General features: G+C 64.3%; 57 protein-coding genes (1 of these 57 running past the window's edge). 46 read left to right on the top strand and 11 right to left on the bottom strand.

Annotated elements, in window-relative coordinates:
- From rplE to glmM, 23 genes are all read left to right on the top strand, one after another.
- On the top strand, nucleotides 1-561 hold the 3' portion of the coding sequence (gene rplE, locus AC3ENJ_RS05755) for a 50S ribosomal protein L5 (RefSeq protein WP_431813368.1). It extends 9 nt beyond the left edge of the window; the window shows 561 of its 570 coding nt (coding positions 10-570); the start codon falls outside the window, past its left edge; it ends in the stop codon at nucleotides 559-561.
- Between the two features lie 81 nt (nucleotides 562-642).
- Nucleotides 643-1,035, top strand: a complete 393-nt coding sequence (gene rpsH / locus AC3ENJ_RS05750; protein ID WP_320414959.1) for a 30S ribosomal protein S8 — start codon at nucleotides 643-645, stop codon at nucleotides 1,033-1,035.
- Between the two features lie 31 nt (nucleotides 1,036-1,066).
- A complete protein-coding gene (rplF, locus tag AC3ENJ_RS05745) occupies nucleotides 1,067-1,603 on the top strand; it encodes a 50S ribosomal protein L6 (RefSeq protein ID WP_431813367.1) in 537 nt (178 codons plus the stop codon).
- A 2-nt stretch (nucleotides 1,604-1,605) separates the two neighbouring features.
- Nucleotides 1,606-1,977 carry a 50S ribosomal protein L18 gene (rplR, locus tag AC3ENJ_RS05740; RefSeq protein WP_190781370.1) on the top strand — a complete coding sequence of 124 codons (372 nt, stop codon included), beginning with the start codon at nucleotides 1,606-1,608 and terminating at the stop codon, nucleotides 1,975-1,977.
- Nucleotides 1,974-2,699 carry a 30S ribosomal protein S5 gene (rpsE, locus tag AC3ENJ_RS05735; protein ID WP_190781371.1) on the top strand — a complete coding sequence of 242 codons (726 nt, stop codon included), beginning with the start codon at nucleotides 1,974-1,976 and terminating at the stop codon, nucleotides 2,697-2,699. The genes rplR and rpsE overlap by 4 nt, the downstream gene beginning before the upstream one ends.
- On the top strand, nucleotides 2,699-2,908 hold the full coding sequence (rpmD, locus tag AC3ENJ_RS05730; RefSeq protein ID WP_190781372.1) for a 50S ribosomal protein L30: 210 nt from the start codon (nucleotides 2,699-2,701) through the stop codon (nucleotides 2,906-2,908). Before rpsE ends, rpmD begins: the two co-directional genes overlap by 1 nt.
- A 2-nt stretch (nucleotides 2,909-2,910) precedes the next feature.
- A complete protein-coding gene (gene rplO / locus AC3ENJ_RS05725) occupies nucleotides 2,911-3,381 on the top strand; it encodes a 50S ribosomal protein L15 (protein WP_190781373.1) in 471 nt (156 codons plus the stop codon).
- Nucleotides 3,382-3,577: 196 nt separating this feature from the next.
- Nucleotides 3,578-4,891, top strand: a complete 1,314-nt coding sequence (gene secY / locus AC3ENJ_RS05720) for a preprotein translocase subunit SecY (RefSeq protein WP_190781374.1) — start codon at nucleotides 3,578-3,580, stop codon at nucleotides 4,889-4,891.
- A gap of 100 nt (nucleotides 4,892-4,991) precedes the next feature.
- The gene (locus AC3ENJ_RS05715; RefSeq protein ID WP_190781375.1) at nucleotides 4,992-5,558 is read left to right on the top strand and encodes an adenylate kinase; all 567 of its coding nucleotides are present in this window, start codon (nucleotides 4,992-4,994) and stop codon (nucleotides 5,556-5,558) included.
- A gap of 91 nt (nucleotides 5,559-5,649) precedes the next feature.
- The gene (map, locus tag AC3ENJ_RS05710; protein WP_190781376.1) at nucleotides 5,650-6,492 is read left to right on the top strand and encodes a type I methionyl aminopeptidase; all 843 of its coding nucleotides are present in this window, start codon (nucleotides 5,650-5,652) and stop codon (nucleotides 6,490-6,492) included.
- Nucleotides 6,493-6,529: 37 nt separating this feature from the next.
- On the top strand, nucleotides 6,530-7,678 hold the full coding sequence (rlmN, locus tag AC3ENJ_RS05705; protein WP_190781377.1) for a dual-specificity RNA methyltransferase RlmN: 1,149 nt from the start codon (nucleotides 6,530-6,532) through the stop codon (nucleotides 7,676-7,678).
- A 236-nt stretch (nucleotides 7,679-7,914) separates the two neighbouring features.
- Nucleotides 7,915-8,136 (top strand): translation initiation factor IF-1, encoded by a 222-nt coding sequence (gene infA / locus AC3ENJ_RS05700; protein WP_016997072.1) that lies wholly within the window; start codon nucleotides 7,915-7,917, stop codon nucleotides 8,134-8,136.
- Between the two features lie 91 nt (nucleotides 8,137-8,227).
- Entirely contained in the window at nucleotides 8,228-8,341 is a 114-nt protein-coding gene (gene rpmJ / locus AC3ENJ_RS05695; RefSeq protein ID WP_016997073.1) for a 50S ribosomal protein L36, read from the top strand.
- A gap of 161 nt (nucleotides 8,342-8,502) precedes the next feature.
- A complete protein-coding gene (gene rpsM / locus AC3ENJ_RS05690) occupies nucleotides 8,503-8,871 on the top strand; it encodes a 30S ribosomal protein S13 (protein WP_303382525.1) in 369 nt (122 codons plus the stop codon).
- A 59-nt stretch (nucleotides 8,872-8,930) separates the two neighbouring features.
- Complete coding sequence (gene rpsK / locus AC3ENJ_RS05685) at nucleotides 8,931-9,335, top strand: 30S ribosomal protein S11 (protein WP_012397714.1); 405 nt, start codon at nucleotides 8,931-8,933, stop codon at nucleotides 9,333-9,335.
- 144 nt (nucleotides 9,336-9,479) lie between these two features.
- Nucleotides 9,480-10,499: a DNA-directed RNA polymerase subunit alpha gene (locus AC3ENJ_RS05680; protein WP_190781379.1), complete on the top strand. Its 1,020-nt coding sequence runs from the start codon at nucleotides 9,480-9,482 to the stop codon at nucleotides 10,497-10,499.
- Between the two features lie 74 nt (nucleotides 10,500-10,573).
- Nucleotides 10,574-11,335: a 50S ribosomal protein L17, sunset domain variant gene (rplQ, locus tag AC3ENJ_RS05675; protein WP_190781380.1), complete on the top strand. Its 762-nt coding sequence runs from the start codon at nucleotides 10,574-10,576 to the stop codon at nucleotides 11,333-11,335.
- 73 nt (nucleotides 11,336-11,408) lie between these two features.
- Entirely contained in the window at nucleotides 11,409-12,299 is an 891-nt protein-coding gene (truA, locus tag AC3ENJ_RS05670; protein ID WP_431813366.1) for a tRNA pseudouridine(38-40) synthase TruA, read from the top strand.
- An 80-nt stretch (nucleotides 12,300-12,379) separates the two neighbouring features.
- Nucleotides 12,380-12,643 carry a hypothetical protein gene (locus AC3ENJ_RS05665; RefSeq protein ID WP_190781382.1) on the top strand — a complete coding sequence of 88 codons (264 nt, stop codon included), beginning with the start codon at nucleotides 12,380-12,382 and terminating at the stop codon, nucleotides 12,641-12,643.
- A 287-nt stretch (nucleotides 12,644-12,930) separates the two neighbouring features.
- Nucleotides 12,931-13,374: a 50S ribosomal protein L13 gene (gene rplM / locus AC3ENJ_RS05660; RefSeq protein ID WP_016997080.1), complete on the top strand. Its 444-nt coding sequence runs from the start codon at nucleotides 12,931-12,933 to the stop codon at nucleotides 13,372-13,374.
- 31 nt (nucleotides 13,375-13,405) lie between these two features.
- The gene (rpsI, locus tag AC3ENJ_RS05655; protein ID WP_190781383.1) at nucleotides 13,406-13,915 is read left to right on the top strand and encodes a 30S ribosomal protein S9; all 510 of its coding nucleotides are present in this window, start codon (nucleotides 13,406-13,408) and stop codon (nucleotides 13,913-13,915) included.
- Nucleotides 13,916-14,517: 602 nt separating this feature from the next.
- Nucleotides 14,518-15,537 carry a polyphosphate kinase 2 gene (ppk2, locus tag AC3ENJ_RS05650; RefSeq protein WP_431813365.1) on the top strand — a complete coding sequence of 340 codons (1,020 nt, stop codon included), beginning with the start codon at nucleotides 14,518-14,520 and terminating at the stop codon, nucleotides 15,535-15,537.
- Between the two features lie 48 nt (nucleotides 15,538-15,585).
- Nucleotides 15,586-16,938 (top strand): phosphoglucosamine mutase, encoded by a 1,353-nt coding sequence (gene glmM, locus AC3ENJ_RS05645; RefSeq protein WP_431813364.1) that lies wholly within the window; start codon nucleotides 15,586-15,588, stop codon nucleotides 16,936-16,938.
- Between the two features lie 75 nt (nucleotides 16,939-17,013).
- Here the strand turns inward: glmM and mscL are convergent, their stop codons facing one another.
- Together mscL and coaA are read right to left on the bottom strand one after the other, a co-directional pair.
- Nucleotides 17,014-17,442: a large conductance mechanosensitive channel protein MscL gene (mscL, locus tag AC3ENJ_RS05640; RefSeq protein WP_190781386.1), complete on the bottom strand. Its 429-nt coding sequence runs from the start codon at nucleotides 17,440-17,442 to the stop codon at nucleotides 17,014-17,016.
- An 87-nt stretch (nucleotides 17,443-17,529) separates the two neighbouring features.
- The gene (gene coaA / locus AC3ENJ_RS05635) at nucleotides 17,530-18,486 is read right to left on the bottom strand and encodes a type I pantothenate kinase (protein ID WP_190781387.1); all 957 of its coding nucleotides are present in this window, start codon (nucleotides 18,484-18,486) and stop codon (nucleotides 17,530-17,532) included.
- 76 nt (nucleotides 18,487-18,562) lie between these two features.
- Between coaA and glmS the strand changes: the two genes are divergently transcribed.
- The 14 genes from glmS (at nucleotide 18,563) to AC3ENJ_RS05565 (ending at nucleotide 37,612) form a co-directional block, all read left to right on the top strand.
- Complete coding sequence (gene glmS / locus AC3ENJ_RS05630) at nucleotides 18,563-20,446, top strand: glutamine--fructose-6-phosphate transaminase (isomerizing) (RefSeq protein ID WP_431813363.1); 1,884 nt, start codon at nucleotides 18,563-18,565, stop codon at nucleotides 20,444-20,446.
- A 101-nt stretch (nucleotides 20,447-20,547) separates the two neighbouring features.
- Complete coding sequence (locus AC3ENJ_RS05625; protein WP_431813362.1) at nucleotides 20,548-20,919, top strand: holo-ACP synthase; 372 nt, start codon at nucleotides 20,548-20,550, stop codon at nucleotides 20,917-20,919.
- A complete protein-coding gene (locus tag AC3ENJ_RS05620) occupies nucleotides 20,912-22,561 on the top strand; it encodes a bifunctional ADP-dependent NAD(P)H-hydrate dehydratase/NAD(P)H-hydrate epimerase (protein ID WP_431813361.1) in 1,650 nt (549 codons plus the stop codon). Before AC3ENJ_RS05625 ends, AC3ENJ_RS05620 begins: the two co-directional genes overlap by 8 nt.
- 97 nt (nucleotides 22,562-22,658) lie before the next feature.
- Complete coding sequence (glgX, locus tag AC3ENJ_RS05615) at nucleotides 22,659-24,842, top strand: glycogen debranching protein GlgX (protein ID WP_431813360.1); 2,184 nt, start codon at nucleotides 22,659-22,661, stop codon at nucleotides 24,840-24,842.
- Between the two features lie 4 nt (nucleotides 24,843-24,846).
- Nucleotides 24,847-27,381 carry a malto-oligosyltrehalose synthase gene (treY, locus tag AC3ENJ_RS05610; protein ID WP_431813359.1) on the top strand — a complete coding sequence of 845 codons (2,535 nt, stop codon included), beginning with the start codon at nucleotides 24,847-24,849 and terminating at the stop codon, nucleotides 27,379-27,381.
- A 2-nt stretch (nucleotides 27,382-27,383) separates the two neighbouring features.
- A complete protein-coding gene (gene treZ / locus AC3ENJ_RS05605; RefSeq protein ID WP_190781392.1) occupies nucleotides 27,384-29,204 on the top strand; it encodes a malto-oligosyltrehalose trehalohydrolase in 1,821 nt (606 codons plus the stop codon).
- Nucleotides 29,205-29,420: 216 nt separating this feature from the next.
- Nucleotides 29,421-30,419 (top strand): bile acid:sodium symporter family protein, encoded by a 999-nt coding sequence (locus tag AC3ENJ_RS05600; protein ID WP_190806863.1) that lies wholly within the window; start codon nucleotides 29,421-29,423, stop codon nucleotides 30,417-30,419.
- A 173-nt stretch (nucleotides 30,420-30,592) separates the two neighbouring features.
- Nucleotides 30,593-31,921 carry an enolase C-terminal domain-like protein gene (locus AC3ENJ_RS05595; RefSeq protein WP_431813358.1) on the top strand — a complete coding sequence of 443 codons (1,329 nt, stop codon included), beginning with the start codon at nucleotides 30,593-30,595 and terminating at the stop codon, nucleotides 31,919-31,921.
- Between the two features lie 88 nt (nucleotides 31,922-32,009).
- Nucleotides 32,010-33,488, top strand: a complete 1,479-nt coding sequence (locus tag AC3ENJ_RS05590) for a sugar porter family MFS transporter (RefSeq protein ID WP_190806865.1) — start codon at nucleotides 32,010-32,012, stop codon at nucleotides 33,486-33,488.
- Nucleotides 33,489-33,494: 6 nt separating this feature from the next.
- Entirely contained in the window at nucleotides 33,495-33,953 is a 459-nt protein-coding gene (locus AC3ENJ_RS05585) for an RbsD/FucU family protein (RefSeq protein WP_223841747.1), read from the top strand.
- A gap of 2 nt (nucleotides 33,954-33,955) precedes the next feature.
- Nucleotides 33,956-34,927: an amidohydrolase family protein gene (locus AC3ENJ_RS05580; protein ID WP_190806867.1), complete on the top strand. Its 972-nt coding sequence runs from the start codon at nucleotides 33,956-33,958 to the stop codon at nucleotides 34,925-34,927.
- Between the two features lie 32 nt (nucleotides 34,928-34,959).
- Nucleotides 34,960-35,928, top strand: a complete 969-nt coding sequence (locus AC3ENJ_RS05575; protein ID WP_190806868.1) for an aldo/keto reductase — start codon at nucleotides 34,960-34,962, stop codon at nucleotides 35,926-35,928.
- A gap of 42 nt (nucleotides 35,929-35,970) precedes the next feature.
- Nucleotides 35,971-36,819: a fumarylacetoacetate hydrolase family protein gene (locus tag AC3ENJ_RS05570; protein WP_190806869.1), complete on the top strand. Its 849-nt coding sequence runs from the start codon at nucleotides 35,971-35,973 to the stop codon at nucleotides 36,817-36,819.
- 34 nt (nucleotides 36,820-36,853) lie between these two features.
- Nucleotides 36,854-37,612, top strand: a complete 759-nt coding sequence (locus AC3ENJ_RS05565; protein ID WP_190806870.1) for an SDR family NAD(P)-dependent oxidoreductase — start codon at nucleotides 36,854-36,856, stop codon at nucleotides 37,610-37,612.
- A gap of 42 nt (nucleotides 37,613-37,654) precedes the next feature.
- On the opposite strand, the gene AC3ENJ_RS05560 is transcribed toward AC3ENJ_RS05565, so the two are convergent.
- Nucleotides 37,655-38,374, bottom strand: a complete 720-nt coding sequence (locus tag AC3ENJ_RS05560; RefSeq protein WP_190806871.1) for a FadR/GntR family transcriptional regulator — start codon at nucleotides 38,372-38,374, stop codon at nucleotides 37,655-37,657.
- 143 nt (nucleotides 38,375-38,517) lie between these two features.
- Between AC3ENJ_RS05560 and mgrA the strand changes: the two genes are divergently transcribed.
- From mgrA to AC3ENJ_RS05545, 3 genes are all read left to right on the top strand, one after another.
- Nucleotides 38,518-39,609, top strand: a complete 1,092-nt coding sequence (gene mgrA / locus AC3ENJ_RS05555) for an L-glyceraldehyde 3-phosphate reductase (RefSeq protein ID WP_190806872.1) — start codon at nucleotides 38,518-38,520, stop codon at nucleotides 39,607-39,609.
- Nucleotides 39,606-40,373, top strand: coding sequence for a LysE family translocator (locus AC3ENJ_RS05550; protein ID WP_190781394.1), 768 nt, complete (start codon nucleotides 39,606-39,608; stop codon nucleotides 40,371-40,373). The genes mgrA and AC3ENJ_RS05550 overlap by 4 nt, the downstream gene beginning before the upstream one ends.
- A 157-nt stretch (nucleotides 40,374-40,530) precedes the next feature.
- Nucleotides 40,531-41,616: an inositol-3-phosphate synthase gene (locus AC3ENJ_RS05545; protein ID WP_190781395.1), complete on the top strand. Its 1,086-nt coding sequence runs from the start codon at nucleotides 40,531-40,533 to the stop codon at nucleotides 41,614-41,616.
- Nucleotides 41,617-41,692: 76 nt separating this feature from the next.
- On the opposite strand, the gene AC3ENJ_RS05540 is transcribed toward AC3ENJ_RS05545, so the two are convergent.
- A complete protein-coding gene (locus AC3ENJ_RS05540) occupies nucleotides 41,693-42,490 on the bottom strand; it encodes a phosphatase (RefSeq protein ID WP_190781396.1) in 798 nt (265 codons plus the stop codon).
- Nucleotides 42,491-42,500: 10 nt separating this feature from the next.
- The gene (locus tag AC3ENJ_RS05535) at nucleotides 42,501-43,763 is read right to left on the bottom strand and encodes a glycosyltransferase (RefSeq protein ID WP_431813357.1); all 1,263 of its coding nucleotides are present in this window, start codon (nucleotides 43,761-43,763) and stop codon (nucleotides 42,501-42,503) included.
- Between the two features lie 91 nt (nucleotides 43,764-43,854).
- On the opposite strand from AC3ENJ_RS05535, the gene alr reads away from it, so the two are divergent.
- Genes alr through tsaD form a run of 4 tightly spaced genes read left to right on the top strand, consistent with a single transcriptional unit; the run spans nucleotide 43,855 to nucleotide 48,192 of the window.
- Nucleotides 43,855-45,867 carry an alanine racemase gene (alr, locus tag AC3ENJ_RS05530; protein WP_431813356.1) on the top strand — a complete coding sequence of 671 codons (2,013 nt, stop codon included), beginning with the start codon at nucleotides 43,855-43,857 and terminating at the stop codon, nucleotides 45,865-45,867.
- A 39-nt stretch (nucleotides 45,868-45,906) separates the two neighbouring features.
- On the top strand, nucleotides 45,907-46,587 hold the full coding sequence (gene tsaB, locus AC3ENJ_RS05525; RefSeq protein ID WP_190781398.1) for a tRNA (adenosine(37)-N6)-threonylcarbamoyltransferase complex dimerization subunit type 1 TsaB: 681 nt from the start codon (nucleotides 45,907-45,909) through the stop codon (nucleotides 46,585-46,587).
- Complete coding sequence (rimI, locus tag AC3ENJ_RS05520) at nucleotides 46,584-47,126, top strand: ribosomal protein S18-alanine N-acetyltransferase (protein WP_431813355.1); 543 nt, start codon at nucleotides 46,584-46,586, stop codon at nucleotides 47,124-47,126. Before tsaB ends, rimI begins: the two co-directional genes overlap by 4 nt.
- A complete protein-coding gene (gene tsaD / locus AC3ENJ_RS05515; RefSeq protein WP_431813354.1) occupies nucleotides 47,113-48,192 on the top strand; it encodes a tRNA (adenosine(37)-N6)-threonylcarbamoyltransferase complex transferase subunit TsaD in 1,080 nt (359 codons plus the stop codon). The genes rimI and tsaD overlap by 14 nt, the downstream gene beginning before the upstream one ends.
- 4 nt (nucleotides 48,193-48,196) lie before the next feature.
- On the opposite strand, the gene AC3ENJ_RS05510 is transcribed toward tsaD, so the two are convergent.
- The 6 genes from AC3ENJ_RS05510 to AC3ENJ_RS05485 form a co-directional block, all read right to left on the bottom strand.
- Complete coding sequence (locus AC3ENJ_RS05510) at nucleotides 48,197-49,342, bottom strand: glutamate--cysteine ligase (protein ID WP_190781400.1); 1,146 nt, start codon at nucleotides 49,340-49,342, stop codon at nucleotides 48,197-48,199.
- A gap of 95 nt (nucleotides 49,343-49,437) precedes the next feature.
- Complete coding sequence (locus AC3ENJ_RS05505; RefSeq protein WP_431813353.1) at nucleotides 49,438-50,700, bottom strand: THUMP-like domain-containing protein; 1,263 nt, start codon at nucleotides 50,698-50,700, stop codon at nucleotides 49,438-49,440.
- Between the two features lie 31 nt (nucleotides 50,701-50,731).
- A complete protein-coding gene (locus AC3ENJ_RS05500; protein ID WP_190781401.1) occupies nucleotides 50,732-51,490 on the bottom strand; it encodes an iron ABC transporter ATP-binding protein in 759 nt (252 codons plus the stop codon).
- Complete coding sequence (locus AC3ENJ_RS05495; RefSeq protein ID WP_498957839.1) at nucleotides 51,487-52,509, bottom strand: iron chelate uptake ABC transporter family permease subunit; 1,023 nt, start codon at nucleotides 52,507-52,509, stop codon at nucleotides 51,487-51,489. Before AC3ENJ_RS05495 ends, AC3ENJ_RS05500 begins: the two co-directional genes overlap by 4 nt.
- A complete protein-coding gene (locus AC3ENJ_RS05490; RefSeq protein WP_320414963.1) occupies nucleotides 52,509-53,621 on the bottom strand; it encodes an ABC transporter permease in 1,113 nt (370 codons plus the stop codon). Before AC3ENJ_RS05490 ends, AC3ENJ_RS05495 begins: the two co-directional genes overlap by 1 nt.
- Nucleotides 53,618-54,583: a siderophore ABC transporter substrate-binding protein gene (locus tag AC3ENJ_RS05485; protein ID WP_190781403.1), complete on the bottom strand. Its 966-nt coding sequence runs from the start codon at nucleotides 54,581-54,583 to the stop codon at nucleotides 53,618-53,620. The genes AC3ENJ_RS05490 and AC3ENJ_RS05485 overlap by 4 nt, the downstream gene beginning before the upstream one ends.
- A 418-nt stretch (nucleotides 54,584-55,001) precedes the next feature.
- On the opposite strand from AC3ENJ_RS05485, the gene groES reads away from it, so the two are divergent.
- Nucleotides 55,002-55,298: a co-chaperone GroES gene (gene groES / locus AC3ENJ_RS05480; protein ID WP_095798825.1), complete on the top strand. Its 297-nt coding sequence runs from the start codon at nucleotides 55,002-55,004 to the stop codon at nucleotides 55,296-55,298.
- 107 nt (nucleotides 55,299-55,405) lie between these two features.
- The gene (gene groL / locus AC3ENJ_RS05475; protein WP_431813351.1) at nucleotides 55,406-57,004 is read left to right on the top strand and encodes a chaperonin GroEL; all 1,599 of its coding nucleotides are present in this window, start codon (nucleotides 55,406-55,408) and stop codon (nucleotides 57,002-57,004) included.
- The last annotated feature ends 199 nt before the right edge of the window (nucleotides 57,005-57,203 follow it).

Here is a 57,203-nt window from a genome sequence, read left to right as displayed (position 1 = left end):
ACGACCGAAACCAAGATGACACCGCGGTTCAAGACCAAGTACCAGGAGACCGTTGCGCCGGCACTGCAGGAAGAGTTCGGTTACACGAACGTCATGCAGCTGCCCCGCATCACCAAGGTCGTCGTGAACATGGGCCTGGGCGAGGCAGCCAAGGACTCCAAGCTGGTGGATTCCGCCATCAAGGACCTGACCGCCATCACCGGCCAGAAGCCCGTGGTCAACCGCGCCAAGAAGTCCATTGCACAGTTCAAACTGCGCGAAGGCATGCCCATCGGCGCCCACGTCACCATGCGTGGCGACCGCATGTGGGAATTCCTGGACCGTCTGGTAACCCTGGCCCTGCCGCGTATCCGTGACTTCCGCGGACTGTCCGATCGCCACTTCGACGGCAACGGCAACTACACCTTCGGTTTGACGGAACAGTCCATGTTCCACGAAATCGACCAGGACCGGATTGACCGCGTGCGCGGCATGGACATCACCGTGGTGACCTCCGCAAAGACTGACGACGAGGGTCGTGCCCTGCTCAAGGCGCTCGGCTTCCCGTTCAAGACCAACTAATTCCCGCGACGTCAGAGGTCCCGACTGGCTGTAACCGGCCGGGAAACCGTGACGAGGAAGGGCATGTGCCCAAACATGACAATGACAGATCCTGTCGCAGACATGCTGACGCGTCTGCGTAATGCGAACTCCGCGTACCACGACACCGTGAGCATGCCGTACTCCAAGCTGAAGGCTCGGGTTGCGGACATCCTCAAGGCCGAGGGTTACATCGCGGACTGGAACGAGGAGCCGGCCAAGGTCGGCAAGACCCTCGTTCTGTCCCTGAAGTTCGGCCCCAACCGTGAGCGCTCCATTGCAGGCGTTCGCCGCATCTCCAAGCCAGGTTTGCGCGTTTACGCGAAGTCCACCAACTTGCCGAAGGTTCTCGGCGGTATGGGCATCGCGATCCTCTCCACCTCTTCGGGTCTGCTGACTGATAAGCAGGCCGGCAAGAAGGGCGTGGGCGGGGAAGTCCTCGCGTACGTCTGGTAATCGGTAGCACAGAACACGAAAGGAAGAGAACATGTCACGTATTGGACGTCTCCCGATCTCTGTGCCCGCCGGTGTGGAGGTCGCTGTGGACGGTACCGTGGTGAAGGTCAATGGCCCCAAGGGCGAATTGACGCAAACCGTGGCCGCTCCCATCACCGTGGTAGTTGAAGACGGCACCGTTCAGGTGTCCCGCCCCAACGACGAGCGTGAATCCCGCGCTCTGCACGGGTTGACTCGTACCCTGATCGCCAACATGGTCCAGGGTGTCTCCGAGGGTTACAGCAAGCAGCTGGAAATCGTCGGAACCGGTTACCGCGTGCAGGCCAAGGGTGCCAACCTGGAGTTCGCTCTGGGCTACAGCCACCCTGTCCCGTTCGAAGCTCCGGACAGCATCACGCTGTCCGTGGAAGGCGCGAACAAGGTCACCGTGGCCGGAATCGACAAGCAGCAGGTTGGCCAGGTCGCCGCGAAGATCCGCAAGCTGCGTCTGCCCGATCCCTACAAGGGCAAGGGCGTGCGTTATGCCGGCGAGCAGATCCGCCGCAAGGCCGGAAAGGCTGGTAAGTAATCATGGCTCTCGTAATCAAGGGCAAGTCGAAGTCCGCTCAGCGTGCACGCCGTCACCGCCGCGTACGCAAGTACGTTGTCGGCAGCGCTCTGCGTCCCCGTCTCGTAGTGACCCGTTCCGCGCGTCACATGGTCGCTCAGGTGATCGACGACGACAAGGGTGTCACCCTGGCGTCCGCTTCCACCATGGAAGCTGACCTGCGGTCCGCCACGGACGACAAGACCGCCAAGGCCAAGCGCGTGGGCGAGCTCGTTGCCGAACGCGCCAAGGCTGCCGGAATCGAAACTGTGGTTTTCGACCGCGGCGGTAACAAGTACCACGGCCGCGTGGCCGCGGTGGCCGATGGTGCCCGTGAAGGAGGTCTGGCGCTGTGAGCGAGCAGAACAATGAGAAGGAAACCAAGGTGAGCGAAGCCACCAACGCTTCCAACGAAGCTACCGAGGCTCAGCAGGGAACTGACGACAACCGCGGTGGCCGCGGCGGTCGCGGCAACCGCAACGAGCGGGGTGGCCGCGGCGAACGCGGCGGTCGTAACGAACGCGGCGGCCGTGGTGGCCGTGGCGGTCGTGACGAGGAGAAGGACAAGTTCCTCGAGCGCGTCGTCACCATCAACCGCGTGTCTAAGGTGGTCAAGGGTGGCCGCCGCTTCAGCTTCACCGCCCTCGTGGTGGTTGGCGATGGCAACGGCATGGTCGGCGTGGGTTACGGCAAGGCCAAGGAAGTTCCCGCCGCCATTTCCAAGGGCGTTGAGGAAGCCAAGAAGAATTTCTTCCGGGTTCCTCGCGTGGAAGACCGCACCATCCCGCACCGTGTGCAGGGCGAAGCCGCTGCCGGTGTCGTGATGTTGCGTCCGGCCACCCCGGGTACCGGTGTTATCGCCGGTGGCCCGGTGCGTGCCGTACTCGAGTGCGCGGGCATCCACGACGTGTTGTCCAAGTCCTTGGGTTCGTCCAACCAGATCAACATCGTGCAGGCAACCATTGAGGCCCTGCGGATGCTCGAAGAGCCCGCTTCCGTGGCTGCCCGTCGTGGCCTGCCCATGGACGAGGTTGTTCCGGGCCCGCTGCTGCGCGATATCCAGAAGGCAGGTGCCTGATGAACGGAAAGCGCATTCAGGCCGACGGTGCCAACCTGCGTATCAAGCAGATCCGCTCCATGGTCGGTCAGAAGCAGAACATGCGTGACACCCTGCGTTCGCTGGGCTTGAAGAAGCCGGGCAATGTGGTGGTGCGCAAGGCCGATGCGGCGACCGCGGGCATGATCAATACCGTGTCGCATCTCGTAGAGGTTGAGGAGGCCGAGTGACCATGGCTGAAAACATTGGGAGCAAGAAGCAGCACGCCCTGAAGGTTCACCACCTGCGTCCGGCCCCCGGATCTCACCAGTCCAAGACCCGTGTGGGTCGTGGTGAGGCTTCGAAGGGTAAGACTGCCGGTCGCGGTACCAAGGGCACCAAGGCGCGTTACCAGGTGAAGGCCGGCTTCGCCGGCGGTCAGCTGCCGTTGCAGATGCGTCTGCCCAAGCTGCGTGGTTTCACCAACCCGTTCCGGGTGGAGTACCAGGTTGTGAACCTCGACCGTCTGGGCGAGCTGTTCCCCGAAGGGGGCACGATCGGTATCTCCGATCTGGTCGCCAAGGGTGCGGTCCGCAAGAACCAGCCGGTGAAGGTTCTGGGCACCGGGGAGATCTCCGTTGCACTGAACATCACCGCGGACAAGTTCTCCGCCTCAGCAGCTGAGAAGATCGCCGCTGCCGGCGGTTCCACGCAGACCGCGTGAGACCGAACGCAGTCATCGGTTGTAGGGTGTAACCCTGAACTGAAGCGGGCCCCGTGCCGTATTGTCGGCGCGGGGCTCGCTACTTTTATCGGGGTGTCGGTGCTCACTTCCCAGCGTGCGCGCGCGGCATCCTTCGCTAGACTTGCCCGGGGTCGGGACCGGCCGGGCCAACACTGAAGTTTTTGGAGGAGGACCTGTGCTCAGTGCTTTCGCACGGGCGTTCACAACGCCGGAACTGCGCAATAAGCTGCTGTTCACCCTCGGGATCATCGTGATCTACAGGTTGGGCACTTTCATCCCCGCGCCTGGCGTGGACTACGGCAACGTGCAGCAGTGTCTGGCCTTGGGTAACACCAGCGGTGGCGTGTACGACCTGGTCAACCTGTTCAGCGGCGGCGCGCTCCTGCAGTTGTCCATCTTCGCGCTGGGTGTGATGCCTTACATTACGGCCAGCATCATCGTGCAGCTGTTACGCGTGGTCATTCCCCGTTTCCAGGAACTCCACGAAGAGGGCGCCCAGGGGCAGACCAAACTCACGCAGTACACGCGTTACCTCACCATTGGTCTGGCCGCGCTCAACGCCACCACGGTGGTGTCGCTGGCTCGCTCCGGCGCTCTGCTGGGCGACTGCCCCCTGCCGATCATTCCCGATGACTCGCTGATGATCCTGGTCATCATGATCCTTACGATGACCGCCGGCACCACCTTGATCATGTGGCTCGGTGAACGCATCACCGACAGGGGCGTCGGTAACGGAATGTCCTTGTTGATCTTCACGTCCATTGCCGCGACCTTCCCCTCTGCCCTCGGTGACATTCTGCGCACCCGCGGTTGGGGTCTGTTCCTGGGAGTGTGCGCGGTGGGCCTGGTGGTCATCACGTGCGTGGTGTTCGTCGAGCAGTCACAGCGCCGCATTCCTGTGCAGTACGCCAAGCGCATGGTGGGTCGCCGCACCATTGGCGGTACCAGCACCTATATTCCGCTCAAGGTCAACATGGCCGGGGTGATCCCCATCATCTTCGCGTCATCCATGCTGATGCTGCCGTCCATGATCGCCCAGTTCGGAATGCCCAATGACGGCTCACCGGTGCCGGGTTGGGTCAACTGGATCAACACGTACCTGACATCGGGAGACCACCCGTTCTACATGGTCACGTACTTCCTGATGATCGTGGCGTTCACGTACTTCTACGTGTCCATCACCTTCAACCCCGAGGAAGTCTCCAACAACATGAAGCGCTACGGGGGGTTCATCCCGGGCATCCGTGCGGGGCGCCCCACGGAAAACTACCTGCGCTACGTGCTCTCCCGTATCACCCTGCCCGGTGCCCTGTACCTGGGCATCGTGTCCATGATCCCGCTCGTGGCGCTGGTGCTCTTTGACGCCAACCAGAATTTCCCGTTCGGCGGCCCGTCGCTGCTGATCATGGTGGGCGTGGGTCTGGACACCGTGAAGCAGATCGACGCGCAGTTGCAGCAGCGCCATTACGAGGGGCTGCTGCGGAAGTAGTCGGCCACCGAGTTCTGACGATGCCTGGGGATCGACCCCGCGAGTGGGTCGTTGCCAGTAAAGTGGTGGGGGACCAGAGAAGTTCGTGCAAGGAGAAACCATGACCCGTATGTTGATCATCGGACCGCCAGGCGCTGGCAAGGGCACGCAAGCGGCTCGTATTTGTGAACGATTGAGCGTTCCTGCGATCTCCACCGGGGATATCTTCCGTGCGAATATCAAGGAGCAGACCGAGCTCGGTCAGGAAGCCCAGCGTTACACGGACCAGGGCAACCTGGTCCCGGACTCAGTGACGAACTCCATGGTTCGGGATCGTCTGGCGCAGTCCGATGTCGACAACGGTTTTCTGCTGGACGGTTACCCCCGCACCGTGGCTCAGGTCGAAGAGCTGGACAAAATCCTAGAGGTCAACGACACCCACCTGGACGTGGTGTTGCTGCTGACCGCGGACAATGACGAGCTCGTCAAGCGGTTGTTGGGGCGGGCCCAGGAACAGGGCCGAACCGATGACACCGAAGAGGTGATCCGGCATCGCCTGGACGTGTATGACGAGCAGACCGCACCGGTCGTCGAGGTGTACGACCGGCGTGGCATCGTGACTCAGGTGGACGGCCTCGGTGACATCGACGAGGTCACCGAACGCATCATGGCGACACTGGCTCGCTGAAGCAGATCGCGGCTGTAAGCCCTCGGAACGGCGCTGCTGTGCGCCGTCCGAGGGCTTAGCCGTTGTCAGTACACACCGCACTACGAAGGGAATGGTCACCGTGTTTGGTCGCCGCAAGGTAGAACTGAAGTCCGACACTCAGCTCGCGGTCATGGCCCGCGCGGGGGTGGTGACTTCGCGTGCCCTGGACGCCGCCGTCACCGCGGCCGTTCCCGGCGCCACGACCGCTGACGTGGACCGGGCCTTTCGGGACGTCCTCGCGGAGAACAACGCGGAGTCGAATTTCCTGGGGTACTTCGGCTACCCGGCCACAGTGTGTGTGTCCGTCAACGACCGGGTGGTGCACGGAATCCCAGGTAGTGACGTACTGGCGGACGGGGACATCGTCTCCATCGACGGCGGCGCCGTCGTCGACGGGTGGCACGGCGACTCGGCCCGGACCGTATTGGTGGGGGAGCACCACGACCCCGCGGATGTCGAGCTGTCCAAGGTGACACGCGCGGCCATGTGGCGTGGCATCGCCGCCATGGCCACCGGCAGCCACGTGGGGGACATCGGGCAGGCGGTCGAGGACTACGTGCACGGTGCGGTCGGGCAACGTCTTGGTATCCTGGAGGACTACGTGGGGCACGGCATCGGCACCGCGATGCACATGGCACCGGACGTTCCCAACTACGCGGTGCGCAACCGCGGGCCTCGACTGGTCGCGGGTATGGCGCTGGCCATTGAGCCCATGCTGGTGCGCGGAGGTATTGAAACCAGGATTCTTGAGGATGATTGGACCGTGGTGACCGTGGACGGCTCCAACGCGAGCCAGTGGGAACACAGCGTATGCCTGCACTCCAAGGGCCTGTGGGTGCTTACCGCTGAGGACGGTGGTGCTTCCGAACTCGAACCCCTGGGCGTACATCCCGTCCCGATAGCCGCATCCTGAACCGCACGCGCGGTCCGCACGAGCGAAAGGACCAGACATGGCCACCGAAACTGTAGAGATCACGCAGCGACCGAAACCCGGCCAGCTGGTGTTCAAGCCCGCTCGTCGCGGCAAGCCGCCGCAGCACCTGGCGGACCTGGATCTGGCCGGGCGTAAGGAAATGCTGCAAGAGGCCGGCTACCCGGCCTTCCGCGCCGCGCAATTGTCCAAGCACTACTTCGAGCGCTTTGAATCGGACCCGGAGAAGATGACCGACCTTCCGGCCGGTCAGCGCAAGGAGTTGGTTGCCGCAGCAATGCCACAGCTGCTGACCACGGTCAAGAACCTCAAGGCCGATCAAGGCATGACGGTCAAGTCCGTCCATCGCCTGTATGACGGCGCCATGGTTGAGTCCGTGCTGATGCGCTACAGCAAACGCGTGACCATGTGCATCTCCTCCCAGGCCGGTTGCGGCATGAACTGCCCGTTCTGCGCCACGGGCCAGGCCGGGTTGACGCGTAATCTTTCCGCCGCGGAGATCGTGGACCAGGTCGTGCAGGGTATTCGGGCCCTGCGTGACGGCGTGGTGGGCCCCGCGGAGGAAGCTCCCCTGCGCGTGTCGAACATCGTCTTCATGGGCATGGGTGAGGCGCTGGCCAATTACAAGGCCACCATGGGAGCCGTGCATCGCCTGATCGATCCCTCGCCCGAAGGCCTGGGCATTTCCGCACGCGGGTTGACCATGTCCACGGTCGGTCTGGTGCCGGGGATGCGCAAATTCACCCAGGAGAAGCTGCCGATCACCCTGGCGCTGTCCCTGCACGCGCCGGATGACGAACTGCGTGATGAATTGATCCCGGTCAACAACCGTTGGAAGGTCGATGAAGCACTGGATGCCGCCCGCGAATATTACGATGCCACCGGCCGTCGAGTCTCCATTGAGTACGCGCTGATCCGCGACATGAACGATCAGGGCTGGCGAGCGGATCTGCTGGGGGAGAAGCTGAACAAGCGCGGCGCCGGATGGGTCCACGTGAACCCCATCCCGTTGAACCCCACGCCGGGTTCCAAATGGACGGCGTCGCGCCCGGGAGTCGAGCAGAACTTCGTGGAGCGACTGCGCGCCCACGGCATCCCCACCACGGTGCGTGACACTCGCGGTTCCGACATCGACGGCGCATGCGGCCAGCTGGCCGCGGATGTCTAGGCCCGCAGCGGCGTCGTGGCCGGTAGCCCCTACCCGTTACCGGATTGCATATCAAGTCTCAACCGCGTATCGTATTGCGTTGGTTGTCTGTGCTCGCGCCCCTGAGCCCTGTCCAGCCACAAATCCACCCCGAACTCACGTTGCAGGGGTGAGTTGTGACTGCTGGCATTCAGCGGCGAGAGTTCTGTAAACCGTCCGGATAGATAACCGGACCCCTCGAAAAGTTAGCGGAGGATATGGCCAAGAAAGACGGAGTCATCGAGATCGAAGGCACTGTGGTCGAGGCTCTGCCCAACGCGTCGTTCCGTGTTGAGCTGAACAACGGTCACAAGGTGCTCGCCCACATCTCTGGGAAAATGCGCCAACACTACATCCGAATTCTCCCTGAGGATCGGGTCGTGGTGGAGCTGAGCCCGTATGACCTTACCCGAGGCCGGATCGTCTACCGCTACAAGTAGCACCATCGCGGCACCACACACCGCGCGGATCGCTGTGATCTGCGGGGTGTTTGCTGCGTTATTCACCACCACTAGTACGCGAAGGAATGCGATGAAGGTCCAACCGAGCGTCAAGCAGATCTGCGACAACTGCAAGGTGATTCGCCGTAACGGCCGAGTCATGGTGATCTGCTCGAACCCCAGGCACAAGCAGCGCCAGGGCTGACGGGAGCGCTCCCGCCCACGCAAGTGGATTGACAGAACGGACACTGCAGCCAGCACCGCACGGTGCGGCAACCCCCGGCACGGAGGCCGGAGACCGAACGCAACACCTTGTTCGGGACGCAGTGTTCAAGACCTCCGGACAGTACAAGGAGAACCGCCACCATGGCTCGTCTCGCAGGCGTAGACCTCCCCCGCGAAAAGCGGCTGGAAATCGCGCTGACTTACATCTACGGCGTGGGTCGTACCCGCGCACTCGCAACCCTTGACGCCACCGGCATCTCGGGCGATGTGCGCGTGAAGGATCTCACCGACGCTCAGCTCGTGGAGCTGCGCGACTACATCGAGGGCAACTACAAGGTCGAAGGCGATTTGCGCCGCGAGGTTGCCGCCGATATCCGCCGCAAGGTCGAAATCGGTAGCTACCAGGGTGTGCGTCACCGCCGTGGCCTCCCGGTCCACGGCCAGCGCACCAAGACCAACGCACGTACCCGTAAGGGTCCCAAGCGCACGGTCGCCGGCAAGAAGAAGTAATCGTGGTCGCCGCCCAAGCCGGTGGCTGATCAACGTCGAAGATCTTTGTAGGAGAATTAATGGCTCAGAAAACTCGCGCGACGGCTGCTCGCAAGCCGCGTCGCAAGGTTAATAAGAACGTGACTCAGGGCCAGGCCCACATCAAGTCCACGTTCAACAACACCATCGTTTCCATCACCGATCCCTCCGGTGCCGTCCTGTCGTGGGCTTCCGCCGGCGGCATGGGCTTTAAGGGATCACGTAAGTCCACCCCGTTCGCCGCTCAGCAGGCCGCCGAGGCCGCGGCCAAGGGCGCTCAGGAGCACGGCATGCGCAAGGTCGACGTGTTCGTCAAGGGACCGGGTTCCGGGCGCGAAACCGCTATCCGTGCACTGCAGGCCACCGGGCTCGAGGTTGGCTCCATTCAGGACGTCACCCCGTCCGCTCACAATGGTTGCCGTCCCCCCAAGCGCCGTCGCGTTTGATGCGCGCAGCGTGAGCACCGAACCCCTTTGGTTCGGTGCCCGCGCATCGACGCGGTGATCTCGCCTGGTCCCCGCGCACCTCACCCCTTGTTTTCCACCACCTGCGTGCGTCATATGGCGGAGGCACGCTGAAAGGAAACATCAGTGCTCATCGCACAGCGCCCCACCCTCACCGAAGAGGTAGTGGCAGATAATCGCTCCCGGTTCGTGATTGAACCGCTCGAGCCCGGTTTCGGCTACACCCTCGGCAACTCCCTGCGCCGCACTCTCTTGTCCTCCATCCCCGGTGCCGCCGTGACCAGCATCCGCATTGACGGTGTGCTGCACGAGTTCTCCACCGTGGACGGTGTCAAGGAAGACGTCACCGAGCTGATCTTAAACATAAAGAAGCTCTCGCTGTCCTCCGAGGAGGACGAGCCCGTGACCGCGTGGCTGCGCAAGCAGGGACCCGGCGAAGTGACTGCCGCTGACATCTCGGCTCCGGCCGGTGTCGAGGTCCACAACCCGGAACTGCACATTGCCACCTTGAACTCCAAGGGCCAGTTGGAGATCGAGCTGACCATTGAACGCGGTCGCGGCTATGTTTCTGCTTCGCAGAACAAGTCTGCGGATTCCGAAATCGGTCGCGTTCCGGTTGACTCCATCTACTCCCCGGTCCTCAAGGTGACTTTCCGCGTGGAAGCCACTCGTGTGGAACAGCGCACCGACTTCGACAAGCTCGTCCTGGACGTGGAAACCAAGGAGGCCATCACCCCGCGTGATGCTGTTGCTTCCGCCGGTACCACCCTGGTGGAGCTGTTCGGCCTGGCGCGCGAGCTCAACACCACGGCCGAGGGTATCGAGATCGGTCCGTCGCCCACGGATGCTGCTGCCGCCGCCGACATGGCCCTGCCCATCGAGGATCTGGAACTCACCGTTCGCTCCTACAACTGCCTGAAGCGTGAGGGCATCCACAGCGTGGGTGAACTGGTTGCACGCTCCGAGGCGGACCTGATGGACATCCGTAACTTCGGTGCCAAGTCCATTGACGAGGTCAAGGCCAAGCTCCAGGAGCTCGGTCTGGCTCTGAAGGACTCCCCGCCAGGTTACGACCTCGCCGCGCACGCAGCTTCGTTGGAGGACGAGGACGAGAACAACAACCCGTTCGACGTCGACCTCGACTGAAGTCTTACAACTTTCCCGTTTCTCACGAGGCAGCGAGCTAGCCGCGCGAGAGACCGATCACCAGGAGATCTACTATGCCTACCCCTACCAAGGGACCCCGTCTCGGCGGCGGGCCTACCCACGAGCGCATGATGCTCTCGAACATGTCCCAGCAATTGTTCGAACACAAGCGCATCACCACCACCGTGACCAAGGCCAAGCGCCTGCGTCCCGTAGCGGAGCGTCTGATCACCTTCGCCAAGCGCGGTGACCTGGCTGCTCGCCGTCGCGTGATGCGTCAGCTCAATGACAAGTCCGTGGTGCACGAGCTGTTCACCGCCATCGCTCCGGCCATGGACGGCCGCGACGGTGGTTACACCCGCATCACCAAGATCGGTAACCGCAAGGGCGACAACGCCCCCATGGCGGTCATCGAGCTGGTCATGGAGCCCGTTGCTACCAAGTCCACCGTGGCTGAAGCGGAAAAGGCCACGGAGAAGGCTGCCGTGGCTCCGGCCGCGCCGGTCGATACCCCGGCCGACACCACTGCCGAAGAGGTCAAGGCTCAGGAGATTCCCGCTGAAGAGCAGGCTCCCGAGACCCCCGAAGAGGCAGCCGAGGTCGCAGCCGAGAACCAGGACGCCGAGTTCGCCGGTTCGCGCGCACCGTTGGAGTCCGGTGAAGCCCCCGAGGGCTTCTCCATCAAGGGCAACAAGAACTCCATGAAGTACCACGTTCCCGGCTCCCGCTGGTACTCCGGTACCACCGCCGAGATCTGGTTCGATTCCCCGGCCAATGCCGAGGCCGCTGGTTTCCAGCCGGCCGGTGGCGCTGCCGCTCAGAAGATCGCCGAGTAAGCACTACGCTGCTCGTCCGACGCCGCCGCAGGTAACCTGCGGCGGCGTCGTCATTTGTGGGGAGGATATGACCATGTCGGGTGAGCTGGTGCGCTTGCGGATCGATGTCGCGTACGACGGCGCCCCGTTCAGCGGGTGGGCGAGGCAACCGTCGCTGCCCACGGTCCAGGGCGCGGTGGAGGCCGCGCTCGAGCTGGTTCTACGCCGCCCGGCGCGCACGGTTGTCGCGGGGCGTACGGATACGGGTGTGCATGCCCGGCGTCAAACCGTTCACGTGGATGTGCCGGTGTCCGCCTGGGAATCGGTGGCTGGCCGCGGTGGTGCGACTCCGGGGGAGGTGCTGGTTCGGCGGCTCAACGGTGCCCTCAATCGTGTACTGGGCAAGGACCGACTCAGCCAGGGGCTCGTCCTCGCGCTGGGTGCCATTGTCGTCCACGACGCCGCTGAGGCACCCGCCGGATTCGACGCCAGATTCTCGGCGCTATCCCGCAGCTATGCGTACCGGATCTCCGATGCCGCCGGCGGCCACGATCCGTTGACGCGCGGTTTTGCGTGGTGGGTCAATGACGAGCTCGATGTCCCGGCCATGAACTCCGCCGTGACGCATTTGCTGGGGCTCAACGACTTCTTGAGTTTCTGCAAACCCAGGGAGGGCGCTACGACGATTCGTGAACTGCAATCCGCATCGGTGCAGCGGGACGCCTCGGGTCTCGTGGTCGTGCGGCTCACGGCCGACGCGTTCTGCCATCACATGGTCCGTTCCGTCGTGGGCGCGGCCACTCGAGTGGGCCGGGGCAGCTACGGACAGGATTGGCTGGGGGAGCGGTTGGAGGCGCGTGTGCGCGATGCCCGCGTGTTGCTCGCGCCCCCGCACGGACTCGTGCTGGAATCCGTCGAGTACCCCGCGGATCACGAACTGGCCGCGCGCGCGGAGCGGACGCGGGCCAAACGCCCGCAGAGCTGAACCCCCTGCTGACCGGGCGGTTGAGTGAGTAGGCTCGGCGGCGGAGCGTGCATATTTGTTGCTCTGACCTGGAGGCATTCGTGACCGATTCAGCAACGGACTATCAACCACGGCCGAACTGGGGCGGGCCAGTCGCGCCGATAGCGGCGTGGGCGGGTGCCCTGTTCAGCCTGACCGCCGTGGGTTTCGCGCTCTCCGGTTACTCCGCTGGCACATGGCTCTCTTTCCCACTGGGGCTACTCGGTGCGGTTGCCGGGGGTAATGCGCGGCGCTTCTTGCCCATGATCCTGTGCATCATCGCGGCCTCGGCGCTGCCGCTTGCGATCTTGTTCACCGGATTCTGACGTCGGTACGTGAGCACGCGCCGTTGTGGGTTATTACCTGGTGAAATACGCAGACCCGTTAATTGGCGCAGATTTGGAGCTTCCGGTAACATAGATTGCTGTTGTGCGTGCCCGCCCGGTCACGTGTACCCAAAGCGGTTGCTCATGTTGCAGAGCGCAAGACCGATTGGTGCACCGGGGTTGCGGGAGCGCGGATGCCGCCAGGTTCTCACCCTGGCCCCGAAGCACAGCGAAACAACCCGACACGGTCCGTCGTGTCATCAGTAGACAAACGAAGGCAGATCAACGTGCGTACGTACACTCCGAAGCCCGGTGACGTCCAGCGTCAGTGGCACGTCATCGACGCCACCGACGTAGTCCTGGGTCGTCTTGCCAGCCAGACCGCAACACTGCTGCGCGGGAAGCACAAGCCGACCTTCGCTCCCCACGTGGACATGGGCGATTTCGTCATCATCATCAACGCAGAAAAGGTCGCACTGACCGGCGCCAAGCTGGAGCAGAAGCGTGCCTACCGCCACTCCGGTTACCCGGGCGGGCTCAAGTCCACCAACTACGCAGAGTTGCTGGAGAAGAACCCCACCCGCGCCGTGGAAAAGGCCATCAAGGGCATGCTGCCCAAGAACAAGCTGGCCGCTCAGCAACTTTCCAAGCTGAAGGTCTACGCAGGCCCTGAACACCCGCACTCGGCGCAGCAGCCCAAGCCCTACGAATTCACCCAGGTCGCCCAGTAATTCGGGCCAACGAGAGCACATAAGGAGAATCGTGGCTCAGAATACTGAAGAAGTAGAAGTAACCGAAGGTACCGAGGAGCTCAGCAGCTACACCTCGGAATCCACCGGCCCCGTCGAAGGTGGTGCCGCCGCTTCCGAGCGCGCGCCCCTCACCGTTTCCGGTCAGGCTGTCGGCCGCCGCAAGCAGGCCATTGCACGCGTGCGCCTGGTGCCCGGCTCCGGCAAGTGGATCGTCAACGGCCGCGAACTGGCCGAGTACTTCCCGAACAAGCTGCACCAGCAGGAAGTCAACGATCCGTTTCGTCTGTTGGACCTCGAAGGCGCCTACGACGTGACCGCCCGCATCTCCGGCGGTGGCCCCTCCGGCCAGGCCGGTGCCATGCGTCTCGGTATCGCTCGCGCACTGAACGAGATCGACCTGGAGCACAACCGTCCGGCACTGAAGAAGGCCGGCTTCCTGACTCGTGACGCCCGCGTCATCGAGCGCAAGAAGGCAGGCCTCAAGAAGGCCCGCAAGGCTCCTCAGTACTCCAAGCGCTAAACCTACGCGCCCACACGTCGAACACGGCGTGGAACCGGGGCCTCGCACACCGGCATCGTCCGCTGTGCGGGGCCCCGCTTCGCATTTAAGCGCCGTTAGAACCCGCCACTACCGATGAGGGCCCGTTGTAGCCCTGGCACGGCTCACCAGGGGCGCTACCGGCCCGTCAGACGTACTAGATGGTCCCGCCGGCACGTGGGGCGGGGCCACGGTTCACGGCCCGCGGCCAGAGGAGTGGTGGGCATCGACGTCGGCGCGGGAGACTCGAACACGCGGCAACGCGGGGGACGCCGGATGGCCTGCACGGGTGAGCCCCACGGGATCCCTGGGTTACCGGGACCTCATCCACGATCTGCTAGTACTGACGGCTGTCCCTGGGCTCAGCGAGCCCTACAGGGGACTTCACGGATTCCGCCAGGGTGGTGATTCGGCCCAGACTCGGATCCGAGGCCCCGCAACCCGGTGCGACAAGTGATGCGCTGCGGCGTCGGCGAAGTAACACCGCATCCATGGGCCTGCCTCAGCCAAACTCGTTGCATATGGGGCGTAAAATGAGACGTGGAGCACAGTGGCTCCGCACTCGAATCCACGAGAGGGCCCGGATGAGTAGGCAAACGGATCAAGACCAGAGCGAAAATTCTGCGACGAAGCCCAGCAACGGGCAAGCCCTCCCGGACGAACTAGCCCGGGAAGAACCCCACCGCATCTCCGTAGTGGAGGATTATGCCGCGGAGCTGGATGAACTAGCGGAGTTGGATCGCAAGCTCCACGGGGACACCGGTCTGTCCCGTTCCGACGCGTGGAAGCGCGGTTACCCCTACGACGAGAAGCTCAGCCGTAAGGAGTACGAGAAAACCAAGCGTGCTCTGCAGATCGAGTTGCTCAAGTTGCAGTTGTGGATCAAAGAGACCGGTCAGAAGCTGCTGATTATCTTCGAAGGCCGTGACGCCGCCGGGAAGGGTGGCGCGATCAAACGCTTCACCGAGCACCTCAACCCTCGTGGCACTCGCGTGATCGCGTTGGAGAAGCCCAGCGCCATTGAGCAAACGCAGTGGTACTTCCAGCGTTACGTCAAGCACCTGCCCTCCGGGGGTGAGATCGTGCTGATGGACCGATCGTGGTACAACCGCGCGGGTGTGGAACGCGTGATGGGTTACTGCACGTCGCAGCAGTACTACGAGTTCATGCGGCAGGCCCCCGATTTCGAGCGCATGCTGGCGAATTCCGACACCCGCCTGATCAAATTCTGGTTCTCGGTGACTCGCGCCGAGCAGTTGGCCCGCTTCCAGGCTCGCCGCACCGATCCCGTGCGTCAGTGGAAACTCTCACCCACTGACGTTGCCTCCCTGGACAAATGGGATGACTACACCGAGGCCAAGGAAGCCATGTTCTTCTACACGGACACCGGTGACGCACCGTGGACCGTGATCAAGTCCAACGACAAGAAGCGCGCTCGCCTGGAAGCCATGCGTCACGTGCTATCCCTCTTCGACTACCCGGACAAGGACCACTCCGTGGTGGGCGTCCCCGATCCCAAGATTGTGGGCGAATCCAATGACGTCATGGATGACAGCGGAGCGAACCCCGATGGGTTTCCCGTTGTCCGAACCGGTAACCACTAGTGGATGCGCTTCGCGGTTCTCGCGTGGCACGTCGTAGGATGACAGACGATGTCTAGAATTTTTGGAACGGACGGTATTCGCGGGCTCGCGAACGGCCTCCTCACAGCGGACCTTGCCATGGAGCTGTCACAAGCAGCCGCGATCGTATTGGGGCACGGGCATGCCAAGCCCGGTTCCCGACCGAGAGCGATTGTTGCCCGAGACGGCCGTGCGAGCGGCGAGTTCATTGGCGCAGCCGTCACCGCCGGATTGGCGAGCTCGGGCGTGGACGTGTACGACGCAGGGGTGATCCCCACCCCGGCCGCGGCGTACCTCGTGGCGGATATCGACGCCGATTTCGGTGTCATGATTTCCGCGTCCCACAACCCGGCTCCCGACAACGGCATCAAGTTCCTGGCACACGGCGGCAAGAAACTGCCGGATGCCATTGAGGACAAGATCCAGGAGGTCTACGAGAGGCGCGAATTCATGCGCCCCACCGGCGCCGAGGTCGGTCGCATCAACCGCCTCTCCGATGCCGAGGACCGCTACATCCTTCACCTGGTCGGAGCGATTCCGCACCGCCTGGACGGGCTCACGGTGGTTCTGGACTGCGCCAATGGCGCGGCGTCCGGCGCCTCACCGGACGCCTTCCGTGATGCGGGAGCCACGATCCATGTGATCGGCGCCCAGCCCGATGGCCTCAACATCAACGACGGCGTGGGTTCCACCCACCTGGGTCCTCTCAAGAAAGCGGTGCTCGAACACGGCGCGGACCTCGGGATCGCCCACGACGGCGATGCCGACCGGTGCCTTGCCGTCGACCACACGGGGACCGAGGTGGACGGCGATCAGATCATGTGCATTCTGGCCCTGGCCATGAAGGACGCGGGCAGGCTCAATCAGGACACCCTGGTGGCCACGGTCATGAGCAACCTGGGTCTGCAGTTGGCCCTGGAAAAACACGGCATTCATCTGGAACGCGCCGCGGTGGGGGACAGGTACGTCCTGGAATCCATGGTGGCCAACAACTACAACCTGGGCGGCGAGCAGTCCGGTCACGTGATCATGGCCGATTACGCCACGACCGGCGACGGCCTGCTGACCGGTTTGATGTTGGCCTCCCGTGTGGCCCAGACCGGTGTGCCGCTGTCGGAACTTGCCTCCGTCATGACCCGGATGCCTCAGACCATGATCAACGTGTCCAACGTGGACAAGGCCGCGGCCAAGACCCACCCCCAAGTTCTCGCGGCAGTCACGGACACGCAGGAGCGCCTGGGTGGAAAGGGTCGTGTGTTGTTGCGACCCTCCGGCACGGAACCGGTGGTGCGCGTGATGGTCGAGGCGGCGAGCCATGAGGAAGCCCGCCACGAAGCCGAAGCGCTCGTGAAGGTCGTCGAGCACCACTTGAGCTTGACCTGACAGCCACGGAAACTGTTCGGGCCCGCAACCACATGGCTGCGGGCCCGAACAGTTTCTACGGGGATTGAACACGAATTACAGGGTCTTGGAACCAGTGCCGTCCACCGGGCGGCCATCGCCGGCGACCAGTGCGTCGCGGATTTCGGTGAGCAGCAGGGTGTTGGGATCGGCTTCTTCGGCGGCCGGATCGATGCCCAGACGGCGGTTGCGGGCCTCGATCATTTTGTTCATCGGCAAGACGATGGCGAAATAGACAGCCGCCGCGATCAACAGGAAGTTGACGATGGCGGTCAGCAGGACGCCGAACCTGATGTCATTACCGTTGAAGGTGACCAGCGCGAAATTGTCGAAATTGGGGGATCCCACAACACCGGAGATGGCGGGCATCAAAACGGATTCCACCAGGGCGTTGACGATCTGGCCGAAGGCAGCCCCGATGATGACGGCAACGGCAAGGTCCAGGACGTTGCCCTTCATGATGAATTCTTTGAAACCATTAAGCATGGCCATAGATTACCCAAGCCTCGATGAATTCTCGTCATTACCAGCGTAGGAATCAGCCACAACTCGGCAATGAGTCAGCGAAAGATATCAATTCTTTCGAAGTAGCACCCGTCTGATCTTATGGTCCTGATCCTTGGACAGGATGAGCCGCGCTCGCCCTCTGGTGGGACGCACATTCTGCTCAAGGTTGGGTTCATTGATGCGTCGCCAAATGTCCGTGGCCACCTCGACCGCTTCCGCGTCCGTGAGGTTGGCATAACGGTGGAAATAGGATTGCGGACTGGCGAAGGCCGAGCTGCGCAGGGCCTGGAACCGTTCCACGTACCAGCGCTCAATGTCACCGGTTCGCGCGTCCACGTAAATGGAGAAGTCGAAAAAGTCGCTCAAGGCCAGAGCCGCACGATTTCCCGGTCCCAGTTTGGCGGGGGCGAGCACGTTCAAACCCTCGACAATCACGACGTCGGGCTTGGTCACCACTATTTCCTCGTCCGGGAGAATGTCATAGGTGGTGTGCGAGTACTTGGGAGCTCGAACCTCGGCGGCGCCGGATTTGATCTCGGACATGAAGCGCAGCAGCGCCCTGCGGTCGTACGACTCGGGGAAGCCCTTGCGATCCATGAGCCCGCGGCGGACCAGTTCGGCATTGGGGTAGAGGAACCCGTCCGTGGTGACCAATTGAACATTGGGGGTGGAAGGCCAGCGCGCGAGCATCTCGCGCAGCAGTCGCGCCGTGGTTGATTTACCGGCCGCGACGGAACCCGCGATGCCGATGACAAAGGGAGTGCGCGCGTGGTGCTCACCCAGGAACGCGTTGGTCTCAGAGTTGAGGTGATTCGCGGACGCGTCGTAGAGCGTGAGCAACCGGGAGAGCGGGAGGTAGACCTCGCGCACCTCGTCCACGTCCAGGCGGTCACCAAGACCGCGCAGGTTCTCAATTTCCTGCACGGTGAGGGGCACGTCTATTTCGTGCGACAAACGCGACCACGTCTGTCGGTCCAGCTCCACGAACGGGGATGCGCGATGAGTCAGTGACTGTGTGCTCATGATTCAGATCAGTCTAGGGCCGATGGCATGGCAGGCTACAGCAGGGACTCAGACGGTTTCCGGTAGAGTTCTCCGCATGTGTGGAATTGTGGGCTATGTAGGATCCCCGGACGTCAAAGCCGGTGGACACAACGCGTTGGACGTGATTCTTGAGGGTCTGCGCCGTCTCGAATACCGCGGATACGACTCCGCGGGTGTCGCTGTCATCGCGGACGGCACGGTGGATCACCGCAAAAAGGCGGGCAAGCTGACCAACCTCTTGAACGAGCTGGAGGCAGATCCGCTGTCGGCATCCCGGATCGGTATCGGCCACACTCGCTGGGCCACGCACGGTGGCCCCTCGGACGTCAACGCACACCCCCATGTGGTTGACGGCGGCAAGCTGGCCATGATCCACAACGGCATTATCGAGAACTTCAACGAGATCAAGCGCGAATTGGCCGCCGAGGGTGAGACCTTCGTGTCCGAAACCGACACCGAGGTCGCCGCGGTGCTGTTGGCCCGCACCTACAACGCGCAGCCCGCTGACTCCAAGGACCTGACCGTGGCGATGCAGGACACGAGCCGCCGCCTGGAAGGTGCATTCACGTTGCTGGCCGTGCACGCCGATCATCCCGACCGCGTGGTTGCATCGCGCCGTAACTCACCGCTGGTCATCGGTCTGGGCGAGGGCGAGAATTTCCTGGGCTCGGACGTTTCCGGTTTCATCGACTACACCAAGAAGGCTGTGGAGATGGGGCAGAACCAGATCGTGACCATCACCGCCGATGATTATCAGATCGTGGACTTCAACGGTAACCCCGCGGAGGGCAAGCCCTTCGACATCGCATGGGACGCCGCCGCAGCGGAGAAGGGTGGGTACCCGTCCTTCATGGAGAAGGAGATCCACGATCAGCCTTCCGCCGTGGAGCAGACCCTGCTGGGCCGCCTGGACGAATCCGGTCGCTTGACGCTGGACGAGATCAAGATCGACGAAGCCGTTCTGCGCTCGATCGACAAGATCGTGGTGATCGCCTGCGGGACGGCGTCCTACGCGGGGCAGGTGGCCCGTTACGCCATTGAGCACTGGTGCCGGATTCCCACCGAGGTGGAACTGGCCCACGAGTTCCGTTACCGCGATCCCATTGTCAATGAGAAGACCCTGGTCGTGGCGGTCTCCCAGTCCGGCGAGACCATGGACACCCTCATGGCCGTGCGACACGCGCAGGAGCAGGGTGCCAAGGTGGTTGCCATTTGCAACACCAACGGCTCCACGATTCCCCGTGAAGCGGACGCCGTGCTGTACACCCACGCCGGCCCCGAGATCGCGGTGGCCTCCACCAAGGCGTTCCTCGCGCAGATCACCGCGGCCTACTTGTTGGGTCTGTACCTGGCGCAGCTGCGCGGCAACATGTTCAAGGACGAAGTCGCCACCATGCTCACCGAGCTGGAGGCCATGCCTGCCAAGATCCAGCGCGTGCTCGACGAGATCGAGGGCGATGTCAAGGACTTGGCGCAGGCCATGAAGGACGCTTCCTCCGTATTGTTCCTGGGCCGCCACGTGGGCTTCCCCGTGGCCATGGAGGGCGCGCTCAAGCTCAAGGAGATCGCCTACATTCACGCCGAGGGCTTCGCTGCCGGTGAGCTCAAGCACGGCCCGATCGCGTTAATCGACGAGGGTCAGCCGGTCTTCGTGATCGTCCCGTCCCCCAACGGTCGTGACTCGCTGCACGCCAAGGTGGTTTCCAACATCCAGGAGATCCGCGCTCGCGGTGCCCTGACCATCGTGATTGCCGAAGAAGGCGACGATGCCGTCAAGGACTTCGCCAACGAGATCTTCTACGTGCCGGAGGCTCCCACTCTGCTGCAACCGTTGTTGGCCACCGTGCCGTTGCAGATCTTTGCTGCCGAGCTGTCGAGCGCCAAGGGCTACGACGTGGATCAGCCGCGCAACCTGGCCAAATCCGTGACCGTCGAGTAGTTCTTCCGACTCACGCCACGCCGACGGCGGGTGCTCACCGACCTCTCGGTGGGCACCCGCCGTGGTCATTCGTGTCCGCACCCGCGGGTAGGCTGGCGGGCATGATCGTGGGAACGGGCGTGGACATTGTGGACGTGGAGCGGTTTAAGAGACAGCTGGAGCGCACACCTCGGTTACGGGAACGGCTGTTCGTGGCGCACGAACGCGACCTGTCCTTGAACTCGCTCGCCGCTCGGTTCGCTGTGAAGGAGGCCGCGGCCAAGGCGCTGCTGGCCCCTCCCGGGATGATCTGGCAGGACTGCTGGATCACCAATGACGAACACGGCGCCCCCCGGTTGCACACCACGGGTACGGTGGCGGAGGTGGCCCAACGTCGGGGTGTGCAGACGTGGCACGTGACGATTTCCCACGACGGTGGGATGGCCGTGGCATTCGTCGTGGCCGAACGATCGGGAGGTCCCAAGAGTGATTGACGCATACACGGGCGCCGGCGTGCGCGCCGCGGAACAGCCCCTGCTCGATGCGGGCCACGGGGACATCTTAATGCGCCGGGCCGCGCTGGGATTGTCCCGGGTGTGCGAAACGCATTTGCGCCGCGCCAACCGCAAGGGTCTACTGTCCGGTACCACGGCCGTGATCCTGGTGGGCTCGGGCAACAACGGTGGCGATGGGCTGTGGGCCGGGTCGTTCCTCCGCCGCGCGGGCGTGATGGTTACCGCCATTCTGACCGGTTCCACGGCTCACCCGCAGGGTCTGAAGGCCCTGCGAGCCATGGGCGGTTCCGTGGTGCGCCTCGAAGGCCAGGGTGAAACTACCGACCCGACCTCGGCACCCGACGTGTCGATCGCCGGTTTCCACGCCGTCGACCGGGGCCAGGCGCTGTCCAAGATGACCTCCGCGCACCTGGTGCTCGATGCCATGCTGGGCACCGGGGCCTCGGGCGGTCTGCGCGGGGAGGCCGCGGCGCTCGTCGAGAACTTCAACACCTTCCAGCGCTCCAGCGCAACGGGCCCCCGCGTCGTCGCGTGCGACGTGGTGTCCGGTGTGGACGCGGATACCGGCGAGGCTCCCGAGCCGGTGCTGAAAGCCCACGCCACCGTGAGCTTCGGCGCGGCCAAGGTGGCCCACGTGGTGGCTCCGGGGGAACAACTGGCGGGGCAACTCACGGTCATTCCCATTGGTATCGAAGACCGGTTGGAGCATCCCTGCGTGTTCCGACTCGAAGCCCGGGACATTCGTGCCGCGTGGCCGCGGCCGACCGCCACGGACACGAAATACACCCGCGGGGTTCTGGGTGTGGTTGCGGGAACACCCAGTTATCCGGGTGCGGCCATCATGTCCACGAACGCCGCGGTGCACACCGGAGCGGGAATGGTTCGTTTCCTGGGAGACGCCTCCACGCGGGGCATGGTGCTGGCCCAGAGCCCCGAGGTGGTGTGTTCGGACAACCAACCCTGGGACGTTCACGTGCAGGCGTGGCTGGCGGGACCGGGCGTCGCCGACGACGAAAGTCAGGCCGCCAGGGTCCAAGCCGTGGTCGAAGCCCAGGAACCGGCCGTGCTCGACGCCGGTGCCCTCACCGCCGCCGCGCAGTCCGTTGCGGACGGACGCCTGGGTGCGCACAAAATTCTGACTCCGCACGCGGGGGAACTCGAGCAGGTCTTCGCATGGCTCAAGGGGTTCGGCGTCACTGACGACGCCCCGGACCGCGCCCGCATCGAAGCAGCACCCGTCCACTGGGCACGCGAGGCGGCTCGCCTGACCGGGGCAACCGTACTGCTCAAGGGCGCAACCACCATCATTGCCTCACCCGGGTCCGACGAGCAGGACCAGGTGTGCCTGAGCATCGGGCAGGCCAGCGCCTGGCTCGCCACCGCAGGATCGGGGGACACCCTCGCCGGGATCCTGGGCACCGTGGTTGCGCACGTGGCCGAGCACCCGGATGCCCTCCGCGGGCTCGGGGAATGGGCCCGCGGGGACGGTCGCTGGGCCGCCGCAGCCGCTCTGGGCGCCGGTGTGCACGCGCTCGCGTCATGCATTGACGGTGACGGCCCGGTGCCCCCCACGGTGCTGGCCGCCAACGTCCGCAGGGTGTTACGAACCAAGGGACAGTAAGTACCCGTTACTCTTGGGTGTTGGCCAACGACGCCCCAACGCGCCCGCGCGTACGCAACGTCGTTCGCCATGACATCAATCTCTAGGAGACAACCCCATGGAAGTTTGGCCCGGTCACGCCTATCCGTTAGGCGCCACGTTCGACGGCACAGGCACCAATTTCGCGCTTTTCTCGGAGGTGGCCGAAAAGGTTGCGCTGTGCCTGTTCGACGAGGACGGCCAGGAAACCCGCGTGGATGTCACCGCCGTGGACAGCTACGTGTGGCACGCCTACCTCCCGCAGGTCCAACCCGGTCAGCGCTACGGCTACCGCGTGCACGGCCCATGGGATCCGTCCCAGGGCCTGCGCTGCAACCCCAACAAGTTGCTGCTCGACCCCTACGCCAAGGCCGTGGAGGGTGGCATGGACTGGGACGAGTCCATGTTCTCCTACCACTTCGGTGACGAGGACTCCTACAACGATGAGGACTCCGCAGAGCACATGATGAAGGGCGTGGTGATCAACCCGTTCTTCGACTGGGAGGGCGACCGTACCCCGCACACGCCGTACCACAAGTCCGTGATTTACGAAGCCCACGTCAAGGGCCTGACCATGCAACACCCGGACGTTCCCGAGGAGCAGCGCGGAACGTACGCGGGTGTGGCGCACCCCTCGGTCATCGAGCACCTGCAGAAGCTGGGTGTGACGGCGATCGAGCTCATGCCGGTGCACCAGTTCGTGCAGGACTCCACGCTGTTGGACCAGGGGCTGCGCAACTACTGGGGCTACAACACCATTGCGTTCTTCGCCCCGCACAACGAGTACAGCTCGGCCTCCCACCTGGGTAGCCAGGTGCAGGAGTTCAAGGCCATGGTGCGCGCACTGCACCAGGCGGACATCGAAGTGATCCTGGACGTGGTCTACAACCACACCGCCGAGGGCAATCACATGGGCCCCACCCTGTCCATGAAGGGCATCGACAACAACGCCTACTACCGCACCGTTGACGATGACCACAAGTTCTACATGGACTACACCGGCACCGGGAACACCCTCAACGTGCGCCACCCGCACTCGCTGCAGCTGATCATGGATTCACTGCGCTACTGGGTGACCGAGATGCACGTGGACGGTTTCCGATTCGACCTGGCCGCGACTTTGGCACGAGAGTTCTACGACGTGGACAAACTCTCCACGTTCTTCGAGCTCGTGCAGCAGGACCCCATCGTCTCGCAGGTCAAGCTCATTGCTGAGCCGTGGGACATCGGCCCGGGCGGTTATCAGGTGGGCAACTTCCCGCCGCAGTGGACCGAATGGAACGGTAAGTACCGTGACACCGTGCGGGACTTCTGGCGCGGCGAGCCGGCTACCCTGGGCGAGTTCGCGTCCCGCATCACCGGTTCCGCGGACCTCTACGAGAACAGTGGCCGCCGTCCGTTCGCTTCCGTGAACTTTGTGACCGCTCACGACGGTTTCACGCTGCGCGATCTGGTCTCGTACAACGAGAAGCACAACGACGCCAACGGTGAGGGCAACAATGACGGCGAGTCCCACAACCGCTCCTGGAATTGCGGTGAGGAGGGTCCCACGGACGATCCCGCCGTTTTGGCCCTGCGAGCCCGCCAACAGCGCAACTACCTGACCACACTGCTGCTGTCCCAGGGCACCCCCATGCTGCTGCACGGTGACGAGCTGGGGCGCACGCAGGACGGTAACAACAACACGTACTGCCAGGACAACGAGCTGTCATGGATCAACTGGGAGCGCATGGACGGTCCGTTGGTCGAGTTCACGGCCGCGATCACGCACCTGCGGCAGAACCACCCCACGTTCCGCCGCTCGCAGTTCTTCGACGGCCGTCCTGTGGACATGGGCGAGCTCTCGGACGAAGATCCCATGCCGGACATTGCCTGGCTCAATGCGGACGGCACCCCCATGGTGCCGCAGGACTGGGATGAACCGCTGACCCGGTCCATGGGTATGTGGCTCAACGGACAGGGCATCGCGGGTGTGGACATGCGCGGTCGCCAGATCGTGGATGTGAACTTCATCGTGTACTTCAACTCGTCTCCCGAGGAGGTGGAGTTCACCCTGCCCGCCGCCAAGTACGGTGAGAAGTGGGAAGAGATCTTGGACACCGCCGGTGAACACGGTGACGGTGAAATTCGCGATCACTCCACGCGAATCACGCTGGCCGGTAAGACCACCGTGGTCCTGCGCGCGTGGGAAGCTCCCGAGGAGGAGCCTGACGCGTCCGTCGCGGCGTCCGTGGCCGCGTACGCCCAGGTACCCCAGAGTTAGTAGCATGCCCCGTGCGAGCGCGTCCTGTCCCGGGGCGTGCACCACGACCGCCGACGCCGCCCCGCACCGGGCGGCGTCAGCGGTTGCGTTAACGGTTGGCGGGATCACGGTCGAGGCGTTCTCGCTCGTGGCGGACCCGCTGGCATTGCGGGACCTGAGCGACAAGACTGGAACGGTGCTGACTCCCACCTCAACGTACCGGTTGCAAATCACCTCACAGCAGGACCTCTTCCGCGCGGCGGAACTCGTCCCGTACCTGAAGCGTCTGGGCGCGGATTGGGTGTATCTCTCGCCCATCCTGCGCGCGACGAGTGGCTCGGACCACGGGTACGACGTGACCGACCCGACCGAGATCGATCCCGAACGCGGGGGAGCGGACGGGTTGGCCGCGCTCTCGAAGGCCGCTCACGGCGCCGGAATGGGCGTGGTGGTGGACATCGTGCCCAATCACCAGGGTGTTGCCGTGGCCCGGGAGAACCCGTGGTGGTGGTCGCTGCTCAAGGACGGCAAGGACAGCCCGCACGCCGAATCCTTCGATGTGGACTGGGAAGCCGGCAACGGCAAGATCCTGATTCCGGTGCTGGGAGACGGGGACGAGGACCTGTCCGCGCTGACCGTGACGGACGGCACGCTGCGCTACTACGAGAACGTCTACCCGCTGGCCGAGGGCACGTATCGGGACGGTGACTCACCCAAGGATGCGCACGCCCAGCAGAACTACGCGCTCGTGAATTGGCGCCGCGGGGATTCCGAATTGAACTACCGTAGGTTCTTCACCGTAACCACCCTGGCGGGCGTGCGGGTGGAGGACCCGGAGGTCTTTGCCGACTCCCATGTGGAGGTGCGCCGCTGGTTCGACGAGAAGCTCGTGGACGGTCTGCGCATCGACCACCCGGACGGCGTCCGTGATCCCGAGGACTACCTCGAGAAGCTCGCGGATGTCACCGGTGGGGCGTGGACGACGGTCGAGAAGATCCTGGAACCGGGTGAGTCACTGCCGCAGCAGTGGAAGACCGCCGGTACCACGGGGTACGACTCCCTCGGGTGGATCGACCGCGTGCTTACCGCCCCCGAGGGCCACTACGAGTTGGCGTCCCTGGACACCAAGCTGCGCGGGGGTGACCCCGTGCGGTGGGAAGAACTGATCCACGACACCAAGCGCCGGATGGCAGACGCGGGGCTTTCGGCCGAAGTGCACCGCCTGGTGCGCGAGCTGCCCGAGAACTTCGGCCATCCCGATGCGCAGGCCTACGACGGCCTGGCGGAAATCCTCGCGAACTTCCCGGTCTATCGCACGTATCTGCCCTTCGGGGTCGACTATCAGCGCGAGGCGGTGGCCGCCGCGAAGAAGGCCCGCCCGGAACTCAGCGCTGTGATCGACGATCTCGCCCAGGTGCTGGGGGATGCAGCGGCGTCGGCGGAGGAACTGACCGAAGCGGCCAAGCGTTTCCAGCAAACCTCCGGGATGGTCATGGCCAAGGGTGTGGAGGACACCGCGTTCTACCGGTTCCCCAAGCTGACCTCGCTGACCGAGGTGGGCGGTGACCCGTCCGTGTTCTCTCTGACCCCGACCGAGTTCCACGCGCTGGCCGCCGAGCGTCAGCGGGAATCCCCGGACACCATGAACGCCCTGACCACCCACGACACCAAGCGTTCCGCGTCCGTGCGCGCCCGCATCACGGTGCTCTCCGAATCCGCCAAGGCATGGTCCGAGGTGCTGGCCACCTTGTTCCCCCGGGCTCGTGAGGCCGGTATCACCATCACGGACGGCCCGGCCGTGAACCTGGTACTGCAGGCAATTATGGGGGCGTGGCCGCTCGAGCGTGAGCGCGCCGTGGACTACGCCATGAAGGCCGTCCGGGAAGCATCGGTGTCCACGGCGTGGGTGGACGGCAACGAGGAATTTGAGGAGCAACTGACCCGCTTCATTGATTTCGTGTTCACCAATCCGCGGGCCAGGGGCATCGTGGAAGGTTTTGTGGAACGCGCCACGGCACCGGGGTGGTCCAATGCCCTGGCCGCAACCGCACTGCAGCTGACCCTTCCGGGCGTGCCGGACGTGTACCAGGGGCAGGAACTGTGGGAGCCGTCCCTGGTGGACCCTGACAACCGCCGACCGGTGGACTTCGAGCTCCGCGGCGAACTGCTGACCGCCTTGGACGCCGGCCTGCCGGGTACCAGCGGTGGCTCACCAGCGGTGGACGACACCGGCGCCGCCCGCATGTTGCTGACGTCTCGCGGACTGCGACTGCGTCGTGAACACCCCGAGCTGTTCACCGGCTACGAACCGCTCGAGGTCACCGGCGCCCTGTCCGATCACGCGATGGGCTTCGACCGCGGCGGTGCGGCCACGGTGGTCACGCGTTTGCCCGTGGGCCTGGCCCGGGCCGGTGGCTGGACCGACGAGTCCGTGAACCTCACCGACGGCGAGTGGGAGGACATCCTCACACGCCGCACCTTCACGTCGTCCGGCGGCGTGAAACTGACCGACGTTCTTGACACCTATCCCGTGGCGCTCCTGCGCCGGAAGGACCGCTGAGCATGACCAACGATCATCGTTTTGACGTGTGGGCACCCCACGCCCGCGAAGTCACCGTCCGCGTGGAGGGTGTGGACCACCCCATGGCGGGTCTGGCCGAGCGCCCCGGGTGGTGGACGCTCGCGGACGGTGAGCAGGCCGCGTCGGGAACCGTGCGTTACGGCTACCTGCTGACCAAGGTCTTCGACGAGGGGACGGACAAGGAGCGGACGTCCGTCTCCGACGTGCTGCCGGATCCGCGCTCGCGCCGCCAACCGCAGGGTGTGCATGAGCTGTCCTGCACCTTTGACCCCGACGCTTTCGCGTGGGACGACGCCGCGTGGCAGCCTCCCCTGCTCAAGGACTCCGTCCTGTACGAGCTGCACCCGGGCACGTTCACGCCCGAGGGCACGTTGGACTCGGCCGTCGAGAAACTGGATTACCTGGCGGATCTGGGGGTGGATTACGTGGAGCTGCTGCCGGTCAACGGCTTCAACGGCGACCACAACTGGGGTTATGACGGCGTGGCCTGGTACACCGTGGACGAGTCCTACGGGGGACCGGAGGCCTATCAGCGCTTCGTGGCGGCCTGCCACGCCAAAGGCATCGGTGTGATCCAGGACGTGGTCTACAACCACCTGGGTCCCAGCGGTAACTACCTGCCGTTGTTCGCCGACTACTTCAAGCCCGGTGCCTCCAGCTGGGGCGACCTGATCAACCTGGACGGTTGGGGCTCGGACGGTGTGCGCGAGTACATCCTGGACAACGTGACCATGTGGCTGCGCGACTACCACGTGGACGGTTTTCGCCTGGATGCCGTGCACGCGCTCGCGGACTCACGCGCCAAACACATCCTGCAGGAGATCGCCGACCGCGTCGCGGTTGAATCCGAACGCACTGGCAAGAACTTGTTCACGATTGCGGAATCCGACCTCAACGATCCGCGCATGATCATTCCCGCCGAGGAGCACGGGCAGGGTATGGATGCGCAATGGCTGGACGACGTCCATCACGCCGCGCACGTAGCCTTCACCGGGGAGACCCAGGGCTACTACGGAGACTTCGACTCCCTGCATGCGCTGGAGAAGACCATGCACACCGCGTACTTCCACAACGGCACGTATTCCACGTTCCGCGGGCGTTCGCACGGCCGGGAGATCAACCCGTCCGAGGTGTTCCCGTGGCAGTTCGTGACGTTCCTGCAAAACCATGACCAGGTGGGCAACCGCGCCGCCGGTGATCGGATGAACCACACCGTGAGCGTGGACCGGGTCCTGTGCGCGACCACGTGGCTGATGACCCAGCCGTTCACCCCCATGCTGTTCATGGGCGAGGAATGGGGTGCGAGCACCCCGTGGCAGTTCTTCACCGCTCACCCCGAACCCGAGTTGGGCAGGGCCGTGGCGGAGGGCCGCAAGGCGGAATTCGCGTCCATGGCCTGGGACCACGCGTCCGTTCCGGACCCGCAGGACCCGCAGACCTTCGAGCGTTCCAAACTCACGTGGGACGAGGTGCACCAGGGCGATCACGAGCGGATCTTCACCGCCTACCGTGACCTGATCGCGCTGCGGCGGGCCACCCCCGAGCTGACCAGCCAGGACTGGGCGACCATGGCCACCCAGGCCAGCGACGACGAGGGGTGGTTCGTGCTCAAGCGCATGAGCGAACCGGAGTCCGCGCACGGCGTGGTCACCGCGATCAACCTGTCCGACCGGGAACGGGAGCTGCCCCTCATGGGAGGTGACGCGCCCGAGGCGCTGTTTGCGAGCGGCGTCAAACCGGGACTGGACACCCCCGGAAAGGTCACGCTGGCACCCAACACCGCTGCGGTGCTGCGCGTCTGAGCAGGGCTGAAGCCGCGGCGACCCGAATTGACGGATTTTAGGTTGCCGCGGCTTTACTCTTTCTGAAGTCAACTAAGCAAACGGGCATCCGACTCATCACACCGGAGGTTGGCTTGAGGTCATCCATAAGTTCATCCGATGTTACTCCAACGATCCGCGCCGAGCAGGTGAGCGGTCAATTTCTGTGTATGATCAAGCTCACGTCATAATCATCCGATGTCTGCTCCTGAACCTTCAGGAGTTCTTATGGCGCGTCTTTCTCGGTCCAGCATGTCCGTGCTGGCCTTCCCTCTCATCATTATTTGTGCCGGTCTGCTCGGCCTGGTGTTCCACGTGCAAGCCTCGGCGCTCGGGCCGGCAATCACGCCGCTGCTCGGCGTGGTCATGTTTTTCATGGGCATGACCATTGCCGTACCGGATCTGAAAATTATTGCCACCAAGCCCCATGCGGTGATCCTGGGTGCGATCGCCCAGTACGTTATCATGCCCCTGGCCGGTTTGGGCGTGGGCGTCGCTCTGCAGCTCGACCCCATACTGATTGTCGGGATGGTAGTTCTCGGTTCTGCACCGGGCGGGGCCTCATCGAACATCGTGACCTACTTGGCGAATGGAAATGTTGCCCTCTCGGTGTGCACCACGGCTGTTTCGACCCTGATCGCTCCTCTGATGACACCGCTGCTGATCCTATGGCTGGCGGGCGGCTACGTTGATGTGTCCTTCGCCGCCATGCTGAAGCAGATCCTCACCATTGTTCTGATCCCTGTCTTGTTGGGTGTGCTCGTTCGATTCGCAGCAAAACGTCTGGTCACACGCCTGAGCTCTGTCATCCCGTGGTTCTCCATGGCGGCATTGGCAGTGGTCATTGCGGGGATCATGGCCGCGAATGCACAAGTCCTCGCGTCCGCACTGGGGATGGTGTTTGTGGCGGTGGTGCTGCACAACGCCTTCGGGTTCGCACTCGGGTGGGTCGCCGCACGGGTGGCGCGGTTGTCCTATCGCGAACGCAGGGCCATCAGCGTCGAGGTCGGTATGCAGAATGCCGGGTTGGCCGCGGCGCTGTGCCATCAAAATTTTGAACCCATGAGCGCCCTGCCGTCCGCAGTGGCCACCATCTGGCACAACGTGGCCGGTGCCCTTCTGGCTACGGGTTTTGGTGTGACTGACGCCAATAGTCATCGGACCAATCAGGCGAACCTGCCCCAAGAGAGCGCGTAATCGGCCCTTGACGGACTAAACATCGGATGTTTACTCTGTGGGGGACGTCAATCGCGTGACTCCGGTCACAAGCGGCGGGTGGCTGACAATTCACACAGCTGAGCAGACATCGGATGTACCCGTCGCACATACTCCAGAACACTCTTCAGCGATCCGCCTGCGAAAGGCCAAGTATGAGCACCATTGTCGAAAGCCGAGTACGTGATATTCGGTTCCCCACCTCTAAGGAGTTGGACGGATCGGACGCCATGAATCCCGATCCCGATTACTCCGCTGCATACCTTGAACTACGTACGGACCACACCGATGGTCTGGAAGGTCACGGTTTCGTTTTCACGATCGGTCGCGGTAACGATGTCCAGGCGGCAGCTATCGAGGTAGTTGTCCAGCGGTTCATCGGCCGGGAAGTCGAGGCGCTCCTCGATGATCTCGGAGGCGTGTGGCGCGAGCTCAACAACGATTCACAGTTGCGTTGGCTCGGCCCTGAAAAAGGCGTGATGCACATGGCCATTGGCGCCGTGGTCAACGCCCTGTGGGACCTCAAGGCCAAGAAGGCCAAGAAACCCTTGTGGCTGCTTTTGGCAGAGATGTCGCCGGAGGAACTGTTCGGTTTGATTGATCTGCGATACCTCACCGACGCCATGACTGAAGAAGATGCGAAGAGCATCCTGCGGCGCGGTCAGGAGGGAAAGCAAGAGCGGATCGATCGTCTGCGAGCGCAGGGATACGCGGCGTACACCACTTCTCCCGGGTGGCTCGGTTACTCGGATGAGAAGCTCGAGCGCTTGGCACGTGAAGCCATGGCCGACGGGTTCCCGCAGATCAAGCTCAAGGTGGGAGCCAACCTTCAGGACGATATCCGTCGAGTCCGCAAGGCTCGCCATGTGTGTGGCCCGGATTTTCCGATCGCCATTGATGCGAACCAGCGGTGGGACGTCTCCGAGGCCATCGAATGGATCCGTGAGCTCGCACCCTACGATTTGGCTTGGGTCGAAGAGCCCACGAGCCCGGATGACATTCTGGCCCACGCGGCCATCGCTGAGGCGATCGCGCCGATTCCAGTGGCAACCGGTGAGCACGTGCAAAACCGGGTCGTGTTCAAGCAAATGCTCCAGGCGAAGAGCCTTTCAGTCCTTCAGATGGATGCGTGCCGAGTGGCCGGCGTGAACGAGAACATCACGATTCTGCTCCTCGCCGCGCACTTCGGAGTCCGGGTGTGCCCCCATGCCGGGGGAGTGGGCCTGTGCGAACTGGTCCAGCACCTGTCCTTCTTCGATTCGATCGCTGTGTCCGGGCAGCTGGACAACTCTCGAATGATCGAGTTCGTGGACCACTTGCACGAGCACTTCCTGACTCCCGTGGACGTCCACAACGGACGGTACTGGCCGCCCGAGGCACCGGGCTCCGCAGCAGAAATGTCCCAGCAGTCCCTAGCTCGGTACGAGTTCCCACACGGGGCCGAGTGGACGACCACCGACACTCCCGTGAGTCTCAGCATCTAACGGGGCCAACCTCAGTTTTGATCTTTCCCTCATCCACTGTCACAGGTCGGCAAGGACGCCGCCCTACGAATGACCTTTAGGGGTTCTCATGTCCAACTTTGGTTCATCGCGCGCCACCGGCGCGCCTGGAATTCACGACGAAACACGTGACACACGCGCAACTGGCGCCGCGACGTCGACCGCTCCCGGCAAGGTGGCGCAGGCCGATTTCATGCGGGAGCCGATCCCGCGCAAGGTGTACCTGGTTGCGGTTCTGGCGGGCTTGTCCGGCCTGTTGTACGGCTTCGACTCCGGAGCAATCTCGGGTGCGTTGCCCTTGCTCGAGGGGCAGTTCGGTCTCACCGCTTCACAGACCGGTCTCATCACCTCGCTGTTGCTCTACGGCGCGTTGCCGTCCATCGTGGTCTCCACCATTGCGGCTCGTCGCTTCGATCGGCGGCAGATCCTGCTGGTAGGCGGCATGATCTTTATTCTCGGATCCCTGTTCTGTGCCATTGTGTCGGGACCTATCGGCCTCATGGCAGCGCGGTTCTTCCTGGGATTCGGTATCGGTATCGCCAACATGTTCGGGTTGATTTACCTGTCGGAGCTCGCACCCACGCGTGTCCGTGGCCTGCTGACCGGTCTGTACCAGCTCGCCGTGAACGTCGGTATCTTGGCTGCCTACGGGGTGGGCGACATCTTCCACAGCACCCCTGACGGATGGCGCTGGATGCTCGGACTGGGTGTAATTCCGGCCGTCATCTTCTTTGTGGGTATGTTCATTGCTCCGCCATCGCCCCGCTGGTTGATGATGCGTGGTCGGTCCCGAGACGCGCTCAACGTTCTGCGGACCATGCGCGGTGGCGAAGAGTTCGCGGCCAAGGAAATCCAGGAAATCGAAGAAGTCCTCGATCGCCCCACCAGGGGTCTGGGCGGGGTCCTCTCCGATGCGCGAAAACCACTCACCATTCTTGCGATTCTGACCTTCTTCCAGGTCTGGACCGGTATCAACGCAGTGGTTTACTACGCACCCATCATCTTCAAGGATGTTGAGGGGCTCGGTAACAATCCTGGTGCCGTGGCCAACTACGGTGTGGGCATCGCTCTGGTGGTCTCCACAGCCATTGCACTGCCATTGATCGACAAGATGGGGCGCGTGAAAATGCTCGCCATCTCCATGGCGGGACAGGCCGTGGCGATGGTTGTGCTGACCTTCTTCGCGGAATCCGGATGGATCGCCGTGGCCGCAGTCTTCGTCTACACGTTCTCCTTCGGCTTCGGCCTGGGACCGGTCTTCTGGCTGTACGTACCGGAGATCCTGCCGCTGCAGACTCGCGCCATCGGTACCGGCATCATCACCTTCACGCAGTACTTGCTCAACGCTACGTTCGCCTTGGTGTTCCCGATGCTGCTTGCAGGTATGGGCCCGTGGATCTTTATGGTCTTCGCGGTCCTGTCGGTGGCAGGAACGGCCTACACCATTCTGCGAGTGCCCGAGACCAAGGGCCGTTCCCTCGAGGAGATCGAAGAGGAGATTTTCGGCGAGGTCAAGTCTGTAACCGGCAAGCAGACGGTGGGACAGTAACTCATGATGCGAACACCGATTACCCATCCCGAGCTGTTGGCCGCATTGGCCCGGTGCGGCCACGGGACCAAGATTCTGATCGCGGACGGCAACTACCCCCACGTCACGGGGGTGGGTCCCCACACCACACGGATCGCACTCAACGTGGCTCCCGGCTTGCTGACGGCGGACCAGGTTCTGGAGCTTCTGATTGCCACGGTTCCGGTGGAGGCCGCCGAATACATGGAGAACGCCGACGGCGCCGCTTCGCCGGCTGTCGAGGGCTACGGCCAGGCACTTGGACCGGACATTGCATTGTCGGGATTGGAACGATTCACGTTCTATGACCGTGCTCGGGAGAATGACGTGGCCGTGGTCGTCGCCACCGGGGAGCAGCGGCAGTACGCGAACCTCATGCTCACGGTGGGCGTGATCCCGGAAACTCAGACCAAGGTGAGCACCACCGGCGCGGGGAGGGCTGCGTAGCAATGAAGCACGCGACGTCGACCCCCGAACAGACCCGGTTACCCCTGGTGGACTCTCATCGCCACCTGTGGGATCTGCACCACCTGCCGTGGAATTGGGTGCGCGGAGCAGCCCTTCCCACGGAGGATCTGTTCACCGAACCGGAGAGTCTGCCGTCGGTTCTGGTGGAGGCGGGGGTCGACGTCGGCTACGAGAAAGCTGAGCTGGATTGGCTGCTCGGTATCGCCGAGCGGGACGAGAAAGTATTGGGCATCGTGGCGGCAGTACCTCACGGCACGGAGGCCACCGAGGACACGATGCGCTCGCTCGCAGACAGGTCGCATGTGGTCGGAGTGCGGCACAACCTGCAGGGGCTCGGGCCGGGTGAGTTGGCGGCTCGTGGCGTCGTCGGCATGATCGCTGCAGCCCACGCGAACGGATTGACGTTCGACGTGTGTGTGCGTGCCCACCAGCTCGTGGAGGTAACGCAGATGCTGCGGAGGCTCGACACCGACGGCACCCTGGTGCTCGATCACCTGGGCAAGCCCCCGCTGGGACAGGACCTCACACGCTGGCGGGACGACATCGCCACGATAGCGGCCGACCCCAGGGTCGTTGTGAAGTGTTCGGGCCTGGTGGCCGAAATGCCCCCGCGACACCAGCCGCGGAGAGCCAGATCGGAGCCGGCAACCGCTCAGTCCTCACGAACAGTACTGACGCCTGAGGCCGCTGAGCTGTGCAGCGCACCTTTGCGGTTCGCTCTGCGGAACTTCGGGCATGAGCGCGTCATGCTCGGTTCGGATGCCCCGGTATCGGGGAAGGGATGGGTCCGACCGGTTGATTGCATCCAGTTCCAAACCCAACTGTTGAAACCCGACCTCACTGGGCGCGCGCTCGAATCGATCGCATCCTTGACCGCGCAGCGCGTCTACGGACTGAGCGAGCCAAGGGCGACCGTCACCGGCGCGGTGAGCGCTCCGCACGGTCACCACTAGAACAATCTGTGAACCTCAAGAGGACAACCGATATGAAGTCAATACTCGAAGAAGCCATTGCCCATCACGGCAAATTGGGTTTCGGAGCGGCACAGCTCGGAAACCTCTACAGAACCGTCGACGACACCACGGCCCGTGAGGCGTTGGAAACGGCCTGGGACCTGGGGATTCGCCACTTCGACACCGCGCCCCATTACGGGCTGGGACTCTCGGAACGGAGGCTCGGGGCATTCCTGCAGAGCAAACCGCGCGATGAATTCATTCTTTCCACCAAGGTAGGGCGCCTACTGCGGGACAACCCGAATCCCCGGGGCGAGGACACCGAGGGATTCGAGGTCCCGGACGATCTTCACCGTGTACGGGATTACTCCGCAGACGGAGTGAAGCGGTCCTTGGATGAGTCTTTGGAACGGCTGGGCCTGGACCGCGTGGACATCGTCTACATTCACGACCCCGATGAGTACTGGGATCAGGCGCTGCACGGCGCGGTCCCTGCATTGACGGAGCTTCGAGAACAAGGCGTGATCCAAGGCTGGGGCGCCGGCATGAACCAGTGGCAAATGCTCGAACGATTCGTGGTGGAAACACAGCCGGACATCATCATGCTGGCAGGGCGGTACACGCTCCTGGAACAGGACGCGGCGCAGTCGCTGCTTCCTGCGTGCGAGAAGCACAACGTGAAGGTCAACGCGGTGGGAGTTTTCAACTCCGGGCTTCTGGCCCGCCAAGACGTCCCGGACGACGCGCATTACAACTACGACGCCGCTCCGCCCGAGCTCATCGCACGGGCTCGTCAACTGGCGGACCTCGCGGCAGAACAAGGCACAACATTGCCTGCCGCGGCCCTCGCTTTCCCGATGCGCCATCCGGCAGTCGTGACCAGCGTTGTGGGAATGCGGACCCCGGACCATGTGCGCCGCAATGTGGAACTCGCCGAGACACCCGTCCCGGATGAGTTCTGGTCCGCAGCCGCCGATGCGGGGCTCATCACCAGCCCCTGACCCGAAGACAACTACTTACCAACGAGATACACGGAGGAACACATGAAACTGATGCGAGTGGGAGACAAGGGCCAGGAAATCCCGGTCGTGGAATACCAGGGTGCTCACTACGATGCTTCCGCAGCGGTGAAGGACTTCGACCCAGAGTTCTTCGCGACCGGAGGGATCGAAACTCTGCGGGCTGCCCTGGAACGCGGAGAGCTGTCCAATGCAGACATCGCCGGGCAGCGCCTGGGCGCACCCCTCACACGGCCCTCGGCGGTGATCTGCATCGGTCAGAACTACGTGGAGCACGCCGCTGAATCCGGTGACGCGCCGCCCAAGCTGCCGATCATCTTCTTCAAGACACCCAATACCCTGACCGGACCCAACGATGACATTGCCCTGCCCCCGGGTTCGGAGAAGAGCGACTGGGAAGTGGAGCTGGTCATCGTGATGGGCAAGCAAGCGGCTTATCTGGAGACCGAAACGGAGGCGGCTGAGTGCGTCGCCGGCTACACCCTGGCCGACGATCTGTCCGAACGCGCCTACCAGATCGAGGACTCAGGCGGGCAGTGGTCCAAGGGTAAGTGCATCAAGGACTACATGCCACTCGGCCCTGTGGTCGTGACCGCGGACGAGTTTGATCCGCACGACGTGGCATTGAGTTCTTCGGTCAACGGTGAGCCACGCCAGGGCTCGCGCACCTCGGACATGATCTTCTCGGTCGAGTACATCGTGAAGCACCTGTCCCATTACATGCAGTTGGAACCGGGCGACATCATCTCCACAGGCACGCCCAAGGGCGTCGCACTGTCCGGAAAGTTCCCGTACCTGAAGGCCGGCGACGTGGTGGAGGTGGAGATCGAGGGTATCGGTCAACAGCGTCACCGCATGGTTGCCCGCGCCTGACCCGCCCAGCATTCAAGCAAGAAGAGAGGGATTCATGAGCTCACAAGAATTCGATGGACTGGTTGCCATTGTGACCGGAGGAGCCTCCGGCATCGGAGATTCCACGACTAGGGCGCTGCAGACTCGCGGTGCCAAAGTGGCCGTTCTCGATCTCAACCCCGCGAACGCCGCCCCGGGCGCGCTCCAGGTCCAGTGCGACGTCGCCGACGACGCTTCGGTCCAGAACGCGATCGGCACCACCGTGGCAGAGCTGGGCGGTATCGACGTGGTGATCAATAATGCGGGCATCGGAGCCCAGGGCGATGTCGCCGCTAATGACGACGACGAGTGGCACCGCGTCTGGGACATCAACGTGGTGGGCATGGTCCGCGTGACCCGCGCGGCGCTGCCGTACCTGCGGAAATCGGAGCACGCGTCCGTGGTCAACACATGCTCCATTGCCGCGACCGCGGGCCTACCCGAACGTGTGCTGTACTCGGCCACCAAGGGAGCGATTCTCGCGATGACCCGCGCGATGGCCGCGGATCACCTGCGCGAGGGCATCCGGGTGAACTGTGTGAACCCGGGAACCGCCAACACTCCGTGGATCGGAAACCTGCTGTCCAAGGCTCCGGACCCTGAGGCGGAACGTGCCGCCTTGAACGCCCGCCAGCCGCATGGCCGGCTGGTGGAACCGGATGAGGTGGCGTCAGCCATTTGCTATCTGGCCAGCCCTCTCAATGCATCGACCAGTGGCGTCGATCTTGCCGTGGACGGCGGCATGGAGGCCCTGCGCCTGCGCCCTGCCGAGTGATCTGAGGCTGCTTATCTGCAACGGCCCGGCCGATTGAGACGCTCAATCGGTCGAGCCGTTGAGGTCCTCAGGGATCTCGGACAAGGGAGACTCGGTCAGTGCAATGCGCAGCCAGCGCTCCACGCCCTGCAAATGGTGGATCATGGCCGCGCGTGCCAGTGCCGGATCCCGGCGCCGAAGGGCGTCCAAGATCTCCTGATGCTCCTCCATGGTGCGTTCGGCCGAGCCCTGCTGCGTCATACCGCGCCATGCTCGCGCGCGCACGGTTCGGGAGTTGAGGCTCCCGGTGAGTGAACTCAGATAACCGTTGCCCGCAGCGTCTCCAATGATGCCGTGGAACGCCAGATCCTGGTCGACGAGCGAGTCGATGTTCTCCACGTCGGTCTTATCCAAGGTCCGCTGGATCTTCTCGAGTTGTTCCTCCGAGATCCGAGCTGCGGCCAATTCGACCGCTGCGGCTTCCAGAACGCGGCGGGTTTCCAGCAGCTCCAGCACCGATGAGTTCTGGTGCAGCTCCAGCACGAAAGAGATTGCCTCCGACAGGTGCTGGGTGTTCAACTCCGTCACGTAGGTGCCGTCGCCCTGCCTGATGTCCAGGATGCGCACCACTTCGAGTGCCTTGACCGCCTCGCGCAGCGAACTGCGTGACAGGCCCAAGTGCTCTGCAAGTTCCTTCTCGGGGGGCAATCTGTCGCCGGGGCCCAGCTCACCGTTGAGGATCATGGCGCGCAGCCGGGCCATGGCGGTATTGGTGAGCGACACGGGGCGACCTCCTGAAATGAGTGGACGGACATGAGCTGACGGTGACGCGGAAATCCGTCTCCACAAGTATCCCTGACACGCTCGTGAGAAAGCTTATGAGGCAGACAACCGGTCGCTTTGAGTCAGGTGGCAGACTAGTTCCCATGCTGACTTTTGGTGATGACACAGTCTGGACCGCGGCCGAGGATCGTTACGACACCATGCCTTACCGGCGGGTGGGGAACTCGGGCCTGAAGCTGCCGGCGCTGTCCCTGGGGCTGTGGCACAACTTCGGTGACGACACCCCGCTGTCCACCATGCGCGCCACCCTGCGCAAAGCCTTCGACCTGGGCATCACGCACTTCGATCTGGCCAACAACTACGGACCGCCGGCGGGTTCGGCCGAGCTGAACTTCGGCCGTATCCTCCGTGAGGACTTCGCGCGGTACCGTCAGGAACTGATCATTTCCAGCAAAGCCGGGTGGCAGATGTGGCCGGGCCCGTACGGGGGAGTGGGCGGCTCCAGGAAATACCTGCTGGACTCCCTTGACCAGTCCCTGGAACGCATGGGCCTGGATCGCGTGGACATCTTCTACCACCACCGCCCGGACGCCGACACCCCGCTCGAGGAAACCATGGGCGCGCTGGACCACATCGTGCGCTCGGGTCGGGCGAGCTACGTGGGCATCTCGTCCTACAGCGCGGACCTCACGCTCGCGGCGCAGCAGATCATGAGGGAGCTGGGCACCCCGCTGCTCATTCACCAGCCCTCCTACTCCATGCTCAACCGCTGGATCGAGCAGCCCAACGAGCGCACCGACGGAAAGAACCTGCTCGCCGCACTGACGGCCGCCGGCATGGGGTCCATCAGCTTCTCCCCGTTGGCGCAGGGCATGTTGACCGACAAGTACCTGGGCGGTGTTCCGGAGGAATCCCGCGCGGCGGCCGGTAAGTCCCTCAACCCGGAATGGTTGACCGACAACACCGTGGAGCAGATCAGGGAACTGAACTCGATGGCCGAGGACCGCGGGCAAACTCTGGCTCAAATGGCCATCGCGTGGGTGCTGCGTCCGCAGCCCGAAGGTCAGGTCACCACCGCACTCGTCGGGGCGTCTTCACCGGCGCAGATTGCGGATTCCGCGGCGGCCGTCCACAACCTGGACTTCACCCCGGCCGAACTCGAACGGATCGACGCGCTCGTCACGGATGCAGATATCAACATCTGGGGTGCCGCCACCGAATCCAAGCACGCATGAGCACAACACAGTACTTGGCACTACTCGGTCTCTGGGTCGCGGGCATCGTCTCGCCGGGCCCGGACATCCTGGTCATCCTCCGCAACGCGTTCCTGTCCTCGCGCGGCAAAGCCATGCTGACCGCCCTGGGCGTGATGATCGGCAACATCATCTGGATCACCCTCTCGCTCACCGGCGTCACGGTGGTGATCAACCAGAACGAGGTGCTCAAACTCATCATCCAGATCGCGGGCGCCCTGTTCCTCGCCTGGATGGGCTACGGCTCGATTCGCTCGGCGCTCGCGGCCAGATCCAATTCACGACGTCGTTCGGGGTCCGTGAGCGCGGCTGCTGCGGGCGGTGCCGGACCCGGCGCGGGTGAGGCCGCGCCGTCACCGGCCACGGTGGAGGCCGCCGAGCAGATCCCGGAGCCCGCAGCCAGCGCGCGCGGTGGCGGGATCCTGGGCACCAAGAACCTGACCGGATTCCGGGCAGTGGTGCAGGGCATGATCACCAACCTCTCCAACGCCAAGGCCATTGTGTTCTTCATTGCGCTATTCGCGTCGGTGGTACCGGCCAATGCGCTGTGGTGGGAATCCATGCTCGTGGCCGCGCTGTTGTTCGCGGTGGGACTGGCATGGTTCTGCGCGGTCGCGTGGTTCGGGTCCGTGCCGACACTGGCCGCACGGTTCCAGGCCCATTCGGTGGGTGTGGAACTCGTGGCCGGTGTGGTGTTCCTGGCGGTCTCCGTTTTGCTGATCGGCGAGGCCGCGCTGTCCTGGTGAGCCCGCGCCCGCCCGCAACGGTGCATCAATCGACCCGCGGCGTGACTAGACTGTGGAGTCGGTTCTGTGCGGCGGGGCACTAGCGGTGGTCAGCCACCCGTGTGTCGGTGCGGGTCCGCACAATGACCACCAACTATTTGATTCCCCGAGGAGAACCGTGTCCGAACACCCCATTCGCGTGGCCATTGCAGGTGTGGGCAACTGCGCCACATCGCTGATCCAGGGCGTGCACTTCTACCGCGACGCCGACCCGTCCGAGGCCGTTCCCGGCCTGATGCACGTGCAGTTCGGTGCCTATCACGTGCGTGATGTCGAGTTCGTAGCGGCCTTCGACGTGGACGCGGCCAAGGTGGGCTCGGACCTCTCCGAGGCGATCCTGGCGTCCGAGAACAACACCATGAAAATCACGGATGTCCCGCACCTGGGCGTGACCGTCCAGCGCGGCCCCACCCGGGACGGGCTGGGCACGTACTACCGCGAGATGATCACCGAGTCCGACGCCGAACCGGTGGACGTTGCGCAAGCACTGCGCGATGCCCAGGTGGACGTGCTCGTGTCCTACCTGCCCGTGGGCTCCGAGGACGCGGACCGCTATTACGCGCAGGCGGCCATCGACGCCGGTGTGGCCTTCGTCAACGCGCTTCCCGTGTTCATTGCCGGCACCGAGGAATGGGCCCAGAAGTTCCGCGACGCCGGTGTGCCCATCGTGGGTGATGACATCAAGTCCCAGGTGGGAGCCACTATCACCCACCGTGTGCTGGCCAAGCTGCTCGAGGACCGCGGTTACGTGCTCGATCGCACCTATCAGCTCAACGTGGGCGGCAACATGGACTTCAAGAACATGTTGGAGCGTTCCCGGCTGGAGTCCAAGAAGATTTCCAAGACCCAGGCCGTGACCTCCAACGTGCCGCACGAAATGCGCGCCAAGGACGTGCACATCGGCCCCTCGGACTACGTGGGCTGGCTGGATGACCGGAAGTTCGCGTTCGTGCGCCTCGAGGGCCACGGCTTCGGCAATGCCCCCATCTCGTTGGAATACAAGCTCGAGGTGTGGGACTCCCCGAACTCCGCCGGTGTGATCATCGACGCCATCCGCGCGGCCAAGATCGGCTTGGACCGCGGCATCGGCGGCCCGCTGACCTCGGCGTCCTCGTACTTCATGAAGTCCCCGCCAGAGCAGTTCGACGACGATACCGCTCGCGAGAACGTGGAGAAGTTCATCCGCGGCGAGATCGAGCGTTAAACACGCCCGGCTACGAACGACGGCGCCCGGTACCGAAGCGTTTCGGTACCGGGCGCCGTCGTGTGACGGGAGCGGCCTACCGCCGGTCCTGCCCCGCGAGTCCGGCGCGGGAGATGATGTAGTCGACCAGCGGGTTGTAGAGGTGCGGGGCCACGTTGTCGTCCAGGGGAACGGCGACTGCCACGTCGCCCTGCGCCTCGGCGACGAAGATTCCGGGGTCGTTGCAGTCACCCATGGCAATGGTGCGCAGTTTGGCCCGGGAACCGGCGTGGCCGGCCATGCCGTGATCGGAGATCACGAGGTCCGGCTGCTCGCGGCCATCCGCAGCCAGCTGCGCCAGCACCAGTCTCATGGGTTCGGGGGAGTGGGTGTGTCGCAGGCCGCCGTACTGTTCGACCATCACGACGTCCTCGATCTGGCGCACGTCGCCGTCCTCGAAGGGCAGGGCGCCGTCAACGCGGAGCACGCGGGCACCGGATTTTCGGGCTACGCGGGCGAGCCGGGCGTAGACGGGGGCGAGGCCGGCGGGGTGCGCCGTGGCGAACAACAAGCGTTTGCGGCCCTTGACGGCCTCACTGAAAATGTCCGCGTACGTGTCGAGCGCGGCAATGCACAGGTTCGCGGAAATGGAGTCCTGGCCCTGCGTGTACTTGGGGTCCTCATTGATGCCCACGCGCTCACGCATGAGTTTGAACACGGACTTGTAGGTCCAGTTCCGGGTTTGCTCGACACCCATGTGTTGGTGCTGGTCACCCTCCAGGAAACCCTGGATATTACGCAGGTTGGCTTCGCGAGGGGTCGCTACGGCGCCGGTGATCCGGGATCGATCCAGATACCTGGCCAACGATTCACGGCTGAGATACGCGGTGGTCACACCCTCGAGTCTAGGTGGTTACGCGCTCGCCTGCGCAGCGCATGTAAGCCACCTCATGTTGGGCGGCCGCGTGATCCCATGTGAGTTCGCGCGCACGTTCCGCGGCGGCCCGGGACATGGCTCGCCAGTGTTCGGGGTTCGATGCCGCTCGGTACAGTGCTTCCGCCCACAGCTGAGGGGTGCGCCCCGGCACCAACCACCCGGTCCGGTGGTCCTGCACCGCGTAGCGCAGTCCGTCCACATTCGTGGCCAGCACCGGGGTTCCGCACGCCTGGGCTTCCAGGGCCACCAGTCCAAAGGTCTCGGACGAGGACGGCATGGCCACCGCGTCCGCGGAGCGCATGAGCTCGGCAAGCTCGGCGGCCGGCATGGAGCCCCGGAACTGCACGGCGTCCGCCACGCCGTGGTCCTGCGTCAGCCGGTGCAATTCGGCCAAGAACTCCGGGGAACCCGCGCCCGCCAGAATCAGGTGCACCGCGGACTCCGGATGCGTCCTGCGCAACAGCCCCAGGGCGGCCACCAGAACCTGCGGTCCCTTGAGGGGTTGCATGCGGCCGGCGCACAACACCGTGAACGGCGGTGCTCCGACGCGGTCGGATTGCGCGGCGCGGTGGGGGTGCGGGGCGGTTTTCACCACGGGATAAAAGACCGCCGGGTCCACCCCCGGAGGGATCACGCGAATCCGCTCGCGGGGTGCGCCGTAGAGCTCCACCATGTGATCGGCCTCGGCCGGGGTGTTGACCACCAGGGTGCACGAGGTGGCCACCACCTCCTGCTCCGCCCGCTCGCGGGCCACCGGTTCCGGGTTCTCGCCGGGACCGGCCCGGAGGTTCTTCACCGCGGCGGACGTGTGCAGCGTCAACATCAACGGGATGTTGAGCTGTGCACGGATCTTGCGGCCCGCAACCGCGGACAGCCAGTAGTGGGCATGGACCAGGAGGGGGACGGCGTCGTCGTGGTAGAAGGCGGCGAGGGCGCGGCCGAACGCGAGCGCGAACGCGGGGAGGCGCTGCTTGGGAGCGGTGGCGGCACCGGGAACAGCGACGGCCAGCAGACGGGGGCCGTCCGGCAGCTGGTTCACGCTGACACCGGCAGGGTGGGACGGATCGCGGTCCAAGGTGGCCATGTCCACCGCCCAGCCACGCCGGGACAGTGAGCGGGCCAGGTGCAGCACGTACACGTTCATCCCACCGGCGTCCCCGGAGCCGGGTTGGTCCACGGGCGAGGTGTGCATACTAACGAGCAGCACGCGCGGCGGGGTCTGTTGAGGCACGCGACCAGCCTAACGGGAACCGTCGGACAGCAGGGCGACGAACGTGCGATGCTGTGCACGGCACGAGCGCGGAGAAGGCACAATGGAGGACGTGAGCGTAACAACGTCGTGGCAGTCCGAGGAACCCAGCGAGCGCAGCGCGGTCATCGACCTCTCCGCCGTGTGGCACAACGTGGTCCGATTAACACAGTTGGCCCGCGGGCGGAAGCTGATTGCCGTGGTCAAGGCGGACGGCTACGGCCACGGCGCACCCGAGGTGGCCCGCACGGCGCTGTCCGCCGGCGCGGACCTGTTGGGCACGGCGCACGTGAGTGAGGCGCTCGCACTGCGTTACGCCGGGATCGCTGCGCCCGTGCTGTCGTGGCTGCACACCACCAGCACCGACTTCGTGGGCGCTCTCGACCACGATATTTCCTTGGGTATCAGCGGCTGGGAGCTCCACGCCGTACTGGACGCCGCCCGCGAGACGGCCAAGACGGCCACGTTGCACCTGAAGATCGACACCGGACTGGGCCGTAACGGCTCCACCGCGGCGCAGTGGCCGGACCTCGTGGAACGCGTGGTGGCCGCACAGGATCAGGGCCTGGTGGAGGTGGAGGGCATCTTCACGCACCTGTCGGTCGCGGACGAGCCCGCTCGCGGCGACGAGACCATGGAACAGCTCAACGCGTTGACGGACGCGGTGCGGATCGCACGCCGGGCAGGTTTGAAGCCGGCCATGATCCACGCCGCCAACACCCCGGCGCTGTTGTCCGCGGATCAGCTCGAGGACCCCGACTACATCCTGCGCGACGCCGTGCGCGTGGGCCTGGGCATCTACGGACTGAGCCCGTTCGAGGACCGGACGCCCAAGGATTTCGGCCTGATTCCCGCCATGACCCTGCGCACACGCGTGGCCAACGTCAAGGCCGTGCCCACCGGACACGGAGTGTCCTACGGCCTGACCTACCGCACCGAAACCCCCACGCACCTTGCGCTCATTCCCCTGGGGTACGCCGACGGCGTTCCCCGCGTTGCAACCGGAGCTCCCGTCCACATCGGGGGCAGGGTCTACCCCGTAGTGGGTCGGATCGCGATGGACCAGTGCGTGATCGACCTGGCGCAGGGAACGACGGTGACGCCGGAAGGCATCCCCGCGGGTACCCCGTTGGTGGATGAAGCGGTGGATCCCATGGTGCACATCGGGGACGAAGCCGTGCTGTTCGGGGCCGGTGATTACCCCTCCGCCACCGACTGGGCCGATGCGAGCGGGAGCATCAACTACGAGATCGTCACGCGGGTGTCCCCGCGGGTGCCGCGTGAGTATACGAGCCACAGCCACCTGACCCTGGGGGACGTCACCGTGTCCCGCAGCGCGAGTGCGCTGGCCGCGCACAGCCTGCCGCAGGATCCGCGGCCCACTCGCGTTTCGTCGGGGGAGTCCTACACCCAGCCGAATTGGACCCTGACCCGTTACCCGGCTTCCGCCGAGGAAACCCAGCTGATTGCGCAGAAACTTGCCGGGCATCTGAAGGCCGGGGACCTTCTCATGCTCAACGGCGAACTGGGCGCGGGTAAGACCACGTTCACGCAGGGTCTCGGGGCCGGATTGGGGGTGCGGGAGGGCATCATCTCTCCCACGTTCGTGCTGTCCCGACAGCACCCGAACCTGCCGGGCGGGTCGAACCCCGGCGGGCCGGATCTGGTGCACGTGGACGCGTACCGCCTGGACACCGCCGCGGACATCGACAACATCGACCTGGAGGACACCGTGGAATCCAGCGTGACCGTGGTCGAGTGGGGTACGGGCAAGGTGGAACACCTGAGCGAGTCCCGCCTGGTGATCGACATCGTGCGACCGCGGGGAGCGGTGGGAGCGCCGTCGGCGGCTTTCACCCTGGACTACCAGGTCAATCAGGCTGCGAGCGACACCGAGAAGGCTGAGACCCAAACTGCTGGAACCGAGCGCGCCGGGGCCGCGACGATCGAGCCAGGCGCGGACATTTCCAAGGCGCTCGAGGCCCTCAACGAAGAATGGGACGAGGACGAGCAGGACACGGACGAGCCGCGCACCATCATCATGCGTGGCTACGGGCCCCGCTGGTCCGACCGACTGGACCTCTGAGCCCCCGGCTCCCCGAGCGGCGGGGCTTAGACTGTTCGGGTGCTTGTGCTGAGTCTGGATTCGTCGTCCATCGCGTCCGCGGCGCTGACCCGTAACGGGGAGGTGCTGGCGGAATTCGCCACCCGGGACACCCGCTCCCACGCCGAAGCGCTCGCCCCGGCCGTCTACAACCTGCTGGGTCAGGCGGGCATTGAGCCGCCCCAGCTGAAAGCCATTCTCGTGGGCACCGGACCCGGTCCCTTCACCGGCCTCCGCGCCGGCCTGGTGAGCGCCCGCACCTTCGGCTTCGCGTGGCAGCTGCCCGTGTACGGCATGTGCTCCCTCGATGCCTTGGCCCACCGTGCGGCGCAGGACGCGGCGGAAGGTACCGAGTTCCTGGTCGCCACCGATGCTCGCCGCAAGGAGCTGTACTGGGGCCGGTACATGACGCACGAGGACGGGCACGGCCGCTTCGCGCGACCAGTGGGCGGCCCGCAGGTCACCGCCCCCGACCAGCTCCCCGCACTACCGGTTCACGGCTACGGCGCTGGACTCCACGCCGCACAACTGCCGAACTTGGTGACCGACTCCGCCGAGTGGCAACCCACCGCCGCGGACCTGTCCCGAGCCGCGTGGGCGCGGCAGGAGCGTGGCATCGAGCTGAGCACCGACACCTCCCCGCTCTACCTGCGTGAATCCGATGCCAAGGTGGCCGTCCACCGCAAGAAGGCACTGCGGTGACCGGACATCAACCCGCCGGCGCGGCGGCGTCGTCGTTGCCGGAAGGCTACGCCCTGCGCCCCATGCAGCCCGCGGACCTGGAGCGGGTCCACGCGCTAGAGACCGAGCTGTTCCCGGGCGACGCGTGGCCGCGCCACATGTTCGACGAGGAACTGGCCCACCCCACCCGGCAGTACTGGGTGCTCACGCATGAGCAGGAGATCGTGGGGTATGCGGGCATGATGTGCATCCCGCCGGTCGCGGACGTCCAGACCATTGCCGTGGCCGCCGGGCACGAGGGCAAGGGGCTCGGAGGCGCGCTGCTGCGCACGCTGCACGAGGCCGCACGCCACGCCCGAGGCACCGAAATTCTGCTGGAGGTGCGCTCAACCAACCACCGGGCGCAAACGCTGTACAGGCGCTTCGGTTACGAACACATCCACACCCGCCCCGGCTACTACGGGGACGGACATGACGCGCTGATCATGCGCTGCGAGCTGGCCCCGGCCGGGCCGACGCGGCGCAGCGCGGACGGAAGGACCATCCATGGCAACCGCTAAACCGCTCGTGCTGGGCATCGAATCCTCGTGCGACGAAACGGGCGTGGGCATTGTGCGCGGCACCGAACTGCTGACCAACACCGTGTCCTCGTCCATGGCCGAACACGCGCGCTTCGGTGGTGTGATCCCCGAGATCGCCTCCCGCGCCCACCTCGAGGCCTTCGTGCCCACACTGCAGACCGCCCTCGCCGACGCCGACGTCACGCTGGACGAGGTCGACGCCCTTGCCGTGACCTCCGGGCCGGGTCTGGCCGGGGCGCTCATGGTGGGCGTGGCCGCGGCCAAGGCGCTCGCGGTCGCCACGGGCAAACCGCTGTACGCCATCAACCACCTGGTGGCGCACGTGAGCGTGGGACTGCTGGACGAACGGGGGAAGCTCCCCGAAAATCTGGGCGCGCTGCTCGTCTCCGGCGGCCACACGGAAATTCTCTCCGTCCCGGACATCACGGGTGACGTCCGCCTGCTGGGTGCAACCATCGACGACGCCGCCGGCGAGGCCTACGACAAGGTCGCCCGCCTACTCGGGCTGGGTTATCCCGGGGGACCGGCCATCGACAAGGCCGCCCGGAACGGTGACCCCGCCGCGTTCCGCTTCCCCCGAGGGCTGACCGCGGGCAAGTACATGGGCTCGGCGGAGAAACCGGGCTCGCACCGCTATGACATGTCCTTCTCAGGGCTCAAGACCGCGGTGGCGCGGGTGGTGGAGACGTTCGAGGCCTCCGGGCAGCCGGTACCGGTCGCCGATGTCGCCGCGTCCTTCCAGGAATCCGTGGTGGATGTGATCTCCCGCAAGACCGCGCTCGCGTGCACCGAGAACTCGATCGACACGCTGCTGATGGGCGGCGGAGTGGCCGCGAATTCGCGGCTGCGTGCCCTGGTGATCGAGCGCTGCCGTGCCCGGGGGATCGAGGTGATCGTGCCGCCGCTGAACCTGTGCACCGACAACGGGGCCATGGTGGCCGCACTCGGGGCGCGGCTGGTGGCCGAGGGTCGCGCCGCGACCGGCATCGTGTTCACCGCCGATCCGGGGTTGCCGGTGTCCACGGTCTCGATGGGAACGGTGTAACCGCTCAGAACGAGGTGCGGTTGCGTTCCACGATGTCCAGGACCACGGCGCGCAGGTCACCGTTGTGCTCCTTGGCCACGCGGTGCTGGCGTTGGTATCCGGCGCCGTTGCGGATGATGTCTTCCACGCGCGCCAACTCGGTGCCGCAGCCAAGGTCTGAAGCAATGGGCTCCAGCTGATTGAGCAACCCGGTGAGGTCTTCTGTGACCGGGCGCTCCTCGTTCTGTGCGTTCTGAATGATGATCGCGTCCAAGCCGTAACGGGCCGCACGCCACTTGTTCTCCTGGTGGTGCCACGGCGGCATGGTGGGAACCGTCCCACCGTTGTCCAGCGTGCGGGAGAACGACTCCACCAGGCACTGGGTCAGAGCGGTCAACGCGCTCACATCGTGGAGGGTGGAGGGCCCATCGCACACGCGCATTTCCACGGTGCCGAAGCGCGGTACGGGGCGGATGTCCCAGCGGTTCTCCGATTCGTCCTCGATCACACCCGTGGTGAGTAGATCCTGGACGTAGGACTCGTACTCGTCCCAGGCCGAGAACCGGAACGGCAGTCCCGCGGTGGGTAGCTGTTGGAAGACCTGCGAGCGGTGGGATGCGTAGCCGGTGTCGTGGCCGCACCAGTACGGCGAATTGGCCGAGAGCGCCAATAGGTGCGGGTAATAGTTCAACAGACCCTCGAGGACGGGCAGCGCCTTGTTCTTGTGGTCGACACCCACGTGCACGTGCAGTCCGTAAATCACTAGTTGGCGGCCCCAGTACTGCGCGCGGTCCACCACCTTGTAGTAGCGCTCCTTGTCCACCACGGGCTGGTCCTCCCACTCTGAGAACGGGTGGGTGCCGGCGGCGAAGATCTCCAGGCCCTCGGGGTCTGCGGCCTTGCGGATCTCGTCCGACGTCAGCTTCAGGTGCGCCATCGCCTCTTCCACGCTGTGGCACACCCCCGTGACCATTTCCACGGTGTTCTGCAGGAACTCGCCGGTCACGCGCGGGTGGTTGCCGTCCTCGCCCATGTCGGGGTTGGCCGCAATGACGGCTTCGAGGACTTCCTGACCGCGCGGCTCGAGCTCGCCGGTCTCACGGTCGACCAGGGCGATCTCCCACTCGACGCCCAGCGAAGAGCGGTCGGACGAGGCGAAATCAATGTGCACGGCAGTGGTCCTCTCATGGGTGCACCGGGAATGTGCCGCGGTCCATGAACGAGACCGGGAGTTGTTCACCGGTCCCGCACTGCTGCGCGGGTACTTCAGTGTACGGGTTCAACGACCAGCACCACGCGACGTTCGCTTCCGCTGTGCTGCAAACGTGTCATCACCAAAGTGGCTCGTTCGGTGCCGCGCGGTGCCAGCTGTTTCCTGAGCTGTTCCGGGGTGACGTCCGTTCCCCGCTTCTTGATGTTCAGGATCCCCACGTTGTGATCCCGCACCCATTTCTTCAGGGCTTTCACGTTGTGGGCCAGCACCTCGCGCACGCGGTACGCGGTCGCGAGCGGGCTCTCGTGGAGTTCGTCCCCGGACAAATACGCGATCGCCGGGTGGACCAGGTGCGCGTCCAAGGCCCGCGCCAGATCCGTGACGAGACCGGCGCGGATCACGGCGCCGTCCGGCTCGTAGAAGTACTCACCCACCTCACCCAGCAGTTGCCCTTCGGGCGCGGGGGATTGCCAGCTCTCGGAGGTCAGTTCAGCCGCGGTCGCGGTGCCGTCCGCCTGCGAGCCCAGGACCAGGGCCGCGCGGGCCACCTCCGGGCGGCGCACCGCGTTGAACCAGAGCACCACTTCCACCACATCGCCGTGATCGGAGACCCACTGGGCTTCAGCGCCGCCGGGAATGTGCTCGTGGGGGATGCCCGGGCCCAGTTTGACGCCCACCGCCAGACCTTCCCCGGCCAAGCCCGTCACGAAGGACAGGGGCGGCGAGAACGCCTCGGGATCGAACACGCGCCGGGTGCGCCCCGAACCGGTGACCCTGCGTGCGGGATCCAGCCAGACGCCGTCGGGCGCGCCTTGGTCGAGACCGGCCAGATCCAGGGTTTCGACGTCGCCGCAGAGCACGGTCGTGCGGGGCCACCCCGTGAGGTTCACGGTGGCCACCGCCGCGGTCAGCTCATCCTTGTCCACGGCGGTCACGGTGCGGTCCAGGGCGGCCAGGGCCAGGGAGTCCGCGCCGATACCGCAGCCGAGATCGGCCACGTGCGTGAGCTCCGCCTGGGCGAATCGACGGGCGTGCAGGGCGGCTACGGACCACCGGGTGGCCTGTTCGAGTCCGTTGCGGGTGAACACCATGTGATCGGCAAACTCGCCGAACTTGGCCCGCGCCTGGGTGCGCAGCTTGGACTGTGTCAGGGCAGCGGAGACCAGTTCCGGGGAGTAGCCCTCTGCTCGCAGCGATTCGGACAGCTTCAGGGAGCGCGCCGGATCGTAGGGGCCGATCGAGTCGACCAGGTGCAGACCCTGGGGCGTGAGGAGCTGGGCGAGGGCGTGCATCTCTGCATCGGCGGGGGAAGTCACGGTTCCATCACATCACGAGCTCGCCCGCGGGTCACATGTAGTACATGCCCACGTGGTGGCCGTTGATGACCTCCACACGGATGTCCATGTCGTAGATGTCCCGCAGAATGTCCGGCTGCATGATCTCCTCGGGGGTCCCCTGGCAGACCAGGGCACCCTCCTTCATGGCCAGGACGCGGTCCGAATAGCACGACGCGAAGTTGATGTCGTGGATCACCAGGATCACCGTCTTACCGAGCTCGTGGGTCATGCGCCGCAAGAGCTTCATCATTTCCACGGAGTGCTTCATGTCCAGGTTGTTGAGCGGCTCATCCAGGAGCACGTAATCGGTGTCCTGGGCGATCACCATGGCAATGAACACGCGCTGGCGCTGGCCGCCGGAAAGTTCGTCCACATAGCGGTCCTGGAACTCGTGGAGGTTCAGATAATCCAGGGCCCGGTCGATGTGTTCGGTGTCCTCGGGACGGAGCCGGCCCTTGGAATGCGGAAAACGGCCGAAGCCCACCAGATCGCGCACCGTCAGGCGCACGTTCAGTGTGTTTTCCTGGCGCAGGATGGACAACTTCTTGGCCAGTACGTCCGAGGGCGTATTGAGCACGTCGTGTTCGTCCACAAACACGGAGCCGTCATCCATGGCCACCAAGCGGGCGATCATGGACAGCGCCGTGGACTTGCCGGCCCCGTTGGCGCCAATGATTGACACCACGCCACCGGACTCGATCCGAGCCGAGACATGGTCCACCACGGTCATCTCACCATAGTTCTTGGTGAGACCGGACAGCTCGATCACTTGATGGACCCTCTCAACAGCAGGAACAAGAACAACAACCCACCGCAGAACTCAATCACAATGGACAGCGCCGTATCGAACGCGAATACACGTTCCAGGATCAATTGTCCGCCCACCAGGGCCACAACACCCAACAGCACGGAGATCGGCAGGATCCAGGCGTGTCGGAACGTACGGCACAGCGCGTACGCCAGGTTCGCGACGATCAATCCGAAGAACGTAATGGGACCCACCAGGGCGGTGCACACGCCCACGAAGATCGAGCACACGATCAGCACCGTGGTCACCGTGCGGGTGTGATTGATCCCTAGGCTGATGGAGGTGTCGCGTCCCAGGGACAACACGTCGAAGCGACGGCGCATCACGATCAGCGGAACGGTGGCGACCGCGATGATGAGCACGGAAATTCGCAGCAGCCCCAGATCCACACCGGTGAACGAGGCGAACATGGAGTCTTGGAGCACCATGAACTCGCTGGGATCCAGCAACCGCTGCAGCAGCGAGGAAATACCGCGGAACAACGTGCCGAACACGATTCCGATCAGCAACACCAGGTGCAGGGACAGGCCGGAGCCGGTGAACAGCCAGCGGTACATGATGGCCGCGAAGACCACCATGAGTCCGAGCTCCAGCATGAACAGGGGATAAGTACCCAGCTGGGTGCGACCCACCGTGCCGATCACGAAGATCAGGACCGTTTGGATGAGCATGAACAGAGAATCGAAGCCCATGATGGAGGGCGTCAGGATCCTGTTGGATGTGACCGTCTGAAACAACACGGTGGAGACACCCACGCAGAAAGCCACCAGGACCATGGTGAACACGCGATTCGCGCGGCGGGGGAGAACGTAGGCGGCATTGGAGTCGAGGCCCAGGAACAGGTACAGGCCAATGCACACGAGCGCCAGGGCGCCGATGCCGACGGTGACCACGACCGGCGACACGGAACGCACGACCAAGCGTTTGTGCTTCTGCTGAATGGCACTGGGCATGGGCAGAGCGGAGGACTTGGGGGGCATCAGGAACGAGCTCGCTTCCGCAGCAGCATGGCCAAGAAGATCGCGGCACCCACCACAGCCACCACGGTGCCCACGGGGATTTCGAACGGGAAACGGATCACACGGCCCACGATGTCGCACACGAGCACGAAGCCCGCACCGAAGATGCCCACCCATGGAACCGAGCGGCGCATGTTGTCACCGATCATCAGTGACACGATGTTGGGGACCACCAGACCCAGGAAGGGAATGGAACCGATGGTCACGACCACCACGGCGGAAATCAGAGCCACGATGGTCATGCCGAGCGCCATGATGCGCTTGTAGTTCACGCCGAGGGTCGTTGAGACATCCTGACCCATGCCCGCCACCGTGAAGCGGTCGGCGGCGATGTAGCCGATCAAGGTCAGCGCGGCCACGAGCCAGAGCAGTTCGTAGCGGCCCTTGAGCACGCCGGAGAAGTCGCCGATCATCCAGGTGTTCAGCGTTTGCAGCAGGTTGAACCGGTATGCGAAGAACGTGGTGATCGCGGCGATCACGTTGCCGAGCATGATGCCGACCAGCGGCACGAGCAGCGCATTGCGCAGCGGGATCCTTTGCAGCACGGCAAGGAACAATGCGGTACCGCCCACGGCGAAGACCGCGGCCACACCCATCTTGCCGAGCAGAGGGGCGCTCGGGATCAGCACGGTGACGGCGAGCAGGCCCAGGGACGCGGATTCCACGGTGCCCACCGTGGAAGGCTCCACAAACTTGTTGCGTGCCATTTGCTGCATGATCAGGCCGGCAACGGCCATGGCCATACCGGCCAGAACCACGGAGATGGTGCGTGGAAAGCGGGAGACCGAGAGCAAATGAAAGGACTCTTGGAGCCCGGCGGTGTCCCCGCCGGCCACCTGACGTATCAGGGTGGCCGGCGTGACATCCGCGACGCCCACGAACGTTGAGATCACCGCCAAGATGAAGACCGCGAGGGCGGCCGTCACCAGGGCACCGTTGGAGCGGAGCAACCGCCTGAAGGGCCCGGGCGTGGTGGCCCGGTCCGTGCGGTTGGTCGTTCCACGGGTTACAGCGGGTTCGGGAGCCGAACCGGTGCCGCCGGTGTTCTCGGGTGCGCGAGCGATAGTGCTCACGTCAAGCTGTCCTGAACTTCAGTGATCATCTTGGGGAAGTTGTTCAGGCCGGGTCCCACGATGTACCACGCGGAGGGATCCAGGTAGGTGACCTGGTCCTCAGCGGCGGCGGTGGTCTGGTTGACCAGGTCATTGTCCAGCACCTGCTGCGCGGCCTGACCGGATTCTCCCTGGCCCACCGCCACGTCGCGGTCGATCACGTACAGGCGGTCCGGGTTGGCCTCGGAAATGGCCTCGAAGGAAAGGGACTCACCGTGGGTGCCTTCGGACTGCACGTCACCGGCGGGCTCTAGGCCCAGGGTGTCGAAGACGATGTTGCCGAAACGCGAGCCGGGGCCGTAGGCGTTGACCTCGCCGGCATTGGTCATCAGGAACATGGCGGAACCCGCGTCCGCCGCGGCTTGCTTGGTGTCGGAGATCTGCTGATCCACCTCGGCCAGTTTGTCCTCGACCTCGGACTCCTTACCCAGGATCTGCCCGATGGTCTCGGACTGCTTCTTGAACGAACCCACCGGGTCCTTCTGGTCCATGGTCAGATCCACGGTGGGTGCGATCTCCGAGAACTGGTCGTAGAAGTCAGCCGTGCGGCCGGAAATGATGATCAGGTCCGGGTTGGCGGCGGAGATCGCTTCCATGTCCGGTTCCTTCATGCCGCCGGCATTGACGTACTTCTCGTCCTGGTACTTCTCGAACTCGTCCGGCAGGGACGCGGGCTTGGGGAGTCCGTCGACCTCTTCTCCCAGGGCCTCGAAACTGTCGATCACACCCAGGTCCATGGAAATCACGGTCTCGGGGTTCTGAGGAACCTCGGTGGTGCCCTGGACGTGTTCCACGGTCACGGTTTCATTCGACGAACTTTCCTCGGACGAGGAGTCGCCGGCGGCTTCGGTGGAGCAACCGGTGAGAGCGAGCAGGCCACCTGCGGTGAGCAGTGCCATGGCCTTGGGGCTGATGCGGTTCATTACGTTCCTCAAGTGTCAGGGAAGATGCGAGATCGGGCGGCCGCGCAAACCGGTGGCGATGCCGGGTAGGTGCGACGGCGCCGTCGCCCCCTGACCCGCGAATGCGTCGTCTTAGGATTGCCTTACCTCACAAGTTATCGGGAGCGATCTCATGTGCGCAAACTAATAGCGAACATATTGATGCCCTAAATGATTTCTCCGGCGAGTGAACGTTTGGCACTCGTCTTGACCGACTGCCAACCCAACCCTAGAGTGACTATTGGCACTCTCCGGGTGAGGGTGCTAAGGGCCAGGCGCTCAATCGGCACCGCGACGACGGTTGGCACGCCAACTGGCTCGTAGCGCATCCGCGGTCACGGGACCCCGTGAACCACCGTGGACGCTCACCGTCTCATACGCCTAAAGAAAGGGAGAGATCGTGTCGGTCTCCATCAAACCTCTCGAGGATCGCATTGTGGTCCAGCCGCTGGCCGCCGAGCAGACTACTGCTTCCGGTCTGGTCATCCCCGATACCGCCAAGGAAAAGCCCCAGGAGGGCACCGTCCTGGCTGTTGGTCCGGGCCGCGTCGACGACAAGGGCAACCGCATCCCCGTGGACGTCAAGGAGGGTGACCTGGTCATCTTCTCCAAGTACGGCGGAACCGAGGTCAAGTACAACGGCGAAGAGTACCTCGTGCTCCCGGCGCGCGACGTGCTGGCTGTCATCGAGAAGTAAATCTTCCGCAACCTTTCTGCGCGGTGCCCGCTGCGCCTACTCGTGAGTGGGTGGCGCACGGGTACCGCGTTTTCACTCTTAGTCTTCTCGCCCGATAAGGAGCACACATGCCCAAGCAGTTGGCGTTCAACGACGCCGCTCGCAAAGCCCTGGAGGCCGGCGTCAACCGGCTAGCCGACACCGTCAAGGTCACCCTTGGCCCGCGCGGGCGCAACGTTGTCCTGGACAAGAAGTGGGGCGCCCCCACAATCACCAACGACGGCGTCACCATTGCTCGCGAAGTAGAGCTGGACGACCCGTACGAGAACCTCGGTGCGCAGCTCGCCAAGGAAGTTGCCACCAAGACCAACGATGTTGCCGGTGACGGCACCACCACCGCGACCGTGCTGGCTCAGGCCCTGGTCAAGGAGGGTCTGCGCAACGTGGCCGCCGGTGCGGCGCCCAGCGAGATCAAGCGTGGCATCGAAGCCGCGGTGGAGGCCGTTTGCCAGCGCCTGCTGGACAACGCCCGCCCGGTCGAAGGCCAGGACGTGGCCCACGTGGCCGCGATTTCCGCGCAGTCCACCGAGATCGGTGAGCTGATTGCTCGCGCCTTCGAGACCGTGGGCACCGACGGTGTCATCACCATCGAGGACGGCTCCTCCACGGAGGTCGAGCTGGATGTCACCGAGGGTATGCAGTTCGACAAGGGCTACCTCTCGCCCTCCTTCATCACCGATCAGGAACGCCAGGAAGCCGTCCTCGAGGACAGCCTGGTCCTGCTCTACCAGGGCAAGATCTCCTCCGTACAGGACCTGATGCCCGTCCTGGAGAAGGTGCTGCAGGCCAAGAAGCCGCTGACGATCATCGCGGAGGACGTCGAGGGCGAAGCCCTGTCCACCCTGGTGGTCAACAAGTTGCGTGGCACCCTGGACGTCGTCGCGCTGAAGGCTCCCGGTTTCGGTGACCGCCGTAAGGCGATCATGCAGGACCTGGCCGTGCTGACCAACGGCACCGTGATCACCTCCGAGCTGGGCATCTCGCTGGACAGCGTTGACCTGACCCAGCTGGGTACCGCTCGTCGCGTGAGCGTGACGAAGAACCTGACCACCGTGGTGGACGGCGGCGGCACTGCCGAACAGGTCGCCGATCGCGTGGCCGAGATCAAGGCCGAGGTGGAGCGCACCGATTCCGAGTGGGATCGCGAAAAGCTCCAGGAACGTCTGGCTCGGCTGGCCGGAGGTATCTCCGTGGTCAAGGTGGGCGCCGCCACCGAGGTCGAACAGAAGGAACGCAAGCATCGCATCGAAGACGCCGTCTCCTCGACCCGCGCCGCCCTCGAAGAGGGCATCGTGGCCGGCGGCGGTTCCGCTCTGGTGCACGCCTCCAAGGCGCTCGACGGCGCCGATCTGGGTCTTGACGGCGACGCCGCCACGGCCGTGGGTATCGTGCGTCGCGCCCTGGTCCAGCCCCTGCGCTGGATCGCCGAGAACGCCGGACAGGACGGCTACGTGGTGGCCTCCCGTGTGGCGGACCTCGAACCGGGCCACGGCTACAACGCCGTGACCGGCGAGTACGAGAACTTGGTCTCGGCCGGCATCATCGACCCGGTCAAGGTCACGCGTTCCGCCCTGCAGAACGCCGCATCCATTGCCGCTCTGGTGCTCACCACCGAAACCCTGGTGGCAGAGAAGAAGGACGACGATGAGGATCATCACCAGCACTGACCTGCTGTGATGAAATCCACGCTGGCCGGCGGTTCGCCCCCATCACGGGCGGGCCGCCGGTTTTTCGTCATGTCTGCCCGGTACTGGCCCTCATGAGCGGTGACGATGGCTGGGCCTCGATTCTGTATGTCAACTTGCGGGGGTTAAGGTGGCAGTCATGCCCGAAACCCTTCCTCCACGGTCGAGCGCCACCCACGTT

This window comes from Kocuria sp. cx-455 (genome assembly GCF_057707085.1).
This window is presented reverse-complemented; position numbering and strand designations above follow the sequence as displayed.

Excerpts from the sequence above, each read along its gene's own strand:
- AC3ENJ_RS05625 (WP_431813362.1), top strand. The coding sequence starts at position 20,548 with ATGATCGTGGGAACGGGCGTGGACATTGTGGACGTGGAGCGGTTTAAG.
- rpmJ (WP_016997073.1), top strand. The coding sequence starts at position 8,228 with ATGAAGGTCCAACCGAGCGTCAAGCAGATCTGCGACAACTGCAAGGTG.
- rpsH (WP_320414959.1), top strand. The coding sequence starts at position 643 with ATGACAGATCCTGTCGCAGACATGCTGACGCGTCTGCGTAATGCGAAC.
- rplO (WP_190781373.1), top strand. The coding sequence starts at position 2,911 with ATGGCTGAAAACATTGGGAGCAAGAAGCAGCACGCCCTGAAGGTTCAC.
- mgrA (WP_190806872.1), top strand. The coding sequence starts at position 38,518 with ATGCTGACTTTTGGTGATGACACAGTCTGGACCGCGGCCGAGGATCGT.
- rplQ (WP_190781380.1), top strand. The coding sequence starts at position 10,574 with ATGCCTACCCCTACCAAGGGACCCCGTCTCGGCGGCGGGCCTACCCAC.
- rlmN (WP_190781377.1), top strand. The coding sequence starts at position 6,530 with ATGGCCACCGAAACTGTAGAGATCACGCAGCGACCGAAACCCGGCCAG.
- AC3ENJ_RS05495 (WP_498957839.1), bottom strand. The coding sequence starts at position 52,509 with ATGCCCCCCAAGTCCTCCGCTCTGCCCATGCCCAGTGCCATTCAGCAG.
- rpsM (WP_303382525.1), top strand. The coding sequence starts at position 8,503 with ATGGCTCGTCTCGCAGGCGTAGACCTCCCCCGCGAAAAGCGGCTGGAA.
- rplR (WP_190781370.1), top strand. The coding sequence starts at position 1,606 with ATGGCTCTCGTAATCAAGGGCAAGTCGAAGTCCGCTCAGCGTGCACGC.
- treY (WP_431813359.1), top strand. The coding sequence starts at position 24,847 with ATGCCCCGTGCGAGCGCGTCCTGTCCCGGGGCGTGCACCACGACCGCC.
- infA (WP_016997072.1), top strand. The coding sequence starts at position 7,915 with ATGGCCAAGAAAGACGGAGTCATCGAGATCGAAGGCACTGTGGTCGAG.
- glgX (WP_431813360.1), top strand. The coding sequence starts at position 22,659 with ATGGAAGTTTGGCCCGGTCACGCCTATCCGTTAGGCGCCACGTTCGAC.
- AC3ENJ_RS05595 (WP_431813358.1), top strand. The coding sequence starts at position 30,593 with ATGAGCACCATTGTCGAAAGCCGAGTACGTGATATTCGGTTCCCCACC.
- truA (WP_431813366.1), top strand. The coding sequence starts at position 11,409 with ATGTCGGGTGAGCTGGTGCGCTTGCGGATCGATGTCGCGTACGACGGC.
- AC3ENJ_RS05590 (WP_190806865.1), top strand. The coding sequence starts at position 32,010 with ATGTCCAACTTTGGTTCATCGCGCGCCACCGGCGCGCCTGGAATTCAC.
- AC3ENJ_RS05570 (WP_190806869.1), top strand. The coding sequence starts at position 35,971 with ATGAAACTGATGCGAGTGGGAGACAAGGGCCAGGAAATCCCGGTCGTG.
- AC3ENJ_RS05575 (WP_190806868.1), top strand. The coding sequence starts at position 34,960 with ATGAAGTCAATACTCGAAGAAGCCATTGCCCATCACGGCAAATTGGGT.
- rpmD (WP_190781372.1), top strand. The coding sequence starts at position 2,699 with ATGAACGGAAAGCGCATTCAGGCCGACGGTGCCAACCTGCGTATCAAG.
- AC3ENJ_RS05550 (WP_190781394.1), top strand. The coding sequence starts at position 39,606 with ATGAGCACAACACAGTACTTGGCACTACTCGGTCTCTGGGTCGCGGGC.
- coaA (WP_190781387.1), bottom strand. The coding sequence starts at position 18,486 with ATGAGCACACAGTCACTGACTCATCGCGCATCCCCGTTCGTGGAGCTG.
- treZ (WP_190781392.1), top strand. The coding sequence starts at position 27,384 with ATGACCAACGATCATCGTTTTGACGTGTGGGCACCCCACGCCCGCGAA.
- AC3ENJ_RS05600 (WP_190806863.1), top strand. The coding sequence starts at position 29,421 with ATGTCTGCTCCTGAACCTTCAGGAGTTCTTATGGCGCGTCTTTCTCGG.
- groL (WP_431813351.1), top strand. The coding sequence starts at position 55,406 with ATGCCCAAGCAGTTGGCGTTCAACGACGCCGCTCGCAAAGCCCTGGAG.
- AC3ENJ_RS05715 (WP_190781375.1), top strand. The coding sequence starts at position 4,992 with ATGACCCGTATGTTGATCATCGGACCGCCAGGCGCTGGCAAGGGCACG.
- AC3ENJ_RS05580 (WP_190806867.1), top strand. The coding sequence starts at position 33,956 with ATGAAGCACGCGACGTCGACCCCCGAACAGACCCGGTTACCCCTGGTG.
- glmS (WP_431813363.1), top strand. The coding sequence starts at position 18,563 with ATGTGTGGAATTGTGGGCTATGTAGGATCCCCGGACGTCAAAGCCGGT.
- map (WP_190781376.1), top strand. The coding sequence starts at position 5,650 with ATGGTCACCGTGTTTGGTCGCCGCAAGGTAGAACTGAAGTCCGACACT.
- tsaD (WP_431813354.1), top strand. The coding sequence starts at position 47,113 with ATGGCAACCGCTAAACCGCTCGTGCTGGGCATCGAATCCTCGTGCGAC.
- ppk2 (WP_431813365.1), top strand. The coding sequence starts at position 14,518 with ATGAGTAGGCAAACGGATCAAGACCAGAGCGAAAATTCTGCGACGAAG.
- mscL (WP_190781386.1), bottom strand. The coding sequence starts at position 17,442 with ATGCTTAATGGTTTCAAAGAATTCATCATGAAGGGCAACGTCCTGGAC.
- rpsK (WP_012397714.1), top strand. The coding sequence starts at position 8,931 with ATGGCTCAGAAAACTCGCGCGACGGCTGCTCGCAAGCCGCGTCGCAAG.
- AC3ENJ_RS05485 (WP_190781403.1), bottom strand. The coding sequence starts at position 54,583 with ATGAACCGCATCAGCCCCAAGGCCATGGCACTGCTCACCGCAGGTGGC.
- glmM (WP_431813364.1), top strand. The coding sequence starts at position 15,586 with ATGTCTAGAATTTTTGGAACGGACGGTATTCGCGGGCTCGCGAACGGC.
- AC3ENJ_RS05565 (WP_190806870.1), top strand. The coding sequence starts at position 36,854 with ATGAGCTCACAAGAATTCGATGGACTGGTTGCCATTGTGACCGGAGGA.
- AC3ENJ_RS05585 (WP_223841747.1), top strand. The coding sequence starts at position 33,495 with ATGCGAACACCGATTACCCATCCCGAGCTGTTGGCCGCATTGGCCCGG.
- rplF (WP_431813367.1), top strand. The coding sequence starts at position 1,067 with ATGTCACGTATTGGACGTCTCCCGATCTCTGTGCCCGCCGGTGTGGAG.